The organism is Pseudomonas sp. AC239 (assembly GCF_979258545.1).
On record NZ_OZ409864.1, the window covers coordinates 1,710,659 to 1,767,176 of the forward strand.

General features: G+C 60.4%; 52 protein-coding genes and 1 pseudogene (1 of these 53 only partly in view). 29 read left to right on the plus strand and 24 right to left on the minus strand.

Annotated elements, in window-relative coordinates; translation table 11 throughout:
• The 3 genes from ACZ0AZ_RS07975 to ACZ0AZ_RS07985 all read right to left on the minus strand — a co-directional run.
• Positions 1–270: the start of an aldose 1-epimerase family protein gene (locus ACZ0AZ_RS07975; protein WP_463537166.1), read on the minus strand. The gene continues 945 nt to the left of window position 1, outside the view; only the first 270 of its 1,215 coding nucleotides appear in the window; the start codon lies at positions 268–270; its stop codon lies off the left edge, out of view.
• 195 nt (positions 271–465) lie between these two features.
• Positions 466–2,442 (minus strand): methyl-accepting chemotaxis protein, encoded by a 1,977-nt coding sequence (locus tag ACZ0AZ_RS07980; RefSeq protein ID WP_463537167.1) that lies wholly within the window; start codon positions 2,440–2,442, stop codon positions 466–468.
• Positions 2,443–2,628: 186 nt separating this feature from the next.
• Positions 2,629–3,549 carry a LysR substrate-binding domain-containing protein gene (locus ACZ0AZ_RS07985; protein WP_039757387.1) on the minus strand — a complete coding sequence of 307 codons (921 nt, stop codon included), beginning with the start codon at positions 3,547–3,549 and terminating at the stop codon, positions 2,629–2,631.
• 159 nt (positions 3,550–3,708) lie between these two features.
• Here ACZ0AZ_RS07985 and ACZ0AZ_RS07990 point away from each other — a divergent pair, with 159 nt between their 5' ends.
• Positions 3,709–5,103, plus strand: a complete 1,395-nt coding sequence (locus ACZ0AZ_RS07990; protein WP_463537168.1) for a NorM family multidrug efflux MATE transporter — start codon at positions 3,709–3,711, stop codon at positions 5,101–5,103.
• 78 nt (positions 5,104–5,181) lie between these two features.
• On the opposite strand, the gene ACZ0AZ_RS07995 is transcribed toward ACZ0AZ_RS07990, so the two are convergent.
• The gene (locus ACZ0AZ_RS07995; RefSeq protein ID WP_129997930.1) at positions 5,182–6,852 is read right to left on the minus strand and encodes a putative bifunctional diguanylate cyclase/phosphodiesterase; all 1,671 of its coding nucleotides are present in this window, start codon (positions 6,850–6,852) and stop codon (positions 5,182–5,184) included.
• A 271-nt stretch (positions 6,853–7,123) separates the two neighbouring features.
• Here ACZ0AZ_RS07995 and rep point away from each other — a divergent pair, with 271 nt between their 5' ends.
• Complete coding sequence (gene rep, locus ACZ0AZ_RS08000; RefSeq protein ID WP_016772574.1) at positions 7,124–9,133, plus strand: DNA helicase Rep; 2,010 nt, start codon at positions 7,124–7,126, stop codon at positions 9,131–9,133.
• A 57-nt stretch (positions 9,134–9,190) separates the two neighbouring features.
• Positions 9,191–9,763 carry a xanthine phosphoribosyltransferase gene (locus ACZ0AZ_RS08005; protein WP_016772573.1) on the plus strand — a complete coding sequence of 191 codons (573 nt, stop codon included), beginning with the start codon at positions 9,191–9,193 and terminating at the stop codon, positions 9,761–9,763.
• A gap of 121 nt (positions 9,764–9,884) precedes the next feature.
• On the opposite strand, the gene ACZ0AZ_RS08010 is transcribed toward ACZ0AZ_RS08005, so the two are convergent.
• From ACZ0AZ_RS08010 to dadA, 6 genes are all read right to left on the minus strand, one after another.
• Complete coding sequence (locus ACZ0AZ_RS08010; protein WP_463537169.1) at positions 9,885–11,807, minus strand: acetyl-CoA hydrolase/transferase C-terminal domain-containing protein; 1,923 nt, start codon at positions 11,805–11,807, stop codon at positions 9,885–9,887.
• A gap of 169 nt (positions 11,808–11,976) precedes the next feature.
• On the minus strand, positions 11,977–12,390 hold the full coding sequence (locus ACZ0AZ_RS08015; protein WP_039757383.1) for a c-type cytochrome: 414 nt from the start codon (positions 12,388–12,390) through the stop codon (positions 11,977–11,979).
• A gap of 181 nt (positions 12,391–12,571) precedes the next feature.
• Positions 12,572–13,120, minus strand: a complete 549-nt coding sequence (locus ACZ0AZ_RS08020; protein ID WP_016772566.1) for a cupin domain-containing protein — start codon at positions 13,118–13,120, stop codon at positions 12,572–12,574.
• Between the two features lie 88 nt (positions 13,121–13,208).
• Entirely contained in the window at positions 13,209–14,282 is a 1,074-nt protein-coding gene (alr, locus tag ACZ0AZ_RS08025) for an alanine racemase (RefSeq protein ID WP_129998087.1), read from the minus strand.
• A gap of 93 nt (positions 14,283–14,375) precedes the next feature.
• On the minus strand, positions 14,376–14,729 hold the full coding sequence (locus ACZ0AZ_RS08030) for a RidA family protein (RefSeq protein ID WP_463537170.1): 354 nt from the start codon (positions 14,727–14,729) through the stop codon (positions 14,376–14,378).
• On the minus strand, positions 14,701–16,005 hold the full coding sequence (gene dadA, locus ACZ0AZ_RS08035) for a D-amino acid dehydrogenase (protein WP_463537171.1): 1,305 nt from the start codon (positions 16,003–16,005) through the stop codon (positions 14,701–14,703). The genes ACZ0AZ_RS08030 and dadA overlap by 29 nt, the downstream gene beginning before the upstream one ends.
• Before the next feature lie 155 nt (positions 16,006–16,160).
• Between dadA and ACZ0AZ_RS08040 the strand changes: the two genes are divergently transcribed.
• Positions 16,161–16,649, plus strand: coding sequence for an Lrp/AsnC ligand binding domain-containing protein (locus ACZ0AZ_RS08040; RefSeq protein WP_010465173.1), 489 nt, complete (start codon positions 16,161–16,163; stop codon positions 16,647–16,649).
• Positions 16,650–16,762: 113 nt separating this feature from the next.
• Here ACZ0AZ_RS08040 and ACZ0AZ_RS08045 read toward each other — a convergent pair whose 3' ends face one another.
• Positions 16,763–17,116 (minus strand): YkgJ family cysteine cluster protein, encoded by a 354-nt coding sequence (locus ACZ0AZ_RS08045; protein ID WP_039757789.1) that lies wholly within the window; start codon positions 17,114–17,116, stop codon positions 16,763–16,765.
• 146 nt (positions 17,117–17,262) lie between these two features.
• Between ACZ0AZ_RS08045 and ACZ0AZ_RS08050 the strand changes: the two genes are divergently transcribed.
• Complete coding sequence (locus ACZ0AZ_RS08050; protein ID WP_463537172.1) at positions 17,263–18,573, plus strand: NAD(P)/FAD-dependent oxidoreductase; 1,311 nt, start codon at positions 17,263–17,265, stop codon at positions 18,571–18,573.
• A gap of 120 nt (positions 18,574–18,693) precedes the next feature.
• On the opposite strand, the gene ACZ0AZ_RS08055 is transcribed toward ACZ0AZ_RS08050, so the two are convergent.
• Positions 18,694–18,936 carry a DUF1127 domain-containing protein gene (locus tag ACZ0AZ_RS08055; RefSeq protein WP_463537173.1) on the minus strand — a complete coding sequence of 81 codons (243 nt, stop codon included), beginning with the start codon at positions 18,934–18,936 and terminating at the stop codon, positions 18,694–18,696.
• A gap of 175 nt (positions 18,937–19,111) precedes the next feature.
• Between ACZ0AZ_RS08055 and ACZ0AZ_RS08060 the strand changes: the two genes are divergently transcribed.
• Both ACZ0AZ_RS08060 and ACZ0AZ_RS08065 read left to right on the plus strand, forming a co-directional pair.
• Entirely contained in the window at positions 19,112–20,533 is a 1,422-nt protein-coding gene (locus ACZ0AZ_RS08060) for an aminotransferase-like domain-containing protein (RefSeq protein ID WP_463537174.1), read from the plus strand.
• 61 nt (positions 20,534–20,594) lie between these two features.
• Complete coding sequence (locus ACZ0AZ_RS08065; RefSeq protein WP_039757377.1) at positions 20,595–22,163, plus strand: phospholipase D family protein; 1,569 nt, start codon at positions 20,595–20,597, stop codon at positions 22,161–22,163.
• Between the two features lie 112 nt (positions 22,164–22,275).
• Here ACZ0AZ_RS08065 and ACZ0AZ_RS08070 read toward each other — a convergent pair whose 3' ends face one another.
• Both ACZ0AZ_RS08070 and ACZ0AZ_RS08075 read right to left on the minus strand, forming a co-directional pair.
• Positions 22,276–23,421, minus strand: coding sequence for an MFS transporter (locus tag ACZ0AZ_RS08070; RefSeq protein ID WP_039757376.1), 1,146 nt, complete (start codon positions 23,419–23,421; stop codon positions 22,276–22,278).
• A 263-nt stretch (positions 23,422–23,684) separates the two neighbouring features.
• Positions 23,685–25,178: an aldehyde dehydrogenase gene (locus ACZ0AZ_RS08075; RefSeq protein WP_041476638.1), complete on the minus strand. Its 1,494-nt coding sequence runs from the start codon at positions 25,176–25,178 to the stop codon at positions 23,685–23,687.
• 236 nt (positions 25,179–25,414) lie between these two features.
• Here ACZ0AZ_RS08075 and ACZ0AZ_RS08080 point away from each other — a divergent pair, with 236 nt between their 5' ends.
• The gene (locus ACZ0AZ_RS08080; protein WP_016772555.1) at positions 25,415–25,777 is read left to right on the plus strand and encodes a cupin domain-containing protein; all 363 of its coding nucleotides are present in this window, start codon (positions 25,415–25,417) and stop codon (positions 25,775–25,777) included.
• Between the two features lie 202 nt (positions 25,778–25,979).
• Here the strand turns inward: ACZ0AZ_RS08080 and rpmG are convergent, their stop codons facing one another.
• Positions 25,980–26,135, minus strand: a complete 156-nt coding sequence (rpmG, locus tag ACZ0AZ_RS08085) for a 50S ribosomal protein L33 (protein ID WP_016772554.1) — start codon at positions 26,133–26,135, stop codon at positions 25,980–25,982.
• Between the two features lie 11 nt (positions 26,136–26,146).
• On the minus strand, positions 26,147–26,380 hold the full coding sequence (gene rpmB, locus ACZ0AZ_RS08090; RefSeq protein WP_007920377.1) for a 50S ribosomal protein L28: 234 nt from the start codon (positions 26,378–26,380) through the stop codon (positions 26,147–26,149).
• Positions 26,381–26,826: 446 nt separating this feature from the next.
• Here rpmB and ACZ0AZ_RS08095 point away from each other — a divergent pair, with 446 nt between their 5' ends.
• Positions 26,827–28,416 (plus strand): ABC transporter substrate-binding protein, encoded by a 1,590-nt coding sequence (locus tag ACZ0AZ_RS08095; protein ID WP_463537175.1) that lies wholly within the window; start codon positions 26,827–26,829, stop codon positions 28,414–28,416.
• A 98-nt stretch (positions 28,417–28,514) separates the two neighbouring features.
• Here the strand turns inward: ACZ0AZ_RS08095 and radC are convergent, their stop codons facing one another.
• A complete protein-coding gene (gene radC / locus ACZ0AZ_RS08100) occupies positions 28,515–29,189 on the minus strand; it encodes a RadC family protein (RefSeq protein WP_039757373.1) in 675 nt (224 codons plus the stop codon).
• Positions 29,190–29,322: 133 nt separating this feature from the next.
• On the opposite strand from radC, the gene coaBC reads away from it, so the two are divergent.
• From coaBC to ACZ0AZ_RS08135, 7 genes and pseudogenes are all read left to right on the plus strand, one after another.
• A complete protein-coding gene (gene coaBC, locus ACZ0AZ_RS08105; RefSeq protein ID WP_016772551.1) occupies positions 29,323–30,531 on the plus strand; it encodes a bifunctional phosphopantothenoylcysteine decarboxylase/phosphopantothenate--cysteine ligase CoaBC in 1,209 nt (402 codons plus the stop codon).
• A 5-nt stretch (positions 30,532–30,536) separates the two neighbouring features.
• A complete protein-coding gene (gene dut / locus ACZ0AZ_RS08110; RefSeq protein WP_008086463.1) occupies positions 30,537–30,992 on the plus strand; it encodes a dUTP diphosphatase in 456 nt (151 codons plus the stop codon).
• A 314-nt stretch (positions 30,993–31,306) separates the two neighbouring features.
• A pseudogene (locus ACZ0AZ_RS08115) lies at positions 31,307–32,710 on the plus strand (phosphomannomutase/phosphoglucomutase); the annotation flags it as partial.
• Positions 32,711–32,727: 17 nt separating this feature from the next.
• On the plus strand, positions 32,728–33,633 hold the full coding sequence (argB, locus tag ACZ0AZ_RS08120) for an acetylglutamate kinase (protein ID WP_016772548.1): 906 nt from the start codon (positions 32,728–32,730) through the stop codon (positions 33,631–33,633).
• Between the two features lie 208 nt (positions 33,634–33,841).
• Positions 33,842–34,072: a hypothetical protein gene (locus tag ACZ0AZ_RS08125; protein WP_039757370.1), complete on the plus strand. Its 231-nt coding sequence runs from the start codon at positions 33,842–33,844 to the stop codon at positions 34,070–34,072.
• Between the two features lie 18 nt (positions 34,073–34,090).
• Positions 34,091–34,663: a hypothetical protein gene (locus ACZ0AZ_RS08130; RefSeq protein WP_039757369.1), complete on the plus strand. Its 573-nt coding sequence runs from the start codon at positions 34,091–34,093 to the stop codon at positions 34,661–34,663.
• Positions 34,650–35,033, plus strand: a complete 384-nt coding sequence (locus ACZ0AZ_RS08135) for a hypothetical protein (RefSeq protein WP_039757368.1) — start codon at positions 34,650–34,652, stop codon at positions 35,031–35,033. Before ACZ0AZ_RS08130 ends, ACZ0AZ_RS08135 begins: the two co-directional genes overlap by 14 nt.
• Before the next feature lie 138 nt (positions 35,034–35,171).
• Here the strand turns inward: ACZ0AZ_RS08135 and pyrE are convergent, their stop codons facing one another.
• Positions 35,172–35,816: an orotate phosphoribosyltransferase gene (gene pyrE, locus ACZ0AZ_RS08140; protein ID WP_027616815.1), complete on the minus strand. Its 645-nt coding sequence runs from the start codon at positions 35,814–35,816 to the stop codon at positions 35,172–35,174.
• Between the two features lie 82 nt (positions 35,817–35,898).
• Here pyrE and ACZ0AZ_RS08145 point away from each other — a divergent pair, with 82 nt between their 5' ends.
• Positions 35,899–36,678, plus strand: a complete 780-nt coding sequence (locus tag ACZ0AZ_RS08145; RefSeq protein ID WP_016772543.1) for an exodeoxyribonuclease III — start codon at positions 35,899–35,901, stop codon at positions 36,676–36,678.
• A 68-nt stretch (positions 36,679–36,746) separates the two neighbouring features.
• Here the strand turns inward: ACZ0AZ_RS08145 and gltS are convergent, their stop codons facing one another.
• The 3 genes from gltS to rph all read right to left on the minus strand — a co-directional run bounded on the left by gltS (position 36,747) and on the right by rph (position 39,442).
• The gene (gltS, locus tag ACZ0AZ_RS08150) at positions 36,747–37,955 is read right to left on the minus strand and encodes a sodium/glutamate symporter (RefSeq protein WP_463537176.1); all 1,209 of its coding nucleotides are present in this window, start codon (positions 37,953–37,955) and stop codon (positions 36,747–36,749) included.
• Between the two features lie 370 nt (positions 37,956–38,325).
• Complete coding sequence (locus tag ACZ0AZ_RS08155; protein ID WP_039757366.1) at positions 38,326–38,694, minus strand: DUF4870 domain-containing protein; 369 nt, start codon at positions 38,692–38,694, stop codon at positions 38,326–38,328.
• Positions 38,695–38,719: 25 nt separating this feature from the next.
• Positions 38,720–39,442, minus strand: a complete 723-nt coding sequence (gene rph, locus ACZ0AZ_RS08160; RefSeq protein WP_024014799.1) for a ribonuclease PH — start codon at positions 39,440–39,442, stop codon at positions 38,720–38,722.
• A gap of 267 nt (positions 39,443–39,709) precedes the next feature.
• Between rph and ACZ0AZ_RS08165 the strand changes: the two genes are divergently transcribed.
• The 6 genes from ACZ0AZ_RS08165 to ACZ0AZ_RS08190 all read left to right on the plus strand — a co-directional run bounded on the left by ACZ0AZ_RS08165 (position 39,710) and on the right by ACZ0AZ_RS08190 (position 45,012).
• Positions 39,710–40,573: a YicC/YloC family endoribonuclease gene (locus ACZ0AZ_RS08165; RefSeq protein ID WP_463537177.1), complete on the plus strand. Its 864-nt coding sequence runs from the start codon at positions 39,710–39,712 to the stop codon at positions 40,571–40,573.
• 12 nt (positions 40,574–40,585) lie between these two features.
• Positions 40,586–41,206 carry a guanylate kinase gene (gene gmk / locus ACZ0AZ_RS08170; RefSeq protein WP_129997939.1) on the plus strand — a complete coding sequence of 207 codons (621 nt, stop codon included), beginning with the start codon at positions 40,586–40,588 and terminating at the stop codon, positions 41,204–41,206.
• Between the two features lie 168 nt (positions 41,207–41,374).
• The gene (gene rpoZ, locus ACZ0AZ_RS08175; protein WP_039757363.1) at positions 41,375–41,638 is read left to right on the plus strand and encodes a DNA-directed RNA polymerase subunit omega; all 264 of its coding nucleotides are present in this window, start codon (positions 41,375–41,377) and stop codon (positions 41,636–41,638) included.
• A 57-nt stretch (positions 41,639–41,695) separates the two neighbouring features.
• Positions 41,696–43,801: a bifunctional GTP diphosphokinase/guanosine-3',5'-bis pyrophosphate 3'-pyrophosphohydrolase gene (gene spoT, locus ACZ0AZ_RS08180; RefSeq protein ID WP_007920338.1), complete on the plus strand. Its 2,106-nt coding sequence runs from the start codon at positions 41,696–41,698 to the stop codon at positions 43,799–43,801.
• A gap of 24 nt (positions 43,802–43,825) precedes the next feature.
• A complete protein-coding gene (locus ACZ0AZ_RS08185; RefSeq protein ID WP_014340863.1) occupies positions 43,826–44,206 on the plus strand; it encodes a RidA family protein in 381 nt (126 codons plus the stop codon).
• Between the two features lie 65 nt (positions 44,207–44,271).
• Positions 44,272–45,012, plus strand: coding sequence for a hypothetical protein (locus ACZ0AZ_RS08190; protein WP_039757362.1), 741 nt, complete (start codon positions 44,272–44,274; stop codon positions 45,010–45,012).
• 138 nt (positions 45,013–45,150) lie between these two features.
• On the opposite strand, the gene ACZ0AZ_RS08195 is transcribed toward ACZ0AZ_RS08190, so the two are convergent.
• Positions 45,151–46,008, minus strand: coding sequence for an SDR family oxidoreductase (locus ACZ0AZ_RS08195; protein ID WP_463537178.1), 858 nt, complete (start codon positions 46,006–46,008; stop codon positions 45,151–45,153).
• A gap of 188 nt (positions 46,009–46,196) precedes the next feature.
• Between ACZ0AZ_RS08195 and exbB the strand changes: the two genes are divergently transcribed.
• The 6 genes from exbB (at position 46,197) to ACZ0AZ_RS08225 (ending at position 53,086) form a co-directional block, all read left to right on the plus strand.
• The gene (exbB, locus tag ACZ0AZ_RS08200; protein WP_039757360.1) at positions 46,197–47,150 is read left to right on the plus strand and encodes a tonB-system energizer ExbB; all 954 of its coding nucleotides are present in this window, start codon (positions 46,197–46,199) and stop codon (positions 47,148–47,150) included.
• A gap of 6 nt (positions 47,151–47,156) precedes the next feature.
• Positions 47,157–47,585, plus strand: a complete 429-nt coding sequence (gene exbD, locus ACZ0AZ_RS08205; RefSeq protein ID WP_016772535.1) for a TonB system transport protein ExbD — start codon at positions 47,157–47,159, stop codon at positions 47,583–47,585.
• A complete protein-coding gene (locus tag ACZ0AZ_RS08210) occupies positions 47,582–48,328 on the plus strand; it encodes a TonB family protein (RefSeq protein WP_463537179.1) in 747 nt (248 codons plus the stop codon). The genes exbD and ACZ0AZ_RS08210 overlap by 4 nt, the downstream gene beginning before the upstream one ends.
• A 263-nt stretch (positions 48,329–48,591) precedes the next feature.
• Positions 48,592–49,521, plus strand: a complete 930-nt coding sequence (locus ACZ0AZ_RS08215) for a hydrogen peroxide-inducible genes activator (RefSeq protein WP_024014805.1) — start codon at positions 48,592–48,594, stop codon at positions 49,519–49,521.
• 9 nt (positions 49,522–49,530) lie between these two features.
• Positions 49,531–51,606: an ATP-dependent DNA helicase RecG gene (recG, locus tag ACZ0AZ_RS08220; RefSeq protein WP_041476627.1), complete on the plus strand. Its 2,076-nt coding sequence runs from the start codon at positions 49,531–49,533 to the stop codon at positions 51,604–51,606.
• Positions 51,607–51,685: 79 nt separating this feature from the next.
• On the plus strand, positions 51,686–53,086 hold the full coding sequence (locus ACZ0AZ_RS08225; RefSeq protein WP_041476626.1) for an aminoacyl-tRNA deacylase and HDOD domain-containing protein: 1,401 nt from the start codon (positions 51,686–51,688) through the stop codon (positions 53,084–53,086).
• A gap of 87 nt (positions 53,087–53,173) precedes the next feature.
• On the opposite strand, the gene ACZ0AZ_RS08230 is transcribed toward ACZ0AZ_RS08225, so the two are convergent.
• A complete protein-coding gene (locus ACZ0AZ_RS08230) occupies positions 53,174–55,738 on the minus strand; it encodes a hypothetical protein (RefSeq protein WP_463537180.1) in 2,565 nt (854 codons plus the stop codon).
• A 188-nt stretch (positions 55,739–55,926) separates the two neighbouring features.
• Positions 55,927–56,310 (minus strand): hypothetical protein, encoded by a 384-nt coding sequence (locus tag ACZ0AZ_RS08235; protein WP_007920327.1) that lies wholly within the window; start codon positions 56,308–56,310, stop codon positions 55,927–55,929.
• Between the last annotated feature and the right edge of the window lie 208 nt (positions 56,311–56,518).

The window sequence follows — 56,518 nt, forward strand, 5'->3', positions numbered from 1 at the left end:
CTGCAACACGTTCATGCCACGGGTCGGCACTACCGACAGCTTCATCGTGCCGTTATCGATATCGACAATGCTGACGCCCTCCTGACGACCGCCATGCAGAGTACGCAGGGTCACGGAAAACGCTTTGGCGGTTTTTACGCCGAGTTGCTCACTGGTGATCGTCCAGTTCTTTGCCGGGGTGTTGGCATCGAGCAAGACATAGTCCCAGGCCATGGCGTGGGAAGCGGCAGAGAACGCGCCGAGGGCGACGAGGAGTTTGAGCGGGGTCATGGCAGCAGCCTTTGTTGGAGTTGTGCCATTTTTATAGCGCTGCGGAAACGTTTCAGCAAGTCCAAAGAAGCGGTGGGAGAAAAGCATTCGCGAGCAGGCTCGCTCCCACAGGGACATCTGGCCTTCACAATATTTGTGAATTACGCCGACTACTGTGGGAGCGAGCCTGCTCGCGATAGCTGTTTCAAGAATGCATCAACGGAAGCGGTCAACCTCGGAACGCAGATCCGCCGCCAGCTTCTCCAGCTCTTTAGCGGTGACAGCCAGGTTAGACACCACCTCACGCTGCTCGCTGTTGGCCATGGCAATGCTCTGCAAGTTGCTGCTCAGCAACGTCGCCGTGCTGCTCTGTTCCTGAGTGGCAGTGGTGATCGCGGCAAACTGCTGCCCTGCCGAACGGCTCTGCTCGTCGATCCGCGCCAGCGCCGAGGCGACATTGGCGTTGCGCGACAGGCCTTCCTGCATCAGCACGTTGCCCTGCTCCATGGTGCTGATCGCGTTGCCGGTTTCCTGCTGGATGCTGTGGATCATGCTGGAGATTTCATCGGTGGCCTGACGGGTACGCGAGGCGAGGCTGCGCACTTCGTCCGCGACCACGGCGAAACCGCGACCTTGCTCACCGGCACGAGCGGCTTCGATCGCGGCGTTGAGCGCCAGCAGGTTGGTTTGTTCGGCGATCGAGGTGATCACGCCGACGATGCCGCCGATTTCCTGCGAGCGTTGGCCGAGGGTGTTGATCACCGTGGCAGTGCTGTTCAGCGCACCGGCGATCTGCTCCAGCGACGACGATGCTTCTTCCATCGAGCTGCGGCCAATCTGCGTTTGCTGAGCGTTTTCCTGCGCCAGGCGCTGCGTCGCACCCATGTTGTCGGCAATGTTCAGCGACGTCGCGCTGAACTCTTCCACGGCGCCGGCCATGCTGGTGATTTCGCCCGACTGTTGCTCCATGCCTTCGTAAGCACCGCCGGACAAACCAGACAGCGCCTGCGCACGGCTGTTGACCTCTTCCGAAGCGCGGCGGATGTGCTCGACCATGGTCGACAGCGCCTGGCTCATCTGGTTGAACGCACGGGACAGCTGACCGATTTCATCGTGGCTCGATACGTTCAGACGCACGCTCAGATCGCCCGCGCCCAAGGCCTCGGCCTGACGCACCAGATCGCCCAGCGGGGCAAGTTTGCTGCGCAGCAGCCAGACCACGGAACCGACCGCGAGCAACATCGCCAGCAGGCTGCCGATCGCCAGTTGCGTACCGACGCTCCAGGTCACCGCGCGGATCTCAGCTTTCGGCATGCTCGCCACCACCGACCACGGGCCACCTTCGAACGGCACGGCGATGCTATAGAAGTCTTCGCCCTGGTCGCTCCAGAACTCACCTTTGCCCGGGGTTTTCACCAGGTTGTTGATGGTCGGTACGGCTTGGTCCAGAGCTTCGACGCCGGCAATCGGCACCAGCCATTTGTTCTGCTCGTCGAGGAGCGCCAGCGAGCCGGTCTGGCCGATGCGGAAGCGCTTGAGATTGGCGAACTGCGCGTTCTGCGCGTCGGTGTAGTCGAAGCCGACGTACAACACCGCGATAATCTTGCCGCCTGCATCGCGTACCGGGGTGTACTGCGACATGTAGTAACGCTCGAACAGCAGCGAGCGGCCGACATAACTCTGCCCCGCCATCAGCTTTGCGTACGCCGGGTTGGCATGATCGAGCACGGTGCCAATGGCACGGGTGCCGTCCTGCTTGCTGACGTTGGTGCTGACACGAATGAAGTCTTCGCCGCTGCGCACGAATACCGTGGCCACACCGGCGGTCATCTGCTTGAACTCGTCAACTTCCGTGAAGTTGTTGTTCAGCACCTCGTTGCCCAGGTGCAGGCCCGGGGTCTGCACGCCGGCCACGGTCACTGGCTGATCCGGGTGCACACTCAAACCACTGCCGAAGCGCTTTTCGAACAGACCGCTCAAGCGCAGGGTGCTTTCGCGCAGCGTACCGTGGAAGGTACTCAGCTGATCGGCCAGCAGCCGGGCCTCACTGGCCAGATGCTCTTCACGGGTGGCGAGGTTGGCGGAATCCAGCGAACGCAAGGCGAACACCGTACTGCCGCTGATGACTATCGCCAGTATCACAGCAAGGGCGAGGCCCAACTGCGAGGCGATCCGAGCACGAGGTTGAGACATGAACAGCTCCTGGCCGAGCCACCGAATCCTCCTTGATCGCGGTAATTGCCCGGAAAATATTCTAATAATGGGGTAGCGCAGAACCGGCACGACGGTTCCACATGCTCGTAGTCGGCGGTAAAACCGAATACTTGAGCACTTTGCGTGGGTATGGCGCAGTAGTGGCATTGTGCCGGCTCGAACGTTTCAGCTCAAGCGCTCTACCGTCGGCAGTTGCATGGCACGGACCTCGCCTTGCAGAAAGTCGCTGAGGCGGCGCAAACGTTCACCTCCCGGGCGTGGCTTTGGCCATACCAGGTAATAATTCAGGCCACTGGCGACGGCGGTCGGCCACGGCAGACTCAGGCGCCCCTGCGCGACATCTTCGGCAACCATCAGCAAATCGCCCATGGAGACACCGTAACCACGCGCCGCCGCAATCATGCCCAGCTCCAGCGTATCGAACACTTGTCCGCCCTTGAGCGAGACCTGATCGGACAGCCCCATGCGCTCCAGCCAACTGCGCCAGTCGCGGCGATCCGGGGTCGGGTGCAGCAGTTCAGCGCTCGCCAGGCGCGCCACGTCCCAAGGTTGATCATTGAGCAGGTTCGGCGCGCCGACCGGAATCAGTTCCTCGGGAAACAGCAGGCTCGCTTCCCAGTCCGGCGGGAAATGCCCGTCACTGAGCAACACCGCGCAATCGAATGGTTCGTTGTTGAAGTCCACCGAATCGATATCCATCCACGCACTGGTCAGTTGCACCTCATTGCCCGGCTGTAAATGGCGGAAGCGACTCAGCCGCGCCAACAGCCAACGCATGGTCAGGGTTGAAGGCGCCTTCATGCGCAGAATGTCGTCCTCGGCGCGCAAGGTATTGCAGGCGCGTTCAAGGGCGGCAAAGCCTTCGCGGATGCCGGGTAACAGCAGCCGCGCCGACTCGGTCAGTTGCAGGTTGCGCCCGCTGCGATGGAACAGCCGGCAGGCGAAATGTTCTTCAAGGGTGCGGATGTGCCGACTGACCGCGCTCTGAGTGATCGACAGTTCTTCCGCCGCGCGCGTGAACGAGCTGTGTCGCGCTGCCGCTTCGAATGCGCGCAGGGCATACAACGGCGGAAGGCGTCGGGACATACACAAAGCTCCAGTAGCGGGGATATAGCCAATCCGGCGGGTACGTTTCAGGATGAGTATTAATCATGCCACCCATCCTTTTTATCCCTTTGTGCAACGCCTGCCAAGCGCCGAGAATCGACGCTCTGCTGTTCCCTCTGAAATCAGGTGGTGATGACCATGCGGCATCCTGTGCGTACCGAACTCTGGGCCATCCTGCGGCTGGCGGGGCCGCTGATTGCTTCGCAGTTGGCGCACATGCTGATGGTGCTGACCGACACCCTGATGATGGCGCGCCTCAGCCCCGAAGCGCTGGCCGGTGGCGGCCTCGGTGCCGCGAGCTACTCGTTCGTGTCGATTTTCTGCATCGGCGTGATTGCAGCGGTCGGCACATTGGTGGCAATTCGTCAGGGTGCCGGTGACATCCTCGGCGCCGCGCGCCTGACCCAGGCCGGACTGTGGCTGGCCTGGCTGATGGCCCTCGGCGCCGGGCTGTTGTTGTGGAACCTCAAACCCGTGTTGCTGCTGTTCGGCCAAACCGAAACCAACGTCAACGCCGCCGGGCAATTTCTCATCGCCCTGCCCTTCGCCCTGCCCGGTTACCTGAGCTTCATGGCCCTGCGCGGTTTTACCAGTGCGATTGGCCGGGCGACGCCAGTGATGGTCATCAGCCTCGCCGGTACGGTGGCCAACTTCCTGCTCAACTACGCGCTGATCACCGGCATGTTCGGCCTGCCGCAGCTGGGTCTGACCGGCATCGGTCTGGTCACGGCGATTGTCGCCAACTGCATGGCACTGGCGCTGGCCTGGCATATCCGCCGGCATCCGGCGTATGACGCTTATCCGTTGCGCGCCGGCCTGTCGCGGCCGAACCGGCAATACCTGAAAGAACTGTGGCGTCTGGGCCTGCCGATTGGCGGCACCTATGCGGTGGAAGTCGGGCTGTTTGCCTTTGCCGCGTTGTGCATGGGCACCATGGGCAGTACGCAGATGGGCGCGCATCAAATCGCCCTGCAGATCGTGTCGGTGGCGTTCATGGTCCCGGCCGGGATGTCCTATGCCATCACCATGCGCGTCGGCCAACACTATGGCGCCGGGCAATTGGTCGATGCGCGCATGTCCGGGCGTGTCGGCATCACTTTCGGTGCCGTGGTGATGCTCGGCTTTGCCCTGGTGTTCTGGCTGTGGCCGAACCAGTTGGTCGGCCTGTTCCTCGACCACAACGATCCGGCGTTTGCCGAGGTGATCCGTCTGGCGGTGAGCCTGCTGGCCGTAGCGGCGTGGTTCGAACTGTTCGACGGCACGCAGACGATTGCCATGGGTTGTATTCGCGGGCTCAAGGATGCCAAGACTACGTTTCTGGTGGGACTCGCTTGCTATTGGCTGATCGGCGCGCCAGCGGCGTGGTGGATGGCGTTCCACTTGAACTGGGGACCGACCGGCGTCTGGTGGGGTTTGGCGTTGGGCCTGGCGTGCGCGGCGGTGAGCCTGACGCTGGCGTTTGAATGGAAGATGCAGCGGATGATTCGGCGCGAGCCAGTTGCAGAAAGGTTCGAGGCCATCGGCGCGGATTAAGATCAAAAGATCGCAGCCTTCGGCGGCTCCGACAAGGGAACACATTCCAAGGTAGGAGCTGCCGAAGGCTGCGATCTTTTAAATGGCTTCCACCGAAGCCTGCTGACTGGCTCCAAAGATCAGATATTCCACCAGATCCTCCAACGGCAACGGCCGGCTGATCAGGTAACCCTGCACCTGATCGCAACCGAACCCGCGCAACAAATCCAGCTGCTCTGGCGTCTCGACCCCTTCGGCAACCACTTCCAGGTGCAGGTTGTGCGCGAGGTTGATCATCGCGTGTACCAGTTTGCGGTTCTCTTCACGCTGCTCCATGCCGCCGACGAAACTCTTGTCGATCTTCAGCAAGGTGATCGGCAGGCTGTTGAGGTGCACGAACGACGAAAACCCGGTGCCGAAATCGTCCAGCGAGAAGCGCACGCCGAGGCGGCCGAGGGCGTCCATGGTCTGTTTGACCAGATCGCTGCGCCGCATCACCGCGGTTTCGGTCAGTTCGAACTCGAGCCACTGCGCCTCGACGCCGCGTTCGGCAATCAGACGGCTGAGCGTCGGCAGCAACTGGCTGTCCTGAAACTGCCGGAACGACAGGTTGATCGCCATGTGCAGCGGCGCCAGACCCTGTTCGCGCAATGCCTGCATGTCACGCAGCGCGCGAGCGATCACCCAGTAACCCAGCGGCACGATCAGACCGCTCTGTTCGGCCAGTGGCACGAATTCGCTCGGTGGCAACAGACCGCGTTCGCCATGACGCCAGCGCACCAGCGCTTCAAGGCCGACAATCTGGCCGTCCGCAAGATTCAGGCGTGGCTGGTAATGCAGTTCCAGTTCATCGCGGCGCAAGGCCCGGCGCAGTTCACTTTCGAGGTCGGCCATGCTGCGCGCGTTGCGGTTGATGCGTTCGTTGAAGATATGAAAAGTGCAGCCCTGTGTGCTCTTGGCCTGCTGCATGGCGATGTGCGCGTGCCACATCAGCGGATCGGCGCCGCCATTGGCGCGGGCATGGGCGATGCCGAGGCTGGAACCGATCAGCAGGCTCTCGCCGTCGACCCAATAAGGTTCGGCCAAGGCTTCGGTGATGCGTTCAGCCATCCACTCGGCGCGTTGCGGCGCGCGGCGGGTGTCGATCAGCAAAGCGAATTCATCACTGCCCAGCCGCGCCAGTTGATCGCCGGCCTCCAGCTGACTTTTCAGCCGCGCAACAACTTGCAGGATCAAGCGATCGCCAGCCTGATGACCAAGGGCGTCGTTGGCATGGCGGAAATTGTCGAGATCGAGGTGGCCGAGAGCGAGACCGCGACCGTCGCCTTCGGCAAGACGCGCGGTGAGCAGGGTCTGAAAGCCCTGACGGTTGGCGATGCCGGTCAGCGGGTCCTGTTCGGCCAGGCGCTGCAAAGTGTTTTCCAGCACGCCGCGTTCGCGCACATGGCGCAGGCAACGCTGGAGCATGCCGGCATCGAGGGCGTCGAACACCAGCCAGTCGCTGACACCGATCGGCGCGGTGGCCGGTTCGTGCTCCAGCAGCAGAACGGTCGGCAGGCTGCAACGCCCGGGCGGCGGTTGCAACGCTGGCAGGGTCAGCAGTACCGCGTGGCGGTTGTCCTCGAACAGGCGGCTGACCGAATCCCAATTCGGCGCGCTGATCAGCACCGCCGCGCTCCCCATCGGAGCCAGACACTCACGCAACAACGCTGTCCACGCTGGCTCTTCGGCCAGTAGCAGCAAACGCAAGGGTTCGACAGGCGTAGACAAGCTGACTCCCTAGACTCTGCAATGATGTAGGCGGGGCATTATGCCGTTGTGCTGAACAATGACCAATGTGTTGTCTGATGACAACGGCATCAAAACGTTATTTTGCGTCAGAAGGAGAACATTAGCCGCAAAATCCCCACGCATCCTGCGTGAAAGTAACAAAACCGGCAAATCTGAATCGCGTGCTGCGTCACAAGTCGGACAGAGCAGCAGAAATCGCTGAGCCTGTTAAAATGCCGGCCCATTTCGTCAACGACTCCCGAATTTTCGTATGTCCCGACTCAATCCCCGGCAGCAAGAAGCCGTGAACTACGTCGGCGGCCCTCTATTGGTGCTCGCCGGTGCTGGCTCCGGCAAGACCAGCGTGATCACGCGCAAGATCGCGCACCTGATCCAGAACTGCGGCATCCGCGCCCAGTACATCGTCGCCATGACCTTTACCAACAAGGCCGCGCGCGAAATGAAAGAGCGGGTCGGCACCCTGTTGCGTGCCGGCGAAGGACGCGGCCTGACCGTCTGCACCTTCCACAACCTGGGCTTGAACATTATCCGCAAGGAGCATGCGCGGCTGGGCTACAAACCCGGTTTCTCGATCTTCGACGAGACCGACGTCAAAGCCCTGATGACCGACATCATGCAGAAGGAATACGCAGGCGACGACGGCGTCGACGAAATCAAGAACATGATCGGCGCCTGGAAAAATGACCTGATCCTGCCCGCTCAGGCCCTGGAGAATGCGCGCAATCCCAAGGAACAGACTGCCGCCATCGTCTACACCCACTATCAGCGCACGCTCAAGGCGTTCAACGCGGTAGACTTCGACGACCTGATCCTGCTGCCGGTAAAGCTCTTCGAGGAACACGCCGACATTCTCGAAAAGTGGCAGAACAAGGTGCGCTACCTGCTCGTCGACGAATACCAGGACACCAACGCCAGCCAGTACCTGTTGGTGAAGATGCTGATCGGCAAGCGCAACCAGTTCACCGTGGTGGGTGACGACGACCAGTCGATCTACGCCTGGCGTGGCGCGCGCCCGGAAAACCTGATGCTGCTCAAGGACGACTATCCGTCGTTGAAAGTGGTGATGCTCGAGCAGAACTACCGCTCCACCAGCCGCATCCTGCGATGCGCCAACGTGCTGATTTCGAACAACCCGCACGAATTCGAAAAGCAGCTGTGGAGCGAGATGGGCCACGGCGACGAGATCCGCGTGATCCGCTGCCGCAACGAGGATGCCGAAGCCGAGCGCGTGGCCATGGAAATCCTCAGCCTGCACTTGCGCACCGATCGTCCGTACAGCGATTTTGCGATTCTCTATCGCGGCAACTATCAGGCCAAGCTGATCGAATTGAAGCTGCAGCACCATCAGGTGCCGTATCGCCTGAGCGGCGGCAACAGCTTCTTCGGTCGCCAGGAAGTGAAGGACCTGATGGCCTACTTCCGCCTGATCGTCAACCCGGATGACGACAACGCCTTCCTGCGCGTGATCAACGTGCCGCGCCGCGAGATCGGCTCGACCACCCTGGAAAAGCTCGGCAACTACGCCACCGAGCGCAAGATCTCGATGTACGCCGCCACCGACGAAATTGGCCTCGGCGAACATCTCGACAGCCGCTTTACTGATCGCCTGGCGCGCTTCAAGCGCTTCATGGACAAGGTCCGCGAGCAGTGCGCCGGCGAAGATCCGATCTCGGCGCTGCGCAGCATGGTCATGGACATCGACTACGAGAACTGGCTGCGTACCAACAGCTCCAGCGACAAGGCCGCCGACTACCGCATGGGCAACGTCTGGTTCTTGATCGAGGCGTTGAAAAACACCCTCGAGAAAGACGAAGACGGCGAGATGACCGTCGAGGACGCCATCGGCAAACTGGTGCTGCGCGACATGCTCGAGCGCCAGCAGGAAGAAGAGGACGGCGCCGAAGGCGTGCAAATGATGACGCTGCACGCCTCCAAGGGCCTGGAATTCCCCTACGTGTTCATCATGGGCATGGAAGAGGAAATCCTCCCGCACCGCTCCAGCATCGAAGCCGACACCATCGAAGAAGAACGCCGCCTGGCCTACGTGGGCATCACGCGCGCCCGCCAGACCCTGGCCTTCACCTTCGCTGCCAAGCGCAAGCAGTACGGTGAAATCATCGACTGCGCGCCGAGCCGCTTTCTGGATGAGCTGCCGCCGGACGATCTGGCCTGGGAAGGCAACGACGACACCCCGACTGAGGTCAAAGCCGTGCGTGGCAATAGCGCATTGGCCGATATACGCGCGATGTTAAAGCGCTAGAATCGACTACTTTTTAATCTACCTTCGGCGCCCATCGCGCCAACAGAGGAAGCTGTTGTGGAAGCACTGCACAAAAAAATCCGCGAAGAAGGCATCGTGCTTTCCGATCAAGTCCTGAAAGTCGACGCTTTCCTGAACCACCAGATCGACCCGGCCCTGATGAAGCTGATCGGTGACGAATTCGCCGCGCTGTTCAAGGATTCGGGGATCACCAAGATCGTCACCATCGAAGCCTCGGGCATCGCCCCGGCGATCATGACCGGGCTGAACCTCGGCGTGCCGGTGATCTTCGCCCGCAAGCAACAGTCCCTGACCCTGACTGAAAACCTGCTCTCGGCGACCGTATACTCGTTCACCAAGAAGACCGAAAGCACCGTGGCCATTTCCCCGCGCCACCTGACCAGCAGCGATCGCGTGCTGATCATCGACGACTTCCTGGCCAACGGTAAGGCCTCGCAAGCGCTGATTTCGATCATCAAACAGGCCGGCGCCACCGTGGCCGGTCTGGGCATTGTCATCGAGAAGTCGTTCCAGGGCGGCCGCGCCGAACTGGACTCGCAGGGCTACCGCGTTGAATCGCTGGCTCGCGTGCAATCGCTGAAGGATGGCGTCGTTACCTTCATCGAGTAACCATGCAATATCCCTGTGGGAGCGGGCTTGCTCGCGAAGGCATTGTCTCAGTCACCCTGTTGAGTGAATGACACACCGCTTTCGCGAGCAGGCTCGCTCCCACATTGGGTTCTGGGGGGAGTTATTGCGCGGTGGCTTTGAGGCCGGTGAGCAGCAGGCGCAGAAACAGGTCCTCCTTCAAGCCTTCCGGGTTCGTCAGCTGCATCCGCTCAAGGTGTTCCGGGAACGCCGAAGCCTCCGGCGCATCCAGCGCTGCCTTGCCCAATTCCAGAATCTCGGTCAGCTTGAACTTGCTCTTCAGCCAGTTCAGCGCCCGCAGCAGATCCCGTTCGATCGCGGTGAAATCACAACCCAGCGGATACTCCGGGAACAGGTTCGGATGTCGTGCGGCAATCGCCTGCAAACGTTGCGGTGTGTTGTCGGCGAAGCGCGGATCGAGGCGGAAGTCCTTCGGCAGTTTGCCAACCTTTTGCGCCTGTTCGATCAGTCCCGGCTGGAACCGGGAGTCGCTGATATTGAGCAACGCTTCGATCACCGCTGCGTCGGATTTGCCGCGCAGGTCGGCAATGCCGTACTCGGTAACGACGATGTCACGCAGATGCCGCGGAATCGTGCAGTGGCCGTAATCCCAGACGATGTTGGAGCTGACCTCGCCGCCCGACTCACGCCAGCTGCGCAGGATCAACATCGATCTCGCGCCCTCCAGCGCGTGACCCTGGGCAACGAAGTTGTACTGGCCGCCGACACCGCTGAGCACACGTCCGTCTTCAAGTTGATCGGCCACACCCGCACCGAGCAGGGTCATGGTGAACACGGTGTTGATGAAGCGCGCATCGATGCGCTGCAAGCGCTTGAGCTCTTCCTGGCCGTACAGCTCGTTGATATAGCTGATGCGGGTCATGTTGAATTCAAGCAATTTGCTTTGCGGCAACTCGCGCAGCCGTTCGTAAAAACTGCGCGGGCCAAGGAAGAAGCCGCCGTGCACCGAGATACCGTCGGGCTGCGTGGCTTCGTCGAGTATGCCGGCGTTGGCCTGCTCCTGCGTCGGCACATCCGGATAGACCTTGCGCCGAATGATCCCGGCATCCGCTAGCACCAGCAGGCCGTTGACGAACATTTCGCTGCAGCCGTAAAGGCCTTTGGCAAATGGCGCGGTGCCACCCTCGCGCTGGATCAATTGCGCCCATTGGCTGAGGTTGATGTCATCGAGCAACGCCTGATAGCCGGCGTTATCGGCCTGCCGCGCGAGTAACGCGGCGGTCAACGCATCGCCCATCGAACCGATGCCGATCTGCAACGTGCCGCCATCGCGCACCAGCGTGCTCGCATGCAAGCCAATGAAATGATCCTGAAACCCCACCGGCATGTTCGGCGTTGAAAACAGCGTGCTGCTGTCCTTCTCGTCGATCAGCAGATCAAACGTGTCGATGTCGACTTCCGCATCGCCGGGCATGTACGGCAGATCCGTATGCACCTGGCCGACCAGCACGATGGTCTCCCCCGCCTCACGGCGCTTGGCGATCATCGGCAACAGGTCGAGGGTGATGTCCGGGTTGCAGCTCAGGCTCAAGCGATCAGGGTGTTCGCTGCTGCTGGCCAGTAATTGCGCCACCAGATTGAGACCCGCTGCATTGATGTCGCGGGCGGCATGGCTGTAATTGCTGCTGACGTAATCCTGCTGCGCCGGCGCGCTGTTGAGCAGACTGCCCGGCTGCATGAAGAACTGTTGGATGCGGATGTTGGCGGGCAGGCTGTCGCGCTGCAGATCAGCGAGGAAATCGAACTCAGGATAGTCACCAAACACGCGCTCGACGAAGGGCTCGATAAAACGCTTCTGCAAGCCATCGCCCAGATTCGGCCGACCGAGGCACAACGCGGTATAGATCGTTAGCTGCCGTTCGGGCAGCTCCTTGATCCGCCGGTACAGCGCGTTGACGAAGTGATTCGGCTTGCCCAGCCCCAGCGGCAGGCCCATGTGGATGTGCGCCGGCAAACGCGCCAGCACATCGTCCACCGCCTGTTCGATCGAACACAACTGCACCATCTGAAGCCTCCCGCCCGTTCCGTTGATAGGGGTAGACCGAGATTGCCTTGAGTTTGCTGCAAAGGACAGCATTTGGTTTGGAGGGATCAGGGCTTGAATGAATCGGAAACCAGAAACCACAGGCACAAAAAAACCGTCCGAAGACGGTTTTTTTCAAAGCCGGCGCTGATTACAGACCGGACATCTCTTTGATCGCGCCCTTGAGCTCTTCATCGGAGCAATCGGCGCAGGTGCCTTTCGGCGGCATGGCGTTGATGCCGGTGATGGCCTTGGCGAGAATGCCGTCCAGACCACCCTGATGATCGGCCCGCTCCTTCCAGGCTGCCTTGTCGCCGATCTTCGGCGCGCCAAGCAGGCCCGTGCCGTGGCAAGCGTTGCAGTGCTTGGCGATCACGTCTTTAGGTGCCTTCGCCCCGCCACCGCCGCCAGCCGTCGCGGCCACTTCCATACCCTTGCATTCCTGCCCTTGGACACACACCTGGCCGACGGGCTCGAGGCGTTTGGCGATGTCGTCATTTGTCGCAGCTTGAGCGCTGACAGCCCAGAGGGCCAGTACGGTTGCTGGTGCGGCCAGCATTTTCATAATTAGGTTCACGCGTTCACCCTCAATGGTGGCTATTCACGCCTGCGGCCACGGTTCGCAGGCGGGCGCAAGTATAGCGGGTAGGCCGCTGTACTGAAACAACCCCATGGTTAGAGGGGTCTTGTAGCGCATCGGTAAATCGTTTCGGGGGCCTCTGCCGTATTGGCCCGGCGCCTTCTGCTTAGAAATTCGCAGGCGTGGCTGCGCTGATTAGTCGCGCCGGTACGTCGAACGGGTTACGGAAACGATGCGGCTTGGTACTTTCAAAATAGTAGCTGTCGCCAGCTTCGAGGATAAAAGTTTCCAGCCCTACCACCAGCTCGAGGCGACCTTCCACCAGAATCCCGGTTTCCTCGCCCTCGTGGGTGAGCATTTCTTCGCCGGTGTCGGCGCCCGGCGGGTAGATTTCGTTGAGGAAGGCGATGGCGCGGCTCGGATGGGCCCGGCCGACCAGTTTCATGGTCACGGCGCCGTCGGAGATGTCGATCAGCTCGTTGGCCTTGTAGACGATCTGGGTCGGTTGGTCCTGCAGGATCTCTTCGGAAAAGAACTCGACCATCGACATGGGAATGCCGCCGAGCACCTTTCTCAGCGAACTGATCGAAGGGCTGACGCTGTTCTTTTCGATCATCGAAATGGTGCTATTGGTGACGCCCGCGCGTTTGGCGAGTTCACGCTGGGAAAGCCCTTTGAGCTTGCGGATCGATTGCAGTCGTTCACCGACGTCCAAGGCGGGAGCCTCCTGATGTTGTAAGAATATTGAGCGTTATCATGGCGACAGCGTTCAGTATTTACAACACTTGGCCCCCGCAGCGGCGTCAACCCTCGGAATAGAGCCTTGGCACCCGTTTCAGGTTGCAGAAGATCTGATACGGGATGGTATCGGCCCACTTTGCCACGTCGCTGGCGAGGATGTTTTTACCCCACAGCTCGACAGTTGAACCAAGCCCCGCTTCCGCTACGTCGGTCAGATCGATGCAGAGCATGTCCATCGACACGCGCCCCAGCAGGCGACTGGATTTGCCGGCCACCAGCACCGGCGTGCCGGTCGGCGCCTGGCGCGGGTAGCCGTCGGCGTACCCCATGGCGACCACACCGATGCGCATCGGCTTGTCGGTGATGAATCTGGCGCCATAGCCGATCGGTTCGCCGGCCGGCAATTCACGCACACTGATGACTTTCGATTCGAGGGTCATCACTGGTTGCAGGCGTTCAGCGACGGCGTTGGCTTCTTCGAACGGGGTCGCGCCGTAGAGCATGATGCCCGGGCGGACCCAATCGCTTTGGATTTCTGGCCAACCGAGCACGGCTGGCGAGTTGCGCAGGCTGACTTCCGCCGCCAGACCCTGACGCGCCGCTTCGAACACCGCGACCTGCTCGGCGCTGCTTTGCGCGTGCAATTCATCGGCGCGGGCGAAGTGGCTCATCAACACGATTTTCGCGACTTTGCCGCTGGCCAGCAGACGTTGATATGCCGCAGGGTAGTCTTTCGGATGCAGACCGACGCGGTGCATGCCGGAATCTAGCTTCAGCCAAACAGTAATCGGCTTGCTCAGCGCTGCCTGTTCGATCGCTTCGAGCTGCCACAGCGAATGCACCACGCACCAGAAATCATGCTCGACGATCAACGCCAGCTCGTCGGCTTCGAAGAAGCCTTCCAGCAGCAATACCGGCGCGCGAATCCCAGCGGAACGCAGCTCCAGTGCTTCTTCAATGCAGGCCACCGCAAATCCGTCAGCCTCGGCTTCCAGCGCCTGGGCGCAACGCACCGCGCCATGGCCATAGGCGTCCGCCTTGATCACCGCGAGCGCCTTGGCGCCGGTGACTTCACGGGCAATTCGGTAGTTGTGACGCAGGGCTTGAAGGTCGATCAGGGCACGGGCAGGACGCATGGCGGCAGACTTCTGGGCGGTCATGGGAAGAAAAACCGGCGCTGACTGACGGCGTGAACCGCCAAGAGCACCGGGAGAGGGATCTTGGAACCGTTATGGCAGCGCGGCGACGATGGAGATCTCCACCAGAATGCTCGGCTTGGCCATCTTCGCTTCGACGGTGGCGCGGGCCGGAGCAGCGCCTTTTGGCAACCACTGGTCCCACACCGCGTTCATCCCGGCGAAGTGCGCTTCGATGTCGTTCAAATAGATTGTCGCCGACAACAGATGCTGCTTGTCGGTCCCGGCCAGATCGAGCACGCGCTCGATATTGGCGAGCACGTCGCGGGTCTGCTGTTCAATTCCGGCGTCGAAGTCGTCGCCGACCTGCCCGGCCAGATACACGGTGCCGTTGTGGCTGACGATCTGACTCATGCGCTCATTGGTGAGCTGGCGCTGGATTGACATGTTTTGCGGACTCCTGGGTCTGGTTGCCGTAACGGGAAATATCGAGGCCTTCGGCGCTGATCTGCGGCTTTTTCTTCGCCATCAGGTCGGCGAGCAAACGGCCGGAACCACAGGCCATGGTCCAGCCGAGCGTACCGTGACCGGTGTTGAGGAACAGATTCTTGAACGGCGTGGCGCCAACGATCGGCGTACCGTCCGGCGTGGTCGGGCGCAGGCCGGTCCAGAAACTCGCTTCGGCCAGATTGCCGCCCTGAGGATAAAGGTCGTTGACGATCATCTCCAGGGTTTCGCGCCGACGCGGGTTCAGCGACAGGTCAAAACCGGCGATCTCGGCCATGCCGCCGACGCGGATGCGGTTGTCGAAACGGGTGATCGCAACCTTGTAGGTCTCGTCGAGAATGGTCGACGTCGGCGCCATGGCAGGATCGGTGATCGGCACGGTCAGCGAATAGCCCTTGAGCGGATACACCGGAGCCTTGATGCCCAACGGCTTGAGCAACTGCGGCGAGTAGCTGCCGAGCGCCAGCACGTAGCGGTCAGCGGTTTCCAGCTTGCCGTCAATCCACACACCGTTGATGCGATCACCGGCGTAGTCGAGTTTCTGGATGTCCTGGCCGAAACGGAATTCCACACCGAGCTTGCGCGCCATTTCGGCGAGACGGGTGGTGAAGATCTGGCAGTCGCCGGTCTGGTCGTTGGGCAGACGCAGCGCGCCAGCGAGAATATCGGTCACGCCGGCCAGAGCCGGCTCGGCGCGGGCGATGCCGGCGCGGTCGAGGACTTCAAACGGCACGCCTGACTCTTTCAGCACGGCGATGTCTTTGGCGGCGTTATCCAGTTGCGCCTGAGTACGAAACAACTGCGTCGTGCCGAGGCTGCGACCTTCGTAGGCGATACCGGTTTCGGCGCGCAACTCATCGAGGCAGTCACGGCTGTACTCGGACAGACGCACCATGCGCTCCTTGTTCACCGCGTAACGGCTGGCGGTGCAGTTGCGCAGCATTTGCGCCATCCACAGGTATTGGTCGATATCGGCGGTGGCCTTGATCGCCAATGGCGCATGGCGTTGCAGCAGCCACTTGATGGCCTTGAGCGGCACGCCCGGCGCGGCCCACGGCGAGGCGTAACCCGGCGAGACCTGGCCGGCGTTGGCGAAACTGGTCTCCATGGCCGCAGCAGGCTGCCGGTCGACCACCACCACTTCGAACCCGGCACGCGCCAGATAGTAAGCACTGGCGGTACCGATGACGCCGCTACCCAAGACCATGACGCGCATTTTCAATCCCTCATCGCGGCTTTCCGCCGAGCTGTGTTGTTTAGAGCAATGATGAGCGCAGTGTAAAAAAGAAATGCCAGTGCTTTTCACTATATAAGCGCCTATATTTGGCGACAATTCTCGGCAAAAACCCTTTTCACGGAGGCGCATCCCCTATGCGTACCAACACTCAGACCAAACGTGAGCTGGACAAGATCGACCGCAATATCCTGCGCATCCTCCAAGCGGACGGGCGGATTTCCTTCACCGAACTGGGGGAAAAGGTCGGCCTCTCGACCACGCCGTGCACCGAGCGCGTGCGGCGTCTGGAGCGCGAGGGGATCATCATGGGCTACAACGCCCGGCTCAATCCGCAGCATTTGAAGGGTAGCCTGCTGGTGTTCGTCGAGATCAGCCTCGACTACAAATCCGGCGACACATTCGAAGAATTCAGACGCGCGGTGCTGAAGCTGCCGCATGTGCTGGAGTGTCATTTGGTGTCGGGGGATTTCGACTATCTGGTAAAGGCGCGGATTTCCGAGATGGCGTCGTATCGCAAACTGCTCGGCGACATTCTCTTGAAGCTGCCGCATGTGCGTGAATCGAAGAGCTATATCGTCATGGAAGAGGTGAAAGAAAGCCTGTGCCTGCCGATTCCGGACTGAAATCGGCGGCGTCCCCTTCGCGAGCAGGCTCGCTCCCACATTTGAAATGCAATCTCCTGTGGGAGCGAGCCTGCTCACGAAGACGTCGACTCGGTCTGAACTGAACGCAACGGCTAAACCAACACCTGCCGATTCGCCGCCATGTACTGGAAAATCTGCTTCTCGACCCGCGGATGAATCAGCTCCACCGGCCGCCGCTCGTTCGGGCATGGCAGCGTCTTGGTGGTACCAAACAAGCGGCAGATCAGTGGTCGCTCTTCATACACCGTGCAGCCATTCGGCCCCAGGTGCACACAGTTGAGTTCTTCCAGCGCGGCATCCTGCTCGGCGCGGGTCTTGCGCGGCAGCCGGGCCATTTCCTCGGGCGAAGTGGTCACCGGCCCGCAGCAGTCGTGGCAGCCCGGCACGCAGTCGAACGTGGGAATCTGCTGACGCAGGGTGCGGATTTTCTGGCTGTTGCAGCTCATTGAAACGGTGACCAAAGTGGCGGGCTGATGATTGTGCCGCAAAAGCCCGGATCCAGACACCGGAGGCCGACCGATGTTGCCCACGTTCGGGCGTGCGGCTTATGCTCCGTCAAATTTTCTCGACACTCAGCCGTTGGATGATGCCCATGACCGCCCGCGCCCCGACCACCGCGAGCCAACCCCACGTTGCCTCTTATTACGCCGCCAGCAGCCTGCCGCAGCCTGACCATCCCGTGCTGCAAGGCGAGGTGGTGGCGGATGTCTGCGTGGTCGGCGGTGGCTTTTCCGGGCTGAATGCCGCGCTGGAACTCGCCGAACGCGGTTTCAGCGTGGTGTTGCTGGAAGCGCACCGGATCGGCTGGGGCGCCAGCGGTCGCAACGGCGGGCAGTTGATTCGCGGTGTCGGCCATGGCCTGGATCAGTTCGCCAACGTCATCGGTGCCGAAGGCGTGCGCGAGATGAAACTCATGGGCCTGGAAGCGGTGGAGATTGTCCGCCGGCGCGTCGAGCGTTTCGGCATTGCCTGCGACCTGACCTGGGGTTACTGCGACCTCGCCAACAAGCCTTCCGATCTCGACGGTTTTGCCGAAGACGCCGAAGAGTTGCGCGGCCTCGGTTACCGCTACGAAACCCGTCTGTTGCAGGCCAGTGAAATGCACACCGTGGTCGGTTCCAAACGCTATGTCGGCGGCTTGATCGACATGGGCTCCGGGCATCTGCATCCGCTGAATCTGGCGCTGGGCGAAGCGGCAGCGGCGCAGCAACTGGGCGTGCAGTTGTTCGAGCGTTCGGCCGTGACGCGCATCGATTACGGCCCCGAAGTGAAGGTACACACCGCGCAAGGCTCGGTGCGAGCGAAGACGCTGGTGTTGGGCTGCAATGCCTATCTCAATGACCTCAACCCGCAACTGAGCGGCAAGGTCCTGCCCGCCGGCAGCTACATCATCGCCACCGAACCGCTCAGCGAAGAGCAGGCGCACAACCTGCTGCCGCAGAACATGGCGGTCTGCGACCAGCGGGTAGCGCTGGATTACTACCGGCTCTCGGCGGATCGACGTTTGCTGTTCGGCGGCGCGTGTCATTACTCGGGACGCGATCCGAAAGATATCGGCGCCTATATGCAGCCGAAGATGCTTGAAGTGTTCCCGCAACTGGCCGGGGTGAAAATCGATTATCAGTGGGGCGGGATGATCGGCATCGGCGCCAACCGCCTGCCGCAGATTGGCCGGCTCGCCGACCAGCCGAACGTGTATTACGCCCAGGCGTATTCCGGGCATGGAGTGAATGCCACTCACCTGGCCGGCAAGCTGCTGGCCGAGGCGATCAGTGGGCAGCATGGCGGCGGCTTTGATCTGTTCGCCAGGGTGCCGCACATCACCTTTCCCGGCGGCAAGCACTTGCGCTCGCCGTTGTTGGCGTTGGGGATGCTGTGGCATCGGCTGAAAGAGTTGGTCTGACGAATCAGGATCGTTCCCACGCTCCGCCTGGGAATGCATCCAGTGACGCTCTGTGTCACAGCGGACGCAGAGCGTCCGGGGCGGCGTTCCCACGCAGAGCGTGGGAACGATCTGTGTTATTCAGATCCGCCAAAACGGCTTCAACCCCTCCTCCCTTGCCTGCTCTCGCGTCAGCCCGACATCCTTGAGCTGCTCCGTCGTCAATCCCAACAAAGCCTTGCGCGTGTGCAGACGATGCCAGAACAGGCCCCAGCGACTGAGGCCGGACGGTGCGTTACGCAGCAGATTGCGCGCGCTGTCCTTCTGCCCTGCCGCCAGTTCCTGACTGTGTAACGTCAGCCGCACATCGCTCAAGCCGTTCATTTTCGTTGCTCCTGTTTACTTGGGTAGCCAGAGATTCCATGATGCGCGGGCAAGCAAAACCATTACAGACTCAAAGAACCTGTATTAACTCCATACAGATTTGCCGATTCGCCGACTGAATGATCGATTTTTGCCGCATCTGTACTGGTTTCCACCAAGACGCACCGAGGCCACCATGACTCTGTATGTAAATCTCGCCGAATTGCTCGGCACCCGCATCGAACAAGGTTTCTATCGGCCCGGTGATCGCTTGCCGTCAGTGCGTGCCTTGAGTGTCGAGCACGGTGTCAGTCTGAGCACGGTGCAGCAGGCGTATCGCGTGCTTGAAGACAGCGGTCTGGCCACGCCGAAACCCAAGTCTGGCTACTTTGTGCCAGTCGGCCGCGAATTGCCGGAGCTACCCGCAATAGGCCGCCCGGCGCAGCGGCCAGTGGAGATTTCGCAATGGGATCAGGTGCTGGAACTCATTCGCGCGGTGCCACGCAAGGATGTCGTGCAATTGGGCCGTGGCATGCCCGATGTCGGCTCGCCGACCATGAAACCGCTGCTGCGCGGGCTGGCGCGTATCAGTCGCCGACAGGACATGCCCGGTCTGTATTACGACAACATCCACGGCAACCTCGAACTGCGCGAACAGATCGCACGGCTGATGCTCGATTCCGGCTGCCAGTTGAGCGCCAGCGAACTGGTCATCACCACCGGCTGCCACGAAGCGCTGTCCACCAGCATCCACACGATCTGCGAGCCGGGCGACATCGTCGCGGTGGACTCGCCAAGTTTCCACGGCGCCATGCAGACCCTCAAAGGCCTGGGCATGAAAGCTCTGGAAATCCCCACCGACCCGCTCACCGGCATCAGCCTCGACGCCTTGGAGCTGGCGCTGGAACAGTGGCCGATCAAGGCCATTCAGCTCACGCCGAACTGCAACAACCCGCTCGGCTACGTCATGCCCGAGTCGCGCAAACGCGCCTTGCTGACCCTGGCCCAGCGTTTCGACGTGGCGATCATCGAAGACGATGTGTACGGCGAACTGGCCTACACCTATCCGCGTCCGCGGACGATCAAATCCTTCGATGAAGACGGCCGCGTGTTGCTCTGCAGCTCGTTCTCCAAGACCCTGGCGCCGGGGCTGCGCATCGGCTGGGTGGCGCCGGGCCGATATCTGGAGCGAGTGCTGCACATGAAATACATCAGCACCGGCTCCACCGCGCCGCAACCGCAAATCGCCATCGCCGAATTCATCAAGGCCGGCCATTTCGAGCCGCACTTGCGGCGTATGCGCATGCAGTACCAACGCAATCGTGACGCGATGATCGACTGGGTGACGCGCTATTTCCCGGCCGGCACCCGCGCCAGTCGCCCGCAGGGCAGCTTCATGCTCTGGGTGGAACTGCCGGAGGGTTTCGACACCCTGAAACTGAATCGCGCGCTGCACGATCAGGGCGTACAGATTGCCGTCGGCAGCATCTTTTCCGCCTCGGGCAAATACCGCAATTGTCTGCGCATGAACTACGCTGCCAAACCAACAGCACAGATCGAAGAAGCGGTGCGCAAGGTCGGCGCCGCGGCGATCAAATTACTCGCTGAGACCGACTGACCTTTTTTGCGACCCTGACGTCCAAAATGCCGACCTCAATCGCCAACCGGAACGATCCTACGTGAGCTTCAGACAGCCCCTACTCGCTTTACTGATACTCGCCTCGTTCCTCAGCGGCTGCGCCAGCCTCGATGTGCCGCGCGAACCAAGCCAGGCATTGCCAGCGTCGGACTCCAGCTTCGGCCGTTCGATTCAGGCTCAGGCCGCGCCCTACAAAGGGCAGTCGGGGTTTCGTCTGCTCTCCGACAGTGGCGAGGCGTTTACCGCCCGGGCCGAGCTGATTCGTCATGCCCAGGTCAGCCTCGATTTGCAGTACTACATTGTCCATGACGGCATCAGCACGCGGATGCTGGTGGAAGAAGTGCTCAAAGCGGCCGACCGTGGTGTGCGCGTGCGCATCCTGCTCGACGACACCACCAGCGACGGCCTCGACCAGATCATCGCCACCCTGGCGGCGCATCCGCAGATCCAGATTCGTTTGTTCAATCCCCTGCACCTGGGTCGCAGCACCGGCGTCACGCGTGCGGCCGGGCGACTGTTCAATCTGTCCGTGCAGCACCGGCGCATGCACAACAAGCTGTGGCTGGCGGACAACAGCGCGGCCATCGTCGGCGGGCGCAATCTGGGCGATGAATATTTCGACGCCGAACCCAACCTGAATTTCACCGACATCGACATGCTCAGCATCGGCCCGGTCGCCGAGCAGCTCGGGCACAGTTTCGACCAGTACTGGAACAGCGCGCTGAGCAAGCCGATCGACGAATTCCTCTCCAGCCAACCGACCGCCGCCGACCTGCAAAACACCCGCACGCGCCTGGAAGAATCACTGGAAGAAACCCGCAAGCAGAACCACGCGCTGTATCAACAGTTGATGAAATTCACCACCGACCCGCGCATGGATATCTGGCGCAAAGAACTGATCTGGGCCTGGAACCAGGCGTTGTGGGATGCGCCGAGCAAGGTGCTGTCCAAGGGCGAACCCGATCCGCATCTGTTGCTGACCACACAACTGGCGCCGGAACTGACCGGTGTCAGCAAAGAGCTGATCATGATTTCCGCGTACTTCGTGCCCGGCCAGCCGGGGCTGGTCTACCTGACCGGGCGCGCCGATGCCGGGGTCTCCGTGAACCTGCTGACCAATTCACTGGAGGCCACCGACGTGCCGGCGGTGCATGGCGGTTACGCGCCCTATCGCAAGGCGTTGCTTGAACACGGTGTGAAACTCTATGAATTGCGCCGCCAGCCTGGGGATAACTATGGCAGCGGTCCGCGGGTGTTCTACAGCAAGTCGTTTCGCGGCTCGGATTCCAGCCTGCACAGCAAGGCGATGATCTTCGACCGGCGCAAATCGTTTATCGGCTCGTTCAACTTCGACCCGCGCTCGGTGCTGTGGAACACCGAAGTCGGCGTGCTCGTCGACAGCCCGGAACTGGCCGAGCACGTGCGCGCACTGGCGTTGCAAGGCATGGCGCCGACCCTGAGTTATCAGGCGAAACTCGAGGACGGTAAGGTCGTCTGGGTCACCGAGGACAACGGCCAGATGCATACCCTGACCAAGGAACCGGGGAGCTGGTGGCGGCGCTTCAACGCATGGTTCAGCACCAGCGTTGGCCTCGAGCGGATGCTGTAAGTTGGTGATCCCTTGTGGGAGCGAGCCTGCTCGCGAAAACGGTTTCACATCCAGCAAATGAGCTGACTGATGCACCGCTTTCGCGAGCAGGCTCGCTCCCACAGGAATGCGCTCAGGCAGCTTCTGCCGTTGTGCCAAAGGCTCCTTGGCGCAACAACAAAAGCACCAGGCCAAACGCCCCCGCCGCCATCAACAGCGGCAACGCATGCCCGTTGATCCACTGACTGCCCGCCCCTGCCGCCAACGGCCCGACCAGACAACCGACACCCCACAACTGGGCAATATGCGCATTGGCGCGGACCAGCGCATCGTCACGGTAGCGCTCGCCAATCAGAATCAGTGACAAGGTAAACAAGCCGCCAGCACTGGCGCCGAACAGCACCCACAGCGGCCAGATCAGCAGCGTGTCGAGCAACATTGGAATGGCCAGACTCGACAGCATCAACACCACCGCGCATCCAGCGAACAGCGTGCGTCGCGACAGATAATCGGCCAATGCGCCGATCGGCAATTGCAGCAGCGCATCGCCGACCACCACGGTGCTGACCATTGCCAGCGCGATTTCGGCGGTGAACCCTTGTTGCAGGCAATACACCGGCAGCAGCGTCAGAATCATCGCCTCGAACGCGGCGAACAACGACACCGCCCAGGCAATCGCCGGCAGCTCTCGGGCAAAACCCCACAGAGCGCCAAACGTGACGCTGTTGGCCTCGCTACTCGGGGCGCCACTGCGACCCAGCAGCAGAAAAGGCGAGAGCGTCAGCAGACCGACCCCGACCCAGAAACCGTAATCATGCTCGGTGCCCAGCGCGCCCAACAGCAACGGACCGGACAGTTGGCTCAGCGCATAGCTGCTGCCATACAGCGCTACCAGACGTCCGCGCCACTGCTCGACCACCAGTTGATTGATCCAGCTCTCGCCGAGGATGAACACGATGGTCAGGATCACCCCGATCAGCAGGCGCAGCAGCAACCAGATCGGATAACTCGGCAGCAGCGCCAACAGGCCGATCGACAGTGCCCCGGCCCACAGGCACAGACGCATCAGGTTCGCCGTGCCGAAATACGCGGCGAGATGGCTGGAAATCTTCGCCCCCAGCAGCACACCGATTGCCGGCATGGCTGCCATCACACCGATGGCGAACGAGCCGTAGCCCCAGCCCTCCAGACGCAACGACACCAGCGGCATGCTGACCCCCAGGGCCAGGCCGACACTCAAGACAGACGCCAACACGGCGAAATACGTCGCCCACCGCATGTTCCACGCTCCTGTGGATAATTCTTTTTGTGTTCATCCAAAACACTGTGGGAGCGAGCCCCTGTGGCGAGGGGATTTATCCCCGTTGGGTCGCGCAGCGGCCCCAAAACCGGCAACCACGATGTACCAGGTACACCGCGTGCAATGGTTTAGCGACTGCTTCGCAGCCGAACGGGGATAAATCCCCTCACCACAGAAACTCACTCCCACAGAGGATTTCTGTAGCGCTCGAGAGCCTGATTCAGCAGGCCCTCTTTACCGCCTTACAGCTTGATCCAGGTCGCCTTCAGCTCGGTGTACTTGTCGAAGGCATGCAGCGATTTGTCGCGACCGTTGCCCGACTGTTTGAAGCCACCGAACGGCGCGGTCATGTCGCCGCCGTCGTACTGGTTGACCCACACGCTACCGGCACGCAGGGCCTTGGCGGTCAGGTGGGCCTTGGAGATGTCCTGGGTCCACACCGCTGCAGCCAGACCGTATGGCGTGTCGTTGGCGATCTGGATGGCTTCTTCGGCGCTATCGAAAGCGATCACCGACAACACCGGGCCGAAAATCTCTTCCTGGGCAATCTTCATCGCATTGCTCACACCATCGAAAATGGTTGGCTCGACGTAGGTGCCGCCGGTTTCCTGGAGGATGCGCTTGCCGCCGGCGACCAGTTTGGCACCATCGCTATGGCCGGACTCGATGTACGACAGCACGGTGTTCATCTGCTGGGTATCGACCAGAGCGCCGACATTGGTCGCCGGGTCGAGCGGATTGCCGGGCTTCCAGGTTTTCAGCGCTTCGATCACCATCGGCAGGAATTTGTCCTTGATCGAACGCTCGACCAGCAGACGCGAACCGGCGGTGCACACTTCGCCCTGGTTGAAAGCGATCGCGCTGGCAGCGGATTCAGCGGCGGCCTGCAGGTCCGGCGCATCGGCGAAGACGATGTTCGGGCTCTTGCCACCGGCTTCCAGCCAGACACGCTTCATGTTCGATTCGCCGGCGTAGACCATCAGTTGCTTGGCAATCTTGGTCGAGCCGGTGAACACCAGCGTGTCGACATCATTGTGCAGACCCAGCGCCTTGCCGACGGTGTGGCCATAGCCCGGCAGCACGTTGAGAACGCCTTTGGGAATACCCGCCTCAATGGCCAGCGCAGCGATGCGGATGGCAGTCAGCGGCGACTTTTCCGACGGCTTGAGAATCACCGAGTTACCGGTCGACAGCGCCGGGCCGAGCTTCCAGCAGGCCATCATCAGCGGGAAGTTCCACGGCACGATAGCGCCGACTACGCCCACTGGCTCGCGAGTCACCAGACCCAGTTGATCATGTGGAGTCGCGGCGACTTCGTCGTAGATCTTGTCGATCGCTTCGCCGCTCCAGCTCAACGCCTGGGCCGCGCCCGGTACGTCGATGTACAGCGAATCGCTGATCGGCTTGCCCATGTCGAGGGTTTCCAGCAGCGCCAGTTCTTCGGCGTGCTGTTTCAGCAGGCTGGCGAAGCGAATCATGGTGGCTTTGCGTTTGGTCGGCGCCAGGCGCGACCAGACGCCGGAATTGAAAGTAGCGCGGGCGTTTTCTACAGCACGGTCAGCATCGGCGGCATCACAACTGGCGATCTTGCCGAGCAGGCGGCCATCGACCGGGCTGATGCACTCGAAGGTTTCGCCGGAGACGGCGTCGGTGTATTCGCCATTCAGGAAGGCGCGGCCTTCGATTTTCAGATCGCGGGCGCGTTGTTCCCAGTCGGCACGAGTCAGGGTAGTCATTCGGGTGTCCTCCTCTTATTGAATACGAGCACCGCAAGCGCTGCGGCGCTGTTCAAGAATTCTGCCCGGCCAGCCTGCACTTTCGGCCCGAGGCACCCGCCACCCTAAACCAGCGGCCGGGTTTGTTTCAATATATTTGACATAAGCCGGCCATACGGCCTTGCGGTGTTCATTTTAATAAACATAGACTTTGGCCCATTCCAGCCAACGCGCCGTCACTAGCGGAGAAAACAACAATGAACATCCAGAACGTCGTCGATATCAGCCTCGCCAGCAGCGAAGCCGAGCGCTATCGCCCGGACCCAGCGAAGGTGCTCAAGGGCGATCCTGAGCAGGCGGTGTTTCATCAATACGACAGCCCTTGTGGGCAAATGGGCGTGGGTGTGTGGGAAGGCGCGGTGGGTCAGTGGACGGTGAATTACACCGAGCATGAGTACTGCGAGATTCTGCAGGGGGTATCGGTGTTGCGTGACAGCGATGGCAATGCCAAGACCTTGCGCGTTGGCGATCGCTTCGTGATTCCGGCAGGGTTTCGCGGAACCTGGGAAGTGCTGGAGGCGTGCCGCAAGGTTTATGTGATCTTTGAACAGAAGGCTTGAGATGTTTGCTGGCTGATCGGCCATCATCGCTGGCAAGCCAGCTCCCACAGGTTTTGTGCATGACACAGGTTCTGTGAAGACCGGCAATCAATGTGGGAGCTGGCTTGCCAGCGATAAGGCCCAACCGGTCACCGCAGAATCCAAGGCAAAAAAAGGCCCGCATCTCACGATACGGGCCTTTTTCGCAGTCAGGAAAAATCAATTACTTGATTTTGCCTTCCTTGTACATCACGTGCTTGCGAACAACCGGATCATATTTCTTGATCTCGATTTTGTCCGGGGTAGTACGCTTGTTCTTGTCGGTAGTGTAGAAGTGACCAGTACCGGCGCTCGAGATCAAACGAATCAATTCACGCATGATTAGCTCCCTTAAATCTTGCCATCGCGGCGAAGTTCGGCGAGCACGACAGTGATGCCACGCTTGTCGATGATACGCATGCCTTTGGCAGATACGCGCAGACGCACAAAACGTTTCTCTTCTTCAACCCAGAAGCGGTGATGCTGCAGGTTCGGCAGGAAACGACGACGGGTTTTGTTGTTTGCGTGGGAAATGTTATTCCCAGTCACCGGACCCTTACCGGTAACTTGACATACTCTCGACATGCCTCAGCCCTCTAAAACCACATGCCCAACCCGGCATGGGTTGGCCGCTTAATCTCTCAGTCATTTGGCGCCAGGCGCCGCGTTTCTTTAGAGGTCTTACCGGCTACACCTACAGTGAAGGAACCGGGCCCCTAGAAAAGAGCGCTGCTTTATACCAGAAAGACCGGGGTGCAACAACAATCGGTGTGCAATCAATCGGCAAAAGGGCGATTTTTTCCGCCGCAGACGCCTTGGACAAAGGCTGCGGCCAGTTTTGACCACTCGTCGCAGAATTCCCGTCCTACAGCCGATTCAGGCTTTTCATCTGGCTGCCCATGCTCGAAACCGCGCAAGAGTGCGCCTGAAAATGCAAAAAGGGGATAGTCATTTGCAATTCAGAGCTCTAGGGTAGGACTTTTCCAGACTGCACTTGCAGATGGGCCTTCGATCTGTAAAGGAAACCGACCATGCGCCTCGCTGCCCTACCCCTGTTACTCGCTCCGCTGTTGCTGAGCCCCCTCGCCCAGGCCGCCGCGTTGAGCGTTTGTACCGAGGCCAGTCCCGAAGGGTTCGACGTGGTGCAGTACAACTCGCTGACCACCACCAATGCTTCGGCTGACGTACTGATGAACCGCTTGGTGGATTTCGATACCGCCAGTGGCAAGGTCATCCCGAGCCTTGCTGACAGCTGGGAAGTCAGCACCGACGGCCTGACGTATGTATTCAAACTGCACCCGCAGGTGAAATTTCATACAACCGATTATTTCAAGCCGAGCCGCGAGCTGAGCGCTGAAGACGTCAAGTTCAGCTTTGACCGCATGCTCGACCCGGCCAACCCGTGGCACAAAGTCGCCCAGAGCGGCTTCCCCCATGCGCAGTCGATGCAACTACCGACGCTGATCAAGAAGATCGACGCCCTCGACCCGCTCACCGTGCGTTTTACCCTCGACCATCCGGATTCGACTTTCCTCGCGACCCTGAGCATGGGCTTCGCCTCGATTTATTCCGCCGAATACGCCGACAAACTGATGAAGGCCGGCGCCACCGACAAACTCAACAGCCAGCCGATCGGCACCGGCCCGTTCGTGTTCAACCGCTTTCAGAAAGACGCAGCGATTCGCTACAAGGCCAACCCGGATTATTTCCATGGCAAGCCTGCCGTCGACCCGTTGATCTTCGCTATCACGCCGGACGCCAACGTGCGCCTGCAAAAGCTGCGGCGCAATGAATGCCAGATCGCCCTGTCGCCAAAACCACTGGACGTACAGGCTGCGCTGAAGGAGCCGACGCTGAAAGTCGAAAAGACTGACGCGTTCATGACCGCTTTCGTGGGCATCAACAGCCAGCATCCGCCACTGGACAAACCGGAAGTGCGCCAGGCGATCAACCTCGCTTTCGACAAGGCCAACTACATCAAAGCCGTGTTCGAAGACACCGCCGAGGCGGCCAACGGCCCGTACCCGCCGAACACCTGGAGCTACGCCAAGAATCTGCCGGGCTATCCGCACGACGTCGCCAAAGCCAAGGCGCTGCTCGCCAAGGCCGGCTTGAAGGAGGGTTTCCAGACGACGATCTGGACGCGGCCATCGGGCAGCCTGCTCAACCCGAACCCGAGCCTCGGCGCGCAGATGTTGCAGTCGGATCTGGCCGAGATCGGCATTCAGGCGGAGATCCGTGTGATCGAATGGGGCGAACTGATTCGACGCGCCAAGGCCGGCGAACATGACCTGCTGTTCATGGGCTGGGCCGGCGATAACGGCGACCCGGACAACTTCCTCACCCCACAGTTTTCCTGCGCGGCGATGAAGTCCGGCACCAACTTCGCGCGGTACTGCAACGCCGATCTGGACAAGCTGATCAGCGCCGGCAAGACCACCAGCGAGCAAGGCGTACGGACCAAGCTGTATGAACAGGCACAGGCGCAGATCCAGCAGCAGGCACTGTGGCTGCCCCTGGCGCACCCGACGGCCTACGCTTTGACGCGCAAGGATGTTCAGGGTTATTCCGTCAGCCCGTTTGGCCGGCAGGATTATTCAAAAATCAGCCTCAAGCCCTAAGCGGCAAGCGGCAAGCGGCAAGCGGCAAGCGGCAAGCTAGAGCACTCCGCGCACGGCTCCAGCTTGCCGCTTGCAGCTAGAGGCTTGCCGCTGCTCTTTTACATCCAGCCACACTCCGCCATCGACAGCGGTTCGCCGTCTCCGATGATGAAGTGATCGAGCACTCGCACGTCAATCAGCTCCAGCGCTTTCTGCAGGCGCTTGGTCAGCAGCCGATCGGCCTGACTTGGATCGGTATTCCCGGACGGGTGGTTGTGACAGAGGATCACCGCTGCGGCGTTATTGGCCAGCGCGCGCTTCACCACCTCCCGAGGATGCACGCTGGTGTTGTCGATCGAGCCGCGAAACAGCGCCTCGAAATTCAGCACCTGATGCTTTGAATCGAGAAACAGGCAGCCGAACACCTCGTGCGGCTCGTGCCGCAGCATTGCCTTGAGGTAATCGCGGACGACCTGAGGGTTCTCCAGTGCCGGCTTCTGTCGTGAGCGCTCGGCCAGATGGCGCTTGCTCATTTCCTGCGCGGCTTGCAGCTGGGCGAACTTGGCCGGGCCGAGGCCCATTTGTTTGCTGAATGCGTCCTGATCGGCCTCAAGCAGCAAACGCAGGCCACCGAATTGCGTCAGCAGATGTCTGGCAAGGTCGACAGCGCTTTTTCCGGGCAATCCGGTGCGCAGAAAAATCGCCAACAACTCAGCGTCCGAAAGACTCCCTGCGCCGTGTTCCAACAGCCTTTCCCGCGGCCGTTCCGCCGCCGGCCAATCGCGAATACTCATAGCACCTCCTTGTCTGTGGGCGCCGCTGTTCCGTAGCGGTCGCTGTGATATCGTAGCCCATCTTTTTGGCGGTCGATTCAACCCTGGGGAGGGGCATCGCACCGCAGTCATCAACGAAATGAAAGGCAGACCTATGCAGCGGCTGTATCGGAAACGCATCGTTCTGGGCGTCGGCGGCGGCATTGCGGCCTACAAGAGCGCTGATCTGGTTCGCCGCCTGATCGACCAGGGTGCCGAAGTGCGCGTGGTCATGACCCATGGCGGCGCCGAATTCATCACCCCGCTGACCATGCAGGCCCTCTCGGGCCATCCCGTTCACCTCGACTTGCTCGACCCTGCCGCCGAAGCCGCCATGGGCCATATCGAGTTGGCGAAATGGGCCGATCTGGTGCTGATCGCTCCGGCCACCGCCGACCTGATCGCCCGCCTGGCCCAAGGCATTGCCAACGATCTGCTGACCACGCTGGTGCTGGCCACCGACGCCGTGGTTGCTGTCGCGCCAGCGATGAACCAGGCGATGTGGCGCGACCCGGCGACCCAGGCCAACCTGCAACTGCTGGAAAGCCGAGGCCTGAAGACTTTCGGCCCGGCCTCGGGCAGCCAGGCCTGCGGCGACGTCGGCATGGGCCGCATGATGGAAGCCACCGACCTGGCGCTGCTCGCCGCTGATTGCTTCCAGCGCCAGGCATTGACCGGCAAGCATGTGGTGATCACCGCCGGCCCGACTCAGGAAAACATCGACCCGGTGCGCTACATCACCAACCATAGCTCGGGAAAAATGGGCTTTGCCCTCGCCGAAGCAGCCGTGGAAGCCGGCGCCCGTGTGACGTTGATCAGCGGCCCGGTGCACCTGCCGACGCCTGATCGCGTGACGCGGATTGACGTGGTCAGCGCCCGCGACATGCTCGCCGCCTGCGAATCGGCCATGCCTTGCGATGTGTTCATTTCGTCGGCAGCGGTGGCGGACTACCGCCCCGAAGTCGTCGCCCCGCATAAACTCAAGAAAGATCCTACGAGCGGCGACGGCTTCGTCCTGCAAATGGTGCGCAATCCGGACATTCTCGCCACCATCGCGACCCGTCCCGACCGTCCGTTCAGTGTCGGCTTCGCCGCCGAAACCGAACACCTGCTCGACTACGCTGCACGCAAGCTGAAGGACAAGAATCTCGATCTGATCGTCGCTAACGACGTCGCCAATCCGAGCATCGGTTTCAACAGTGAGGAAAACGCTTGCAGCGTCATCGACCGTGAGCTGCACGCCACGGTTTTCGCCCAGACCAGCAAGAGCAAGATCGCTCGCCAACTGGTCACTTTTATCGCCGAACGTCTGAACCAGGTTTAATTTACATGCACGCTTTGCAAGCCAAGATCCTCGACCCACGCATCGGCACCGATTTCCCGCTGCCACAATACGCCACACCGGGCTCCGCCGGCCTCGATCTGCGCGCCATGCTGGAACAGGACATCGTGATCAAACCGGGTGAAACCGTGCTGATCCCCACCGGGCTGTCGGTCTACATCGGTGACCCGAACCTCGCCGCGCTGATCCTGCCGCGCTCGGGCATGGGCCATAAACACGGCATCGTGCTGGGCAACCTCGTCGGCCTGATCGACTCCGATTATCAGGGTCCGCTGATGGTGTCCTGCTGGAACCGTGGCCAGAGCGATTTCACCATGACCGTCGGCGAGCGCCTGGCGCAATTGGTGCTGGTGCCGGTGGTGCAGGCGCATTTCGAGATGGTTGAAGAGTTCGTCGAGACCGAGCGCGGCACCGGCGGCTTTGGCCACACTGGCACCAAATGATTGGCACCGCCCTGTAGGAGCTGCCGCAGGCTCGGGCTGCGATCTTTTGATCTTGATCTTAAAAAGCAAAATCAAAAGATCGTCCGATCGCGGCCCGAGCCTGCGGCAGCTCCTACACGGAAATTTGTGCAGATTCACCAGAACGGTTAAGCGCTGAAAATCAAGGTTTTGCCGGCCGCGAGCCCGGCCAGGCGAGGCGTCATGGCCCTTTCATAGCACGAACTCTCTGTGGAAAACGCCGTCATACCCTTCAGTTTGAGCCTGCCGTCGAAGATTTCGCCGGTCTGTCCCGCCCTTTTCGAGATGGAGCATGTCCACAGATGAGCACCCCCGCCAAGATCGCCCCGAAGCTGCCTGACAGCATTTTCCGCGCCTACGACATTCGTGGCACCGTGCCGGAATACCTCAACGGTGAAACCGCCTACTGGATCGGCCGTGCCATCGGCTCGCAGAGCCTGGCCCAGGGCGAACCGAATGTGTCGGTCGGTCGCGACGGTCGCCTGTCCGGCCCGGAGCTGGTCGCGGAACTCATTCGCGGCATCGCCGAGAGCGGTTGCCACGTCAGCGATGTCGGTCTGGTGCCAACGCCAGCGCTGTATTACGCCGCCAACGTGCTGGCGGGCAAGTCCGGGGTGATGCTCACCGGTAGCCACAATCCGTCGAACTACAACGGTTTCAAAATCGTCATCGCCGGCGACACCCTCGCCAACGAGCAGATTCAGGTGCTCCACGAGCGCATCAAGAACAATGACCTGAGCAGCGGCCAGGGCAGCGTCACTCAGGTCGAAATCCTCGACCGCTACAACACCGAAATCGTCCAGGACATCAAACTCGCTCGTCGCCTGAAAGTCGTGGTCGACTGCGGCAACGGCGCGGCCGGCGTGATCGCCCCGCGACTGATCGAAGCGCTGAACTGCGAAGTCATCCCGCTGTTCTGCGAAGTCGACGGCAACTTCCCGAACCATCACCCGGATCCGGGCAAACCGGAAAACCTCGTAGACCTCATTGCCAAAGTCAAAGAGACCAACGCCGATATCGGCCTGGCCTTCGACGGCGACGGTGACCGCGTCGGCGTGGTGACCAACACCGGCAGTATCGTCTACCCGGATCGTCTGCTGATGCTGTTCGCTCGCGACGTAGTGGCGCGTAACCCGGACGCGGAAATCATCTTCGACGTTAAATGCACTCGCCGTTTGGTGCCGCTGATCAAGGAATACGGCGGTCGGCCGCTAATGTGGAAGACCGGTCACTCGTTGATCAAAAAGAAAATGAAGCAATCCGGCGCGCTGTTGGCCGGCGAAATGAGCGGGCACATCTTCTTCAAGGAGCGCTGGTTCGGTTTCGACGACGGCATCTACAGCGCCGCACGTCTGCTGGAGATCCTCAGCAAGGAAAAATCCACTGCGGAAGAGCTGTTTGCGACCTTCCCGAACGATATTTCCACGCCGGAAATCAATATCCATGTGACCGAAGAGAGCAAATTCAGCATCATTGATGCACTGCACGATGCTCAGTGGGGCGAAGGCGCCGACCTGACCACCATCGACGGCGTGCGGGTCGATTACGCCAAAGGCTGGGGCCTGGTGCGCGCATCCAACACCACACCGGTGCTGGTGCTGCGCTTCGAGGCCGATGACGAGGCTGAATTGCAGCGCATCAAGGATGTGTTCCACGCCCAACTGAAACGCGTTGCACCTGATCTCCAACTACCGTTCTGATCCACCCGGAGCCCTGAATGACCCTCGAACGCGAAGCCGCCGCCAACACTGCCAAGGTCCTGTCCGAAGCGCTGCCTTACATCCGACGCTACGTCGGCAAGACCCTGGTGATCAAATACGGCGGCAACGCGATGGAAAGCGAGGAGCTGAAAACCGGCTTCGCCCGCGACATCGTGCTGATGAAAGCCGTGGGCATCAACCCGGTAGTCGTGCACGGTGGCGGCCCGCAGATCGGTGATCTGCTCAAGCGCCTGTCGATCGAAAGCCATTTCGTCGACGGCATGCGCGTCACCGACGCCGCGACCATGGACGTGGTGGAAATGGTTCTCGGCGGTCAGGTCAACAAGAGCATCGTCAACCTGATCAACCGCCATGGCGGCAGCGCCATCGGCCTGACCGGTAAAGATGCCGGGCTGATCCGGGCGAAGAAGCTCACCGTCTCCCGTCAGACCCCGGAGATGACTCAGCCGGAAATCATCGACATCGGCCACGTCGGCGAAGTCGTCGGCATCAACACCGAACTGCTGAACCTGCTGGTCAAAGGCAACTTCATCCCGGTCATCGCGCCGATTGGCGTGGGTGAGAACGGCGAGTCGTACAACATCAATGCCGACCTGGTGGCGGGTAAGGTTGCCGAAGCACTGAAAGCTGAAAAGCTGATGCTGCTGACCAACATTGCCGGCCTGATGGACAAGTCGGGCACCGTGCTGACCGGCCTGAGCACGCAGCAGGTCGACGATCTGATCGCTGACGGCACGATCTACGGCGGCATGCTGCCGAAGATCCGTTGTGCACTGGAAGCGGTTCAAGGTGGGGTTGGCAGTTCGTTGATCATCGATGGTCGTGTGCCGAATGCGATCCTGCTGGAAATCTTCACCGATACCGGTGTGGGCACGCTGATCAGTAATCGCAAGCGTCCTTGATCGCCAATCGCTGAAGCAAAAGATCGCAGCCTTCAACAGCTCCTACAGGGATTTCGCACACGCGAGAATCCGCTTTTGTAGGAACTGACGAAGGCTGCGATCTTTTTTGTGCGCGCAGGAAAAGCCTGACTCGACACAGCGAAACGTCCGACATCCCTCCAGAACAAATCTCCATAGGATCTTCCTCTCATCCAACGGAGATTCACTCATGCAGAAAGATTACGTTCCTTACGGCAGCGATGTTTCAGCAGGCACCTACGAATGCGTGGACTGCGGCCATCGTTATTCCAATCAAGCCAAGACTTCAATGCCGCCCTGCCCGCAGTTTCGCAAATCGGCGCATGTCCTGAACGGCTGGAAAACCCTCACCGGCCAAGGTGACGCGCCACAGGATCCGTACCCGGAGAAATCCGAAACACCAGCCGCCAGCAAAAAATAATCCCGGAGCGCCTGAGCCATGCAGATCTCGTTCACGATCGACGCCGACGCTTTCGAGCAGGAACAGAAGGAACCGGTGAAAAAGACCTTGCGCATCGGCGACGCTGAAATCGCCCATGCGCTGGAGCGCATCGCCAAGGCCAGCCTGACCGAGTACCTGAAAATGCTGGTCGAGGGCGGCATGCCCAGCCGGGCTGATGAAGCCAAACAGGATCGCCTGCTGTATCTGATACAGAGTTACTTCGGGCAAACCCTGCCGACCGAATCGCAGATATCGACGATCTTTCAACTGACCCAGAGCCAAAGCAAAACCCTGCTGAAGAACACCGTTTCGCGCTTTCGCAACCAACTCGACGACATCTTGCAGCACAGTATGCGCGCGGTGATCGAGTCCGCCGAACATGCGCAAAATGTGTATCTGGTGGTGATCAGCTCGGACGTGATTCGCGACGAACTGAACATGCTCATTACCCAAAACGAGCCGACCTTCAAACCCATCACCAAACGCAAGGGCAGCGCCGGACAGTTCGAAATCAGCGAAGATTCCCACGCATTGCTCTGCGCAACGCTGGGGCTGAATGCCGTTCAGTGACATTGTCGCGGTCAGTGGCTTGCTGCTGACCCTGACCACGTTCATGTTCAATCTGGCGTGGCCAGCGCTCAACGAAGCGTTGGCTGAGGATGAATATCAAAAGGGTTCGCAGGCTCGAAAACGTAGTCGAGACAGGATTCTGGCCACTGTCTACTGGCGAGCATTGCCGTTGACGTGTGCTTTTGTGGCGCTGTTTTACGTTAACTTGCCGGCGGCAGTCGGAATCGTGCGCAGCAGCACGCTGGATCTGTGGGATTTCGATGTGGATCGCACGCTGTACGTCATGGTGGTAGTTGCGCTGCTGGTGTTTGCGCTGGTCAATATCGGATTGGCGCTGAGGCTGCTCATGAAATGGCGAAGTCTGCGTTGATCGCCAACAAAAAAGACCCGGTTCAGCCTGACTGAACCGGGTCTTTTTACTGTGGGAGCGAGCCTGCTCGCGAAAGCGTAATTTGCCTCACCGCTGATAGGTGACGGCCATTCGCGAGCAGGCTCGCTCCCACATTGGTCAAACGCCAAATTGGGCGCGATACGCTTCCACGGCTGGCAGATGCTGCTTGAGCTGCGGATCATCGGCGAGGAACTCCAGCACCTGATTCAGCGAGACGATGCTGATCACCGGAATACCGAAGTCGCGCTCGACTTCCTGGATCGCCGACAGTTCGCCGTTGCCACGCTCCTGACGGTTCAATGCGATCAGCACACCGGCGGCCTTGGCGCCGTCCTGGGAAGCGATGATCTGCATCACTTCGCGAATCGCGGTGCCGGCGGTGATTACGTCGTCGATGATCAAGACTTCGCCAGTCAGCGGTGCGCCAACCAGGCTGCCGCCCTCGCCGTGGGCCTTGGCTTCCTTGCGGTTGAAGCACCATGGCAGGTCACGGTCGTGATGCTCGGCCAGCGCAACGGCGGTCGTGGCCGCCAGCGGAATGCCTTTATAAGCCGGGCCAAACAGAACGTCGAAAGAAATGCCGCTCTCGGCGATGGCAGCCGCGTAGAAACGCCCCAGCTGCGCCAGGGCCGAACCCGAGTTGAACAAGCCGGCGTTGAAGAAGTAGGGACTGGTGCGCCCGGACTTCAGGGTGAACTCACCGAAGCGCAAAACGCCGCGATCGATGGCAAAACGAATGAAATCGCGCTGATACGCTTGCATGAAAAAAACCCCAAATACCACGGATTTAGCTAATTAGCTTGACGCCGTGTATCATACACGCACGCGATTTTTGGGGCCATTTATGCGGATCATCAGTGTGAACGTCAATGGTATTCAGGCGGCAGTCGAGCGCGGTTTGCTCAGTTGGCTGCAAGCCCAGAATGCCGACGTCATCTGCCTGCAGGACACCCGTGCCTCCGCCTTTGAACTGGATGACCCAGCCTTCCAACTGGATGGCTACTTCCTTTATGCCTGCGATGCTGAAGTCCCTGCCCAAGGCGGCGTGGCTTTGTACTCGCGGTTGCAACCGAAGGCTGTCATCAGCGGTCTCGGTTTCGAGACGGCCGACCGCTACGGGCGCTACCTGCAAGCAGATTTCGACAAAGTCAGTATTGCCACCTTGCTGTTTCCTTCGGGGATGAACGGCGATGAGGACTTGAACCAGAAGTTCAAGCTCATGGACGATTTCGGCAAGTACCTGGACAAACAGCGACGCAAACGTCGCGAGTACATTTATTGTGGCTCGCTGTACGTTGCGCAGCAGAAACTCGACATCAAGAACTGGCGCGACAGCCAGCAATCTCCAGGCTTCCTGGCGCCGGAACGCGCCTGGATGGATGAGATTGTCGGCAACATGGGCTATGTCGACGCGCTGCGCGAAGTCAGTCGCGAAGGCGATCAGTACAGCTGGTGGCCGGATAACGAACAGGCCGAGATGCTAAATCTGGGCTGGCGTTTCGATTATCAGATCCTGACCCCGGGCCTGCGTCGCTCGGTGCGCAGTGCGCGCCTGCCGCGTCAGCCACGGTTTTCACAGCACGCGCCGTTGATCGTCGACTACGACTGGACGCTGACCATCTAAGCGTCGTATCGCAGCCAAAGATAATGCCCGCATCGTGAGATGCGGGCATTTTTTATGAGCTGTGCTTCCTAGACCGCAGCGAAGAATGGCAAGGTCAGGTACAACTTGATCACGATGACGTTGACGATATCGATGAAGAACGCTCCTACCATCGGCACTATCAGAAACGCGATTTGCGAAGGGCCATAGCGCTGCGTCACTGCTTGCATGTTGGCGATGGCCGTCGGCGTGGCGCCCAGACCGAAGCCGCAATGTCCCGCAGCCAGCACTGCGGCATCGTAGTTGCTGCCCATCACCCGGAACGTCACGAAAATCGCGAACAGCGCCATGACCAGCGCCTGCACGGCCAGAATGATGAAAATCGGCAATGCCAGCGCCGCCAGATCCCACAACTTCAGCGACATCAGCGCGATTGCCAGAAACAGCGAGAGGCTGACATTGCCGAGCACAGACACTTCACGCTCGAATACCTGATACAAGCCAAGCGCTGACAGACTGTTGCGCAACACCACACCCACAAACAGCACGCAAACAAACGTCGGCAGTTCGAACGCAGTGCCATGCAGCAAGCCATTCAAGAGATTGCCAGCGAGCAGGCTGACGGCAATCAGCGCCAGCGTCTCGACGAACGAAAACGGCGTGATCGAACGTTCCTTGTTCGGCTGTTCAAAACCTCTTGGCAGTCGCGGCGCTTGCTGGGGTGTGCAGCCCGGCACTTGCACGCGCTTGATCAGCAACCGGGCGACGGGCCCACCGATCAGCCCACCGAGCACCAGACCGAACGTCGCTGAGGCCAGCGCCAGCTCCGAAGCCGAGGCCAGGCCATATTTCTCGCTGAATACCGCGCCCCATGCGGCGCCAGTACCGTGGCCGCCGGCCAATGTGATCGAACCCGTCAGCAAGCCCATCAAAGGATCGAGACCGAGCAGGGTCGCCAATCCGATGCCCATGGCGTTCTGCACCACGAGCAAGCCAATGACCGCCAGCAGGAAGATACCGACTATGCGGCCGCCCTTTTTCAGACTGGCAAGGTCGGCACTCAAGCCAATCGTGGCAAAGAAAGCCAACATCAAGGGTGTTTGCAATGATGTATCGAAGCGGACTTCAATATCGAAAGTACGCAATATCAACAGGAGCATGGCAACCACCAGGCCGCCCGCTACCGGTTCAGGAATATTGTAACTTCGCAGAAAGCCAACACGCGCAACAAGTCCGCGCCCGAGCAGTAGTACTAAAGAAGCGGCCACGAGCGTGCCGTAGAAATCGAGCTCAATCATGTGGATTATTCTTGGCTAAGTATTCACGAGGCGAGCATTTACCTGAGCCCGACTAGTGAACCGGCTGATTTTCTCAACACTGATTACTGGGGAATTCAAGTGCCATCGATGCCTTGAACATATCGAAATGTTTCAATCGAAACATTGCATCGGGCAACTTTAACAACCAGCTCGCGCGAATAACAAGGACAGGGATATACACTTGCCCACTTAGTTGTGACCAAAGATGTAATAGAGAAATATCAGCAAATAAATGCCAAACCGCACATCGCTAACAGACTAGTCCTACAACAAAAACCAATTATTAAGTTGCACAAATAAAAATACCCCGATAAGTCGGGGCATTTTCATATTGCGATACAACAAACTTTCACTTGATCAGTCGCCAAGTGAACGGATATCTGTACGGGAAACCTTCGTTGGCTTTGACCCCTGCAATGATCGTCAGGACCAGTGCGGCGATCGCCAGCAAACCAAACAGGAAGAAACCGATGATCAGCAGCATGAGCAAGAAGCAGATCATTGAGGCTATCGCCACCGTGATCTGAAAATTCAGCGCCTCTTTGCCCTGCGCATCGATGAAAGGGTCTTTCTCGCGCTTCATCTGCCAAAGGATCAGCGGCCCGATCAGATTGCCGAACGGAATCCAGATCCCCAGCAAGGCGGACAAGTGACAGAACATCGCCCACTGGCGAACCTCCTGGCTCGGCTTGGGCAGCAATTCTTGCTCTTCACTCATCACGCTCTCCTTGTGGTCAAGAACCTCAGTCGGCCAGTGCGGCCTTCTGCAATTCGAAGATTTCGTTCATACCCTGCTTGGCCAGCTCCAGCATGGCATTGAGCTCGTCAGGCTGGAACGGCGCACCTTCAGCGGTGCCCTGCACTTCGATGAAACCGCCGGTGCTGGTCATCACCACGTTCAGGTCGGTTTCGGCTGCGGAATCTTCAAGATAGTCCAGATCCAGCACCGGCTCGCCCTGGTACATGCCCACCGAGACCGCGCCGATCATCTGCTTGAGCGGGTCACCGCCTTTCAGGCCGCCGCGCTTCTTGATCACTTTCAGTGCATCGACCAGCGCAACCATGGCGCCGGTGATGGACGCGGTGCGGGTGCCGCCATCGGCCTGGATCACGTCGCAATCGACGTACAGGGTCACGTCGCCAAGTTTGGACATGTCCAGCGCTGCGCGCAGGGAGCGGCCGATCAGACGCTGGATTTCCAGCGTACGACCGCCCTGCTTGCCACGGCTGGCTTCACGCTGGTTACGCTCGCCGGTGGCGCGCGGCAGCATGCCGTATTCGGCAGTCAGCCAGCCTTGGCCCTGGCCTTTGAGGAAGCGCGGTACGCCATTCTCGACGCTGACGGTGCAGATGACTTTGGTATCACCGAATTCGACCAGTACGGATCCCTCGGCGTGTTTGGTGTAGTTGCGGGTGATGCGGATCGAGCGGAGCTGATCGGCAGCGCGACCACTTGGACGTTTCATAGGGATACCTGTACTGAGGACGGAAAACTGCCGAGCATTATAGAGCGCGGCACCGCGAGTGGGCACTGGTTAAAACCGCCGGCCGACGACCGAAGCCCTCAAACGCGCATAACCGACGGGCTTTAGCGCTTTGTCACACCGTGTGTTTGGGCGCATTCGCCGCACTGCGCTACAATCCTGCGCCTTTGCTGCCAGTCGGCTTAAATTCATTGAAATCGCGCCTGCGAAACAGCGTTTCGCGCCGATCTGCATTGCGAGGTCACCGCCATGGTGCACAGCATGACCGCCTTCGCCCGCGTCGAGAAAGCCGGCGTTCAGGGCACCCTGAGCTGGGAACTGCGCTCGGTCAACAGCCGCTATCTGGAACCGCACCTGCGCTTGCCCGAATCGTTTCGCGACCTCGAAGGCGCCGTGCGTGAAGCGCTGCGTCAGGGCCTGTCGCGAGGCAAACTGGAGTGCACGCTGCGCTTCACCGAGGAAAGCACCGGCAAGCCGCTGCAAGTCGATCGCGAACGCGCCGCGCAACTGGTTGCCGCTGCGGAAACCGTAGGCGGGCTGATCAAGAATCCGGCTGCGCTGAATCCACTGGAAGTGCTGGCCTGGCCCGGCGTGCTGGTCGCCGATGCGTCCGACCCGCAAGCGCTGAACGCCGAAGCGCTGGCGCTGTTCAATCAGGGCTTGAAGGATTTGAAGGCTGGCCGCGAGCGCGAAGGCGCCGAGCTGGCTCGCTTGATCAGCGACCGCCTGACTTCCATCGAAGAAGACGTCGTGACCCTGCGTGAACTGGTCCCGCAGATGCTCGCCACCCAGCGCCAGAAAGTCCTCGATCGCTTCGCCGACATGAAGGCCGAGCTCGACCCGCAGCGCCTGGAACAGGAAATGGTCATCCTCGCGCAAAAAAGCGACGTGGCCGAAGAACTGGATCGCCTGAGCACCCACATCATCGAAGTTCGCCGGGTGCTCAAGTCCGGTGGTGCCGCCGGGCGGCGCCTGGACTTCCTGATGCAGGAGCTCAACCGCGAAGCCAACACACTGGGCTCCAAAGCCTTCGACCCGCGCAGCACCCAGGCCGCCGTCAACCTCAAAGTGTTGATCGAGCAGATGCGCGAACAAGTGCAGAATATTGAGTAAGGCTACCCTGACATGACCCAACACACCGGCACCCTGTACATCATTTCTGCGCCGTCGGGCGCGGGCAAGAGCAGTCTGGTCAAGGCGTTGACCGACGCCGATCCGGAGATCCGCGTTTCCGTTTCGCACACCACCCGCGCCATGCGCCCGGGTGAAGTGGACGGCGTGAACTACCACTTCGTGAGCCGCGAAGAGTTCGTGAAGATGGGCGAGCATGGCGACTTTCTTGAGCGCGCCGAAGTCTTCGGCAACTTCTACGGCACCTCGCAAAGCCGCTTGCAGCAGACACTGGACGAAGGTCACGACCTGATTCTGGAAATCGACTGGCAAGGCGCCGAGCAAGTGCGCAAGCTGATGCCGCAGGCCCGCTCGATCTTCATCCTGCCGCCGTCGCTGCAAGCCTTGCACCAGCGCCTGACCAACCGCGGCCAGGACAGCGACGAAATCATCGACGGCCGCATGCGTGAAGCAGTCAGCGAGATGAGCCACTACGTCGATTACGACTACCTGATCATCAATGACGATTTCGCCCACGCGCTGGACGATCTCAAGGCAATTTTCCGCGCCAATCAGTTGCAACAGAAACGTCAGCAAGTGCGTTTCGGCAAGTTGCTCGCTGAATTGCTCGGTTGAATCAGTACTTCCCAAAACGCCCGCAAGCGCTTTACATTGGTGCTTGCAGCGCGTTGAAGGGCCTGGTCAAAAAATCAGCGCTTCCCTAATCGCTGGTGATTTTTTAAACTGCTCAGTCCGCTCGCCCAACCGGGCAGCGCGCATATTGCATTCGCTCCGAGGAATACCATGGCCCGCGTAACCGTTGAAGACTGCCTAGAACACGTGGAAAACCGCTTTGAGCTGGTCATGCTCTCTACCAAGCGTGCCCGTCAACTGGCCACCGGCGGCAAAGAGCCACTGGTTCAGTGGGAAAACGACAAGCCGACCGTTGTCGCGCTGCGTGAAATTGCTGAAGGCGTGATGAGCTACGAGTACATCGCCGAGCAGGAAATCGTCCAGGATGAACCGCTGTTCGCAGCGTTCGAGGACGAGTCGAACGAGGCCGTCTAAGCCTATGCCTGGTCGACGTAGCACGGCGCGGGGTCACAGCTTTCGGCAGGATTCATCATGCCGAGCATAGACGCCCTCGCCGACCGCTTATCGACCTACCTCGGCAACGACCAGGTCAACCTGGTCCGCCGAGCGTATTTCTACGCCGAACAAGCCCATGACGGTCAACGCCGTCGCAGTGGCGAGGCGTACGTCACGCATCCCCTTGCCGTGGCCAATATTCTTGCCGACATGCACATGGACCATCAGAGCCTGATGGCCGCGATGCTGCATGACGTGATCGAAGACACCGGTATCGCCAAGGAAGCGCTGCAAGCGCAGTTCGGTGAAACCGTGGCCGAACTGGTCGACGGGGTCAGCAAACTGACCCAGATGAATTTCGAGACCAAGGCCGAAGCCCAGGCGGAAAACTTCCAGAAAATGGCCATGGCCATGGCGCGCGACATCCGGGTGATCCTGGTCAAGCTCGCCGACCGCCTGCACAACATGCGCACGCTTGAAGTGCTGTCCGGCGAAAAACGCCGGCGCATCGCCAAGGAAACTCTCGAGATCTACGCGCCCATTGCCAACCGGCTGGGCATGCACGCGATCCGCATCGAATTCGAAGACCTCGGCTTCAAGGCCATGCACCCGATGCGTTCCGCGCGGATCTACCAGGCGGTCAAGCGCGCCCGGGGCAACCGCAAGGAAATCGTCAACAAGATCGAAGAGTCCCTCGGCCATTGCCTCGCCATCGACGGCATCCAGGGCGAAGTCAGCGGTCGGCAGAAACACCTCTACGGCATCTATAAGAAAATGCGCGGCAAGCGTCGGGCCTTCAACGAGATCATGGACGTTTACGCGTTCCGGATCATCGTCGACAAGGTCGATACCTGCTACCGCGTATTGGGTGCTGTGCATAATTTGTACAAACCGTTGCCAGGGCGTTTCAAGGATTACATCGCGATCCCCAAGGCCAACGGATATCAGTCGCTGCACACCACGCTGTTCGGCATGCACGGTGTACCGATCGAGATCCAGATCCGTACCCGCGAAATGGAAGAGATGGCCAATAACGGCATCGCCGCCCATTGGCTGTACAAATCCAGCGGTGACGAGCAACCGAAAGGCACTCACGCCCGCGCCCGCCAGTGGGTCAAAGGCGTGCTGGAGATGCAGCAACGTGCCGGCAACTCGCTGGAATTCATCGAGAGTGTGAAGATCGACCTGTTCCCGGACGAGGTCTACGTGTTCACGCCCAAAGGCCGGATCATGGAGCTGCCAAAAGGCTCCACGGCGGTCGACTTTGCCTACGCGGTACACACCGACGTCGGCAACAGCTGCATCGCCTGCCGGATCAACCGTCGTCTCGCGCCGCTGTCCGAACCGCTGCAAAGCGGCTCCACGGTCGAAATCGTCAGCGCCCCCGGCGCACGGCCAAATCCGGCGTGGCTCAACTTCGTCGTTACCGGCAAGGCGCGCACGCACATTCGTCATGCGCTGAAGCTACAACGCCGCTCCGAGTCCATCAGTCTTGGCGAACGCCTGCTGAACAAGGTGCTCAACGGTTTCGACAGCTCGCTGGAAAAGATTCCGGCCGAGCGGGTCAAGGCGATGCTCACCGAATACCGCCTCGAACTGATCGAAGACTTGCTCGAAGACATCGGTCTGGGCAATCGCATGGCTTACGTGGTCGCCCGCCGTCTGCTTGGCGAAGGCGAGCAGCTGCCGAGCCCGGAAGGCCCGCTGGCGATTCGCGGTACCGAAGGCCTGGTGCTCAGCTATGCCAAGTGCTGCACACCGATCCCGGGCGACCCGATCGTCGGGCACCTGTCGGCGGGCAAAGGCATGGTCGTGCACCTGGACAACTGCCGCAACATCAGCGAAATCAGGCACAACCCGGAAAAGTGCATCCAGCTCTCATGGGCCAAGGATGTCACCGGCGAATTCAACGTCGAGCTGCGCGTCGAGCTGGAACACCAGCGTGGCCTGATCGCCCTGCTGGCCAGCAGCGTCAACGCGGCCGACGGCAACATCGAGAAAATCAGCATGGACGAACGCGATGGTCGCATCAGCGTCGTGCAGTTGGTGGTCAGCGTCCACGACCGTGTGCACCTGGCCCGCGTGATCAAGAAACTGCGCGCCTTGACCGGGGTGATCCGCATCACCCGCATGCGCGCATAACCTGCCTATTACAAGGAGTCCTACATGACCAAAACCGTCATCACCAGCGACAAGGCCCCGGCCGCCATCGGCACTTACTCCCAGGCGATCAAGGCAGGCAACACTGTTTACATGTCGGGCCAGATCCCGCTGGACCCGAAAACCATGGAACTGGTTGAGGGCTTCGAAGCCCAGACCGTCCAGGTCTTCGAGAACCTCAAAGCCGTAGCCGAAGCCGCCGGTGGTTCGTTCAAGGACATCGTCAAACTGAACATCTTCCTCACCGACCTGAGCCACTTCGCCAAGGTCAACGAGATCATGGGCAAGTATTTCGACCAGCCTTACCCTGCTCGCGCCGCCATTGGCGTGGCCGCCCTGCCGAAGGGTGCGCAGGTTGAAATGGATGCCATTCTGGTCATCGAGTGATGCGCACGGCGCGGCTTTCACGCCGCGCCGACTGCCGCAAGAAAAGGTTTTGAAAGGATTCCACCATGCGCAAAGCGCTAGCTCTCTCGCTGCTCGCCCTGTTTCTCGGCGGCTGCGCCAGCGACCCTGCCGACCGTGACATCAGCGGCACCTGGATCAACCAGGTGGCGATCGATGCCGCCGCCAAGGGCGGTCCCCTGCGTGAAGCGCTGCAGGCCTACGGCCCGAACCTGGAATGGGACGTCAACACCAAGGCCGGTCAGGCCCGCTACACCAACGGTTTTGAGAACGTCGAAGGACGGCTGCTGGGCGAAGAGTCCGGCGCCTGGAAAGTCGATTTCTACGGCAGCTCCGCCAGCGAACTGAAACGCGATGGCGGACGCCTGCGGCAAGCTGCCAGCGACAACGAACCCGAACAACTCTTCGATCGCGCACAGATCCCCGTGCCCGAAGGCGCGCCAATCGGTGCGAGCTTCGAACGCGCGCTGTATTCAGCGTATCTGGGCGGCAACTGGACCATCGCCAGCGGACAGGGTGAAGGCGGCACCGTACAGTTTCAGGCCGACGGCCAAGTAACCGGCCTGCCGGGCGTTGATCGTTATGCCTTGTGTCTGGCTGGTGATTGCGCATCGATGAGCAATGGCAACGACAGCATGTGGCTGCAACTCAACGGTCAAGGCAACAACTGGATCTTTGTGCGCAAGGGCAAAGAGCTGGAGATTCTGCAGGCAGTGAATGCTGCGCTGGCGGATGAGCAACCGCAGTTTGCCGCGGGCGAGCGCAAGTGGTTGCTGGAAAAGCAGTAACCCGGTTCTGAATTCACATAGAACCCATGTAGGAGTGAGCCTGCTCGCGATAGCGGTATGTCAGACACATTGATGTCGACTGACACAACGGTATCGCGAGCAGGCTCACTCCTACAGTTGTTTTGTGAAGGCAGAAAGTCAGCACTTACCTTCCAGGATCGCTGCATAGCCTTCGCGATAACTCGAATACTTCGGCACCCACCCCAACGCTTTCGCCCGCGCATTGCTGCAACGCTTGCTGCCGGTGCGGCGCACGCTGGCGTCTTCCGCCCATTCAGTCACACCCAGATATTCGCGCAACCAGCCCACCACCTCGGCCAATGGCGCCGGCGCATCGTCGACACCGATGTAAAGCTGCTCCAGCTTCACGCCCTCGCGGTCTTTTTCCAGCAGGAATGCCAGCAACCCGGCCGCATCATCGGCATGAATCCGGTTGCCATAAAGCGGCGGCTCGACTGCCACGCGATAGCCACGACGCACCTGGGTCAACAGCCACTCGCGGCCCGGGCCGTAAATCCCGGTCAGGCGCAGCACGCTGGCAGGGATGCCGCTATTGAGCGCGACCTGCTCGGCTTCGAGCATCAAGCGACCTGAATATCCGGCCGCGACAGTCTCGGAGGTCTCATCGACCCATGCTCCGTCCTGCTGGCCATACACGCTGCTGCTCGACACAAAAATCAGCCGCTCGGGCACCTGTCCATAGTCGCCCAGCCAACTCAGAACATTCTGCAAGCCTTGCACGTAGGCCTTGCGATAGCCCTCTTCGTCGTGGTCGGTGGCCGCCGCGCAATACACCAGATAATCGACAGCGCCTACCGGCCAGGCCGCCGGGCATTCTTCGTTGAACAGATCGCCAGCGACGCCGATGACGCCGTTCGGCAACTTGGAAACGTCGCGGCGCAGGCCATGGACTTGCCAGCCAGCCGCCAGCAATTGCGTGGCCAGACGACTGCCGACATCACCACAACCGGCAATCAAAACAGAAGGCGCGGACATCAGAAAACTCCCATCGGAAAGGCACAGACTAGCGCTGGCAGAGGACGAACGGCTAGCAATGAAGGAAAAAAAGATACTCTATTACTTTTGTTAACAAGAATTACTTGCAATAATGCACGCCACTTTTGTTCTCGGCCTCACGAGGCCTGGAAGAGCAACAACGTTTTTCTATCTCAGGTCCGGCCAGCATGACACGTAATCAAACTCCCGCTTCGCCAACCACTCGACCTCGCGCCTGGAGCGCCGTCGCGGCTCTGTTGCTCAGCCTGATGCTGGCACCGACCGCCGCCTTCGCCGACGCTCAAGCGCCAGCCACCCCAGCCGCCACCGAGCAGAGCGCACCCGCTGCCGCTCCGGCTGCACCGGCCGCCACCGATCCGGTGCAGGCTGTCGACGCCGCCGAGGCACCTGAAGTTCTCGAAGCCGATAACTCCCTGGGCATGGCCCATGACCTGTCGCCGTGGGGTATGTACCAGAACGCCGACATCATCGTGAAAATCGTGATGATCGGTCTGGCCATCGCTTCGATCATCACCTGGACCATCTGGATCGCCAAAGGCTTCGAGCTGATGGGCGCCAAGCGTCGTCTGCGTGGCGAGATTGCCGCACTGAAAAAAGCCACCACCCTCAAGGAAGCCAGCGCCACGGCCGGCAAGGAAGGCACCCTCGCCAACCTGCTGGTGCATGACGCGCTCGAAGAGATGCGCCTGTCGGTCAACAGCCGCGAGAAAGAAGGCATCAAGGAACGCGTCAGCTTCCGCCTCGAGCGCCTCGTCGCGGCCTGCGGTCGCAACATGAGCAGCGGCACCGGCGTGCTCGCCACCATCGGTTCCACCGCGCCGTTCGTCGGTCTGTTCGGTACCGTGTGGGGCATCATGAACTCGTTCATCGGCATCGCCAAAACCCAGACCACCAACCTTGCCGTTGTCGCGCCGGGTATCGCTGAAGCGCTGCTGGCCACTGCACTGGGTCTGGTTGCGGCGATTCCAGCGGTAGTGATCTACAACGTCTTCGCCCGCTCCATCGCCGGTTACAAGGCGCAGGTCTCCGATGCCTCGGCAGAAGTCCTGCTGCTGGTCAGCCGCGATCTCGACCACCAGCCTGAGCGCAGCTCGCAGCCGCACATGGTTAAAGTGGGGTAATCGGCCATGGGCCTGCATTTGAAAGAAGGCGCAGACGACGATCTGGCCGAGAACCACGAAATCAACGTCACGCCGTTCATCGATGTGATGCTGGTGCTGTTGATCATCTTCATGGTGGCCGCGCCGCTGGCCACTGTGGACATCAAAGTCGACCTGCCCGCCTCGACCGCCAAACCGGCGCCGCGGCCAGAGAAACCGGTGTTCCTCAGTGTGAAAGCTGACCAGCGCCTGTTCCTCGGTGACGACGAAGTGAAAGCCGAAACCCTCGGCGCCACCCTCGACGCCAAGACCCAGGGCAAGAAAGACACCACCATCTTCTTCCAGGCCGACAAAGGCGTGGATTACGGCGACCTGATGAGCGTGATGGACAGCCTGCGCGCCGCCGGTTACCTGAAGGTCGGTCTGGTAGGTCTCGAGACGGCAGCCAAGAAATGATCACGACGCGCCATAAGCTGACGCGTTACAGCGGTAGCCTGGCCGTGGTGCTGGGTGTGCATGCGCTGGCCATCGCGCTGGCGCTGAACTGGACTGCCCGCCCGCCCATCGAATTGCCGCCGCAGGCAATGATGGTCGAGCTGGCTCCATTGCCTGCCCCGCCACCGCCGGCTCCGCCGAAAGTCGTCACACCGCCGCAGCCACCGGCTCCGGTGGAAGAATTGCCGATTCCGAAACTGGCTGAAGCACCGAAAGCGGAAATCGCGGTACCCAAACCCAAGCCGAAGCCCAAGCCAAAACCGCCGAAGCCGGTCGAGAAAAAACTGCCAGAGCCGCCGAAGGAAAAACCTTCCGAGGAGAAACCGGCCGATACGCAACCGACTCAGGCGCCAACGGAGAAATCCGCCCAGCCTGCGCCGGGTCCGTCGCCGGCTCAGTTGGCGGCCAAGGCCAGTTGGCAAGGCACCCTGCTCGCGCACTTGCAGAAGTACAAGAAGTACCCGCAAAGCGCTCAGGCACGGGGCAAGGAAGGTTTGAATCGTCTGCGCTTCGTGGTTGATGGCGAAGGTAATGTGCTGTCGTTCGAACTGGTGGGCCGCTCGGGCAACGCCGATCTGGACCGGGCCACCCTGGACATGATCCGCCGCGCGCAACCGCTGCCAAAGCCGCCGGCCGACATGCTCAACAACGGCTCGATCGAAATTGTTGCGCCGTTTGTTTACTCGCTCGAACGCCGCCGTTAGATACACCGCAACCTGTGGGAGCGAGCCTGCTCGCGAAGAGGTCGTGTCAGTCAGCACATTTTTTGCCTGACCCACCGCTTTCGCGAGCAGGCTCGCTCCCACAGGGTTCAGCGTAAACAGGTAGAGGCACCGAAAGGTGCCTTTTGCATATCTGCCAGCGGCAAACCGACATCGCCCGGTGTCGCACTCAGCCCGCAGTCTGATAACGTGCGTCTATCGATTGCAGCCGGTATGCTTGGCGCGCATCTTCATGGACGCTTGCTATGACCCTCACAGAATTACGCTACATCGTTACCCTCGCCCAAGAGCAGCACTTCGGCCATGCCGCCGAGCGTTGCCACGTCAGTCAGCCGACGCTGTCGGTGGGCGTGAAGAAACTTGAAGACGAACTCGGTGTGCTGATTTTCGAGCGCAGCAAAAGCGCCGTGCGCCTGACCCCGGTCGGCGAGGGCATCGTCGCCCAGGCGCAAAAGGTGCTGGAACAGGCCCAAGGCATTCGCGAACTGGCACAGGCAGGCAAGAACCAGCTGACCGCACCGCTGAAAGTCGGCGCCATCTACACCGTCGGCCCGTACCTGTTCCCGCACCTGATTCCACAACTGCACCGGGTCGCCCCGCAGATGCCGTTGTACATCGAAGAAAACTTCACCCACGTTCTTCGCGACAAACTGCGCAATGGCGAGCTCGATGCAATCATCATCGCCCTGCCGTTCAACGAAGCCGATGTGCTGACCCTGCCGCTGTACGACGAGCCGTTCTACGTCCTGATGCCGGCCCAGCATCCGTGGACCAAGAAAGAATCCATCGACGCCGGCCTGCTCAACGACAAGAGCCTGCTGCTGCTCGGTGAAGGCCACTGCTTCCGCGATCAGGTTCTCGAGGCCTGCCCGACCCTGACCAAAGGCAACGACGGCGCCAAGCACACCACGGTCGAGTCCAGCTCGCTGGAAACCATTCGCCACATGGTCGCGTCCGGCCTGGGTATTTCGATCCTGCCACTGTCGGCAGTGGACAGCCATCACTACGCCCCGGGCGTGATCGAAGTGCGTCCATTGACCGCGCCAGTGCCGTTCCGCACCGTGGCGATCGCCTGGCGCGCCAGCTTCCCACGGCCAAAAGCCATCGAGATTCTTGCCGACTCCATTCGCCTGTGCTCGGTAGCCAAGCCTGCCGCGCCGGTTACGGCCGGTTAAGCGAGCGTCATGACGGAGCTGTCGCAAGTGTCGGTGACGGCACTCAAGGGTGTCGGCGAGGCCATGGCCGAGAAACTGGCCAAGGTCGGTCTGGAGAATCTGCAGGACGTGCTGTTCCACCTGCCGCTGCGTTATCAGGACCGCACCCGCGTGGTGCCGATCGGTGCGTTGCGGCCGGGGCAGGACGCCGTGGTCGAAGGCACCGTCAGCGGTGCCGACGTGGTCATGGGTCGGCGTCGCAGCCTCGTCGTGCGCTTGCAGGACGGTACGGGCGGACTGAGTCTGCGCTTCTACCATTTCAGCAACGCGCAGAAAGAAGGGCTCAAGCGTGGCACGCGGGTTCGCTGCTACGGTGAAGCCCGACCCGGCGCCTCAGGCCTGGAAATCTATCACCCGGAATACCGCGCGATCACCGGCGATGAACCGCCGCCAGTGGATGAAACCCTGACCCCGGTGTACCCGCTCACCGAAGGCTTGACCCAGCAGCGCCTGCGCCAGTTGTGCATGCAGACCCTGACGCTGCTCAAGCCGAGCACCCTGCCCGACTGGCTGCCGACCGAACTCGCCCGCGACTATCAACTGGCGCCGCTGGCCGATGCGATCCGCTACCTGCACAACCCGCCCGCCGATGCCGACGTCGACGAACTCGCCCTCGGCCATCACTGGGCGCAGCATCGCCTGGCGTTCGAAGAACTGCTCACCCATCAACTGTCGCAACAGCGTCTGCGCGAAAGCATGCGTTCACTGCGCGCGCCGGCAATGCCGAAAGCCACGAAACTGCCACCGAAATACCTGAAAAACCTCGGCTTCAACCCGACCGGTGCGCAACAGCGAGTCGGCAACGAAATCGCCTACGACCTCAGCCAGCACGAACCGATGCTGCGGCTGATTCAGGGTGACGTGGGCGCGGGTAAAACCGTGGTCGCCGCCCTCGCTGCGCTGCAAGCGCTGGAGGCCGGTTATCAGGTCGCGCTGATGGCGCCGACCGAGATTCTCGCCGAACAGCACTTCATCACCTTCAAGCGCTGGCTCGAACCGCTGGGCATTGAAGTCGCGTGGCTGGCCGGCAAGCTCAAAGGCAAGAACCGCGTCGCCGCGCTGGAACAGATCGCCAGCGGCACACCGATGGTGGTCGGCACTCACGCGCTGTTTCAGGACGAAGTGCAGTTCAAGAACCTCGCGCTGGTGATCATCGACGAACAACACCGCTTCGGCGTGCAGCAGCGTCTGGCCCTGCGGCAGAAAGGCGTCGGCGGGCGCATGTGCCCGCATCAACTGATCATGACCGCCACACCGATTCCACGCACGCTGGCGATGAGCGCCTACGCCGACCTCGACACCTCGATCCTCGATGAATTACCGCCTGGACGAACGCCGGTCAACACTGTGCTGGTCACTGACACCCGCCGCGTCGAAGTCATCGAACGAGTACGCAGCGCTTGCGCCGAAGGGCGTCAGGCCTATTGGGTCTGCACCTTGATTGAAGAATCCGAAGAGCTGACCTGCCAGGCCGCCGAAACCACTTTCGAAGACCTCACCGCGGCCCTCGGCGAATTGAAAGTCGGGCTGATCCATGGGCGCATGAAGCCGGTTGAAAAAGCTGCGGTGATGGCCGAGTTCAAGGCCGGCAACCTGCAACTGCTGGTCGCCACCACGGTGATCGAAGTCGGCGTCGACGTACCCAACGCCAGCCTCATGATCATCGAAAACCCTGAACGCCTCGGCCTCGCACAGCTGCACCAGTTGCGCGGCCGCGTTGGGCGGGGCAGTGCCGCCAGCCATTGCGTGCTGCTTTACCATCCGCCGCTGTCGCAGATCGGCCGCCAGCGCCTGGGCATCATGCGCGAGACCAACGACGGCTTCGTCATTGCCGAGAAAGACCTCGAACTGCGCGGTCCCGGGGAAATGCTCGGCACCCGCCAGACCGGCCTGCTGCAATTCAAGGTCGCCGACCTGATGCGCGACGCCGACCTGCTGCCCGCCGTCCGTGACGCCGCGCAAGCCTTGCTGGAACGGTGGCCGACTCACGTCAGCCCATTGCTCGACCGTTGGCTGCGGCATGGGCAGCAATACGGCCAAGTGTGAGCACCGTCGCAGTTTGTGCAGGATCGTTCCTACAGAGCTGGTTATACTCCTGCCATTGTTTCAAAAACGGATACAGACCATGACCGAAGCTGCTCTCGTCCCCGAATCTCCGCAAGCTCCGTCTGTTATTCGGCTGCTGCTCAACAAGCTGGGCGTTGCCTACGAAGAAGTGCTCGACCACCACGGCCTCAATGCCTCGCGCAAAGTGCAGGCCGTACTGCTGGACGACGCCGTGGGCGCGTTGATGGTGCTGTTTCCACAGAGCCAGTTGCTGGATCTCAATCGCCTCGCCGAACTCACTGGTCGCCGCCTCACAGCCGTGTCCACCGAGCGCCTGGAGAAGATGCTCGGCAAACACAATCTCAGCCTGCTGCCGGGCCTGCCGGCGCTGACCAGTTCGCCGTGCCTCTACGAAGAAAGCCTGCTGCGCGAGCCGAAGTTGCTGATCAACTCCGGCGAGCCGGGCCTGCTGCTGGAAATCAGCAGCGAAGACTTCAAATCGATGCTGACCAAAGCCAGCGCTGCCAACTTCGGCGAAGCCCTGAGCAGCATCCGCCCGAACCTCGACCGCCCGGACGATGACCGCGAGGAAATCACCCAGGCCGTGCAGGCGTTCACCGCGCGGCGCATTCAGCAGCGTCTGGAAGCGACCATCGAGATTCCACCGCTGGCCGAAACCGCGCAAAAAATCATCAAGCTGCGCGTTGATCCGAACGCCACCATCGACGACATCACTGGCGTGGTTGAAACCGATCCGGCACTGGCGGCACAAGTGGTGAGCTGGGCAGCGTCGCCGTATTACGCCTCGCCGGGCAAGATTCGCTCGGTGGAAGACGCAATCGTTCGCGTGCTGGGTTTTGATCTGGTAATCAACCTCGCGCTGGGCCTGGCCCTCGGCAAGACCCTGAGCCTGCCGAAAGACCACCCGCAACACACCACACCGTACTGGCAGCAGTCGATCTACACCGCCGCCGTCATCGAAGGCCTGACCCGCGCCATGCCGCGCGCCCAGCGCCCGGAAGCCGGCCTGACCTACCTCGCCGGTCTGCTGCACAACTTCGGCTACCTGCTGCTGGCGCACGTGTTCCCGCCGCACTTCTCACTGATCTGCCGCCACCTGGAGGTCAACCCGCACCTGTGCCACAGCTACATCGAGCAACACCTGCTCGGTATCAGCCGCGAACAGATCGGCTCGTGGCTGATGCGCTACTGGGACATGCCGGATGAGCTGGCCACCGCCCTGCGCTTCCAGCACGACCCAAGCTACGACGGCGCCTACGCCGAATACCCGAACCTCGTCTGCCTGGCCGTACGCCTGCTACGCAGCCGCGGGATTGGCTCCGGGCCGGATGAAGATATTCCGGATGCCCTGCTTGAACGCGTCGGCCTGAGCCGTGACAAAGCCAACGATGTCGTCAGCAAAGTGCTTGAGGCTGAAGTGCTGCTGCGTGAACTGGCTTCGCAGTTCAGCCAGGCCTGAAAAGCTTCGCGGGCAAGCCCGCCCCCAAAGATCGATGCGATCTTTGGGGGCGGGTGCGTTGCGGCCAACTGTTGATTATTGGCGTAATCAACCGCGGTACCGAATCACCCAGCCCTGCGGGTTCGGGAAGCTTCCAATGAAATACCCTCCCACTACAATTCGGCCGTCCGCCAATACCGTCATGTCATGAAGAGCCTCCAGGACCCCGGCCTCGTCGAAGATGCTGAACCCTGTGCCGTTGAATGACAGGTCTGGTGTTCCGTCCGCCAAAAACTTCGCCGTGATCGCACTCGGATCATCGTCAGTGACTCCGATCACGGTATCGCCGCTGACGACGATTGAACCGTCAGGTCGGGCTACACAGCGCAACCATCTAAAACCTTGCGGGACGAAATCGGAGAACAACGGCTTACCGTTATTGAATACGAGATTGTAGGAGCCTTTGGACGTGAGTACCGCAATCACTCCACGCATGGCACCGTCCCTTACGGCAGCCCCTGCAAGAACAATCTTGCTATCCACAATTGAAATGGCGGACAGGTGGATCTCATCCTCACCAGAGATGATCACGACGCCGTTACCGCTCTCGCCGAATGACCTGTCGATCTTGCCGTTAGCGTCGAATCGAATGACGTAAGCGCCCGAAGATGGCCCGCTATAGCTGCCACCAACCACCACAGCGCCGTCAGGTTGATGCGCGACCAGCTGCGCAGAACTGTGTTGGTGTGCAATGCCAGCGAGCTCGACAAGCGCGAAACCCTTGCCATTGAACGTGGTGTCGTCGGAGCCATCCGCATTGAGCCGCATGACGATGCCGCTCACACGGCCACTGTCGTCTTCGACGGATCCGACCAGCAGGATTTTCTCGTCTTGCCGCAAGACATTGTTGCCATGACCCGCGCTCCCCATCTGCGCATAAGGAATGTAACGCACACCCTGGTCAGCAAAGTTGTGATCCAGCCGTCCATCTTTGTCTTGTTTCACGACAACCAGCCCGGCAGAAACATCAGGCCCATTGTTCTGGTACTCGGCACGAACGAGCCAACCGCCATCCGGGAACGGCGTCAACTCGAGCATCGAGTGCATATACAAACCGTCCTTGAGTGAAATCTCGACGAATCCGGTCTTTTCTTCACCAAAACCGAGGTCCAGTTGGCCGTCCTCCAGAAGCCGGGCGATCAGCGTTTCCAGGCCATCCTTGCGTCGACGAACAGCCACCAGCAACTTGTTGTCCGGCAGAGCCAATACCGCTCTTACGTCAAACTCAGACAATTCTCCAAGCGGAAATCTGACAATGCCGTTTTCGCCAAAAGACGGATCAAAATTCAGCGTGCCACTCGTCAGGTTTGCGCTTAGATAGCGAGTGATCCAGCCATCCACCCGGGAAGGGTCAGAAAGGCTGGTGTGGGTCATGGACACCACTATCCGACCGTCCTCCATGATTGCCAGATCATGAGGAAACACTGGCCCCGCTGCGTTATCGAAGAGCGTATAGCCAATACCGTTGAAGGCCGTGTCCAGCTTGCCGTCTGCGAGAAAGCGCGCGGTCATTACCGCTGAATCCCCGGCACCAACGGCAATGATCGAGCCGTCGAGCTGTGATGTATGCCGCCACGTCAATCCGTCTGGCAGTAACGGGGAAAACAGAGGCTGGCCATTATTGAATACAAGATTGGATGCTCCACTGGCGGTCAGCACAACCACCAACCCGCCATGGACGTTCTTTTGCCAGGCGTCACCCACCGCAACGATCCTGCCATCACTTTCGCGCACCGAAACAGCGTGCAAAGAGCTCTCGCCATCCTCGTCGAAAATCAGCTTCGCCTGGCCATTGTTGAAATCCTTATCCAGCTTCCCCGCTACGTCCAAACGTGCCAGAAAAACTCCGGAGCCTGTCTCACCATTCTGAAAAACGCCGCAAACCAATACTTTGCCATCGCCTTGAACAGCGATAGCGCCGGCGGTGCTCGAGGTGGCACCGACATCCACCAAGACGTACCCCGCGCCGTCAAATGATGGATCGAGCGAGCCGTTTGTCAAAAGACGCATCACGACGGGCGATGGCCATGGCTCATCGATCAGCAGGAAATGGAGCAGGACGATTTTGCCATCGGCCTGCTGAACTGCAGAGCCGGTAGAGGCATTTGTAGCGGGGGACTTTTGGCTTGACTTCGCCCCTGCCGACGACGCAGGCGTGGAGCTTGGGATCTTGTAGAAAGAAAATAAACTCACCCCGTTATCGCCGAACGAATCGTCCAGCTCACCGTCGCCTTTCAAGCGGATCATTGCTTGGCCGGCATCGACGGCCTTCTGTGTGAAGTATTGAACGCGCACCAGCCAGCCGCCGTCCCGCAACGCATCGAGCCCAAACACGGTGCTGATGCTAGCGCCGTTTAAAGATATCTCGACGAAACCCGTCTCATGACTTCCGAAGGACTTGTCGAGCGTACCGTCTTCGGCCAATCGGGCGATTGCCAGCGGCGCATCATTTCCTTCCAGAGGAAGAGCGACCAGCAACTTCCCGTCGGGAAGGGCCAAAACGGCCGCAGCCTCATGGCTAGCGATGCCCGGTATCGGCAACGTCAATAAACCATTCAGGGCAAAAGAGGGATCGGGGGTACCTGGGGTGGTCAAGTCCTGAGCCTGAGTCATGTTCTTGCTCCATCAAGTGCGTTGCGTCCTTTACGGGACCGGAGCTTGAGTAGAGCATCGCGAAGATGAGCAAAGCACCTGACAGAAATGACAGTTCGACCGTCTTTACAGGCCTGAATAAAGACTTTGCGAGCCAAAGAACGCACGATTCTTCATCGTGCTTCGCTTGAAGCCAACCCGAAAAAGTCTCAAGCCTTGGCCTTTGCCTTCCTCGGCTTCAAATACTTCATCAACCCCTGAAACCACATCACCAGCGCCGGATTACCCTTCAACTGGATCGACTTGTCCTGAATCCCCTGCATAAACGCCAACTGCTTGTTCTTCGCCTGCATTGTGGCAAAGCCATAACCGGCATCTTTAAACGCAATCGCAAACGCCGGCTCGGCGACCACGCCAGACTTGCTGGTGATGCGCTGATCCTTGACCACGAAATGCCGCGCCACTTTCCCGTCCAGCGTCTGCAACTGAAACACCAGATCCTTGTCACCCAACTGCTGCTGGAACGCAGGATTGGTCCGGCTGGCCTTACCCATCAACAAACCCATCATCCACAGAAGAAAACGAAATTTCATGCGCACGGCCTCAAAAGGAAAATGAACGGCCGGGGCAGTGTAAGGGATTCGGACGATAACGCCAGTATCTAACGCTGTTGGAGGATGATGCAGACCATTTCCCGCACGATGACTGCCAAGTCACGACTCTACGTTCACCCCTGATCGTTCCCCCGCTCCGCGTGGGAATGCATCCCGAGACGCTCCGCGTCTCACCACTCACCTTTCC

Bases quoted from the DNA above. Each gene is read 5' to 3' on its own strand.
- ACZ0AZ_RS07980 (WP_463537167.1), bottom strand. From the start codon at position 2,442: ATGTCTCAACCTCGTGCTCGGATCGCCTCGCAGTTGGGCCTCGCCCTT.
- ACZ0AZ_RS07985 (WP_039757387.1), bottom strand. From the start codon at position 3,549: ATGTCCCGACGCCTTCCGCCGTTGTATGCCCTGCGCGCATTCGAAGCG.
- ACZ0AZ_RS07990 (WP_463537168.1), top strand. From the start codon at position 3,709: ATGCGGCATCCTGTGCGTACCGAACTCTGGGCCATCCTGCGGCTGGCG.
- rep (WP_016772574.1), top strand. From the start codon at position 7,124: ATGTCCCGACTCAATCCCCGGCAGCAAGAAGCCGTGAACTACGTCGGC.
- ACZ0AZ_RS08010 (WP_463537169.1), bottom strand. From the start codon at position 11,807: ATGGTGCAGTTGTGTTCGATCGAACAGGCGGTGGACGATGTGCTGGCG.
- ACZ0AZ_RS08015 (WP_039757383.1), bottom strand. From the start codon at position 12,390: ATGAAAATGCTGGCCGCACCAGCAACCGTACTGGCCCTCTGGGCTGTC.
- alr (WP_129998087.1), bottom strand. From the start codon at position 14,282: ATGCGTCCTGCCCGTGCCCTGATCGACCTTCAAGCCCTGCGTCACAAC.
- ACZ0AZ_RS08030 (WP_463537170.1), bottom strand. From the start codon at position 14,729: ATGTCAATCCAGCGCCAGCTCACCAATGAGCGCATGAGTCAGATCGTC.
- dadA (WP_463537171.1), bottom strand. From the start codon at position 16,005: ATGCGCGTCATGGTCTTGGGTAGCGGCGTCATCGGTACCGCCAGTGCT.
- ACZ0AZ_RS08040 (WP_010465173.1), top strand. From the start codon at position 16,161: ATGCGTACCAACACTCAGACCAAACGTGAGCTGGACAAGATCGACCGC.
- ACZ0AZ_RS08045 (WP_039757789.1), bottom strand. From the start codon at position 17,116: ATGAGCTGCAACAGCCAGAAAATCCGCACCCTGCGTCAGCAGATTCCC.
- ACZ0AZ_RS08050 (WP_463537172.1), top strand. From the start codon at position 17,263: ATGACCGCCCGCGCCCCGACCACCGCGAGCCAACCCCACGTTGCCTCT.
- ACZ0AZ_RS08055 (WP_463537173.1), bottom strand. From the start codon at position 18,936: ATGAACGGCTTGAGCGATGTGCGGCTGACGTTACACAGTCAGGAACTG.
- ACZ0AZ_RS08060 (WP_463537174.1), top strand. From the start codon at position 19,112: ATGACTCTGTATGTAAATCTCGCCGAATTGCTCGGCACCCGCATCGAA.
- ACZ0AZ_RS08070 (WP_039757376.1), bottom strand. From the start codon at position 23,421: ATGCGGTGGGCGACGTATTTCGCCGTGTTGGCGTCTGTCTTGAGTGTC.
- ACZ0AZ_RS08075 (WP_041476638.1), bottom strand. From the start codon at position 25,178: ATGACTACCCTGACTCGTGCCGACTGGGAACAACGCGCCCGCGATCTG.
- ACZ0AZ_RS08080 (WP_016772555.1), top strand. From the start codon at position 25,415: ATGAACATCCAGAACGTCGTCGATATCAGCCTCGCCAGCAGCGAAGCC.
- rpmG (WP_016772554.1), bottom strand. From the start codon at position 26,135: ATGCGTGAATTGATTCGTTTGATCTCGAGCGCCGGTACTGGTCACTTC.
- rpmB (WP_007920377.1), bottom strand. From the start codon at position 26,380: ATGTCGAGAGTATGTCAAGTTACCGGTAAGGGTCCGGTGACTGGGAAT.
- ACZ0AZ_RS08095 (WP_463537175.1), top strand. From the start codon at position 26,827: ATGCGCCTCGCTGCCCTACCCCTGTTACTCGCTCCGCTGTTGCTGAGC.
- radC (WP_039757373.1), bottom strand. From the start codon at position 29,189: ATGAGTATTCGCGATTGGCCGGCGGCGGAACGGCCGCGGGAAAGGCTG.
- coaBC (WP_016772551.1), top strand. From the start codon at position 29,323: ATGCAGCGGCTGTATCGGAAACGCATCGTTCTGGGCGTCGGCGGCGGC.
- dut (WP_008086463.1), top strand. From the start codon at position 30,537: ATGCACGCTTTGCAAGCCAAGATCCTCGACCCACGCATCGGCACCGAT.
- argB (WP_016772548.1), top strand. From the start codon at position 32,728: ATGACCCTCGAACGCGAAGCCGCCGCCAACACTGCCAAGGTCCTGTCC.
- ACZ0AZ_RS08125 (WP_039757370.1), top strand. From the start codon at position 33,842: ATGCAGAAAGATTACGTTCCTTACGGCAGCGATGTTTCAGCAGGCACC.
- ACZ0AZ_RS08130 (WP_039757369.1), top strand. From the start codon at position 34,091: ATGCAGATCTCGTTCACGATCGACGCCGACGCTTTCGAGCAGGAACAG.
- ACZ0AZ_RS08135 (WP_039757368.1), top strand. From the start codon at position 34,650: ATGCCGTTCAGTGACATTGTCGCGGTCAGTGGCTTGCTGCTGACCCTG.
- pyrE (WP_027616815.1), bottom strand. From the start codon at position 35,816: ATGCAAGCGTATCAGCGCGATTTCATTCGTTTTGCCATCGATCGCGGC.
- ACZ0AZ_RS08145 (WP_016772543.1), top strand. From the start codon at position 35,899: ATGCGGATCATCAGTGTGAACGTCAATGGTATTCAGGCGGCAGTCGAG.
- gltS (WP_463537176.1), bottom strand. From the start codon at position 37,955: ATGATTGAGCTCGATTTCTACGGCACGCTCGTGGCCGCTTCTTTAGTA.
- ACZ0AZ_RS08155 (WP_039757366.1), bottom strand. From the start codon at position 38,694: ATGAGTGAAGAGCAAGAATTGCTGCCCAAGCCGAGCCAGGAGGTTCGC.
- rph (WP_024014799.1), bottom strand. From the start codon at position 39,442: ATGAAACGTCCAAGTGGTCGCGCTGCCGATCAGCTCCGCTCGATCCGC.
- ACZ0AZ_RS08165 (WP_463537177.1), top strand. From the start codon at position 39,710: ATGGTGCACAGCATGACCGCCTTCGCCCGCGTCGAGAAAGCCGGCGTT.
- gmk (WP_129997939.1), top strand. From the start codon at position 40,586: ATGACCCAACACACCGGCACCCTGTACATCATTTCTGCGCCGTCGGGC.
- rpoZ (WP_039757363.1), top strand. From the start codon at position 41,375: ATGGCCCGCGTAACCGTTGAAGACTGCCTAGAACACGTGGAAAACCGC.
- spoT (WP_007920338.1), top strand. From the start codon at position 41,696: ATGCCGAGCATAGACGCCCTCGCCGACCGCTTATCGACCTACCTCGGC.
- ACZ0AZ_RS08185 (WP_014340863.1), top strand. From the start codon at position 43,826: ATGACCAAAACCGTCATCACCAGCGACAAGGCCCCGGCCGCCATCGGC.
- ACZ0AZ_RS08190 (WP_039757362.1), top strand. From the start codon at position 44,272: ATGCGCAAAGCGCTAGCTCTCTCGCTGCTCGCCCTGTTTCTCGGCGGC.
- ACZ0AZ_RS08195 (WP_463537178.1), bottom strand. From the start codon at position 46,008: ATGTCCGCGCCTTCTGTTTTGATTGCCGGTTGTGGTGATGTCGGCAGT.
- exbB (WP_039757360.1), top strand. From the start codon at position 46,197: ATGACACGTAATCAAACTCCCGCTTCGCCAACCACTCGACCTCGCGCC.
- exbD (WP_016772535.1), top strand. From the start codon at position 47,157: ATGGGCCTGCATTTGAAAGAAGGCGCAGACGACGATCTGGCCGAGAAC.
- ACZ0AZ_RS08210 (WP_463537179.1), top strand. From the start codon at position 47,582: ATGATCACGACGCGCCATAAGCTGACGCGTTACAGCGGTAGCCTGGCC.
- ACZ0AZ_RS08215 (WP_024014805.1), top strand. From the start codon at position 48,592: ATGACCCTCACAGAATTACGCTACATCGTTACCCTCGCCCAAGAGCAG.
- recG (WP_041476627.1), top strand. From the start codon at position 49,531: ATGACGGAGCTGTCGCAAGTGTCGGTGACGGCACTCAAGGGTGTCGGC.
- ACZ0AZ_RS08225 (WP_041476626.1), top strand. From the start codon at position 51,686: ATGACCGAAGCTGCTCTCGTCCCCGAATCTCCGCAAGCTCCGTCTGTT.
- ACZ0AZ_RS08230 (WP_463537180.1), bottom strand. From the start codon at position 55,738: ATGACTCAGGCTCAGGACTTGACCACCCCAGGTACCCCCGATCCCTCT.
- ACZ0AZ_RS08235 (WP_007920327.1), bottom strand. From the start codon at position 56,310: ATGAAATTTCGTTTTCTTCTGTGGATGATGGGTTTGTTGATGGGTAAG.